We start from the raw sequence: 56,498 nt of genomic DNA, 5'->3' as shown, positions 1-56,498 counted from the left end.
CCGCAGCGGGCTGGCGCCGGGCGTTCAGCCGGCAATTGTCAGCGAATTTTGAAGTACTCACGGTGAAACCCTGTCTCGGGCAGGCCGCAGGCCGACCAGTCCTGCAACAGCCGGTCGCCCAGACCGAACGGGCCGCAGAACCACAGGCTGGTGTCGTCGAGGCCGCCAGTCGTCGCGCGGATTTTCTCCAGATCGAGATTGCCATCGCGCGATTGATGGATCAGGTGCAGGTGCACGCCTGCGCGCTGGCACAGGTCCGCTACACGCCTGTTCAGGGGCGATTGTTCGGGTGTACAGAAGAAGAAATGCAGGTCGCTGTCTGACCTTTGTGCCGCCGGGTTGGCTGCCAGATGCTCCAGTCGGGAAATAAATGGCGCCACGCCCACGCCACCGCCGACCCACACCTGGGCACCGTCGCTATTGGCGAAGGTGAAGCGTCCATAGGGGCCTTCGAGCTGCATGCGGCTGCCGATTGCCAGTGACTGCATCAGGCGCGAGGTATCGTCACCCAGTACCTTGACGCAAAAACTGATGGTTCTCGGGTCGGTGTCGGAGGATGCGATGCTGAATGGGTGCGGGTCCCGGGTGTTGGCAAAGCGCACGAAGGCAAATTGACCGGGTTTGAACCTCAGGCGGTCATCGTCCATGCGGCAGTGGATTTCCATGACGCCGTCGGCGTGACGCACGATGTCCTGCACGCTGCCTGTGTAGTATTTCCCGCGTTGATCCAGGCCGAACAGGATGGCCAGCGCGGCCAGGCAGCCAACCAGCGCCGCAAGCATCACCCAGGCCCCGGTCAGCGTTGGCCAGAGGGCATCCGGCAGCAGGACGATGGCGTGGAAAGTGGCGGCAATGAATAGCAGCGGAAAGGCTTTGTGCAGCCGCCGAAACCAGTGGTACGGGATGTATTTGATCAGCGCCAGCAGCACCAGCGTGATGGCGATGTAACCCAGCCACTCACCGATGTCCTTGGCCGGGTCGCGCAAGAACTCGAAGACGCGTTCCGGGGCATTGCCTGACTTCGCCGGTCGGGTCAGCCAGCCAGCCTTGGCCATCGATTTCGGGACGATCTCCATCATCCAGTGCACGAACACCAGGACGCCGGCGCTGATGCCCAGCCATTTGTGCAGTCGATAGCTCTGGTCGAGGCCTCCGAGCAGGTCTTCCAGCGACATCGGGCGTGTGGCCAGCAGCGTGATCAAGGCCATCAATGAGTAGGCGACGATACCGCTGAGGATGATGCTGTTGCCTCGCAGCGTCCAGAAGTCGCTGCCCGGCCCCCCCTGCGCCAGCATGCTGATCAGCCAGATGGCGATAGGCAGGATCAGAGCCAGCCAGAACCAGCGCTTCATGGCATTTACCTTCAGGACGTGAGAAGAATTGCGCGCGTCGGCCCGTCATGGGAAGCCGATTCTTGTCACGAAAACTACAGCGATATCCTTTCGCGCTCTTTGAGTTGGATCAATCCCTTGTGCACTGAGCTGGCCGGAAGGACATTGCGCAGTCGCCATGACGGGCCTCGCCTGCGCGTCAGAGCGGCCTTTTCGACGGTGTCAGGCGCTGCATCGAGCGCTCATGATCCCTTGGCGTCTTGCTGGCGGCGTTGCCATTGGCTCCATTCGAAGCCCAGCACCACCAAGAGCGACAGGCCAAACGGCAGCAGCAGGTAGAACATGCGGAACACGATCAGCGCGGCGAGCACGTCAGCCGCAGGCAGCTCGGGCATGGCGGCGAGGAAGGTCACTTCCAGCACGCCCAGGCCACCCGGCGCATGAGATAGCAGCGCCAACGAGAAGGAGGCGAGGAACACGCCGAGCACCACCAGGTAGCCGGGGTGATTGTCGGCTGGCAGGGCGAAGTAGATGATCGCCGCCGCACAGAGCAACTCCAGCGGGCCGGCCAGCAACTGCCGAGCGACGATGGGCAGGCGCGGATATTCCACGTGCAGCTTGCCCAGGGTCCAGGGTTTGAACTGGCGCCAGGAGCCCAGCACGTAGAGACCGACCAGGCTCAGCAGCACGCTGCCAATGACCACCGAGACCAGCGGCGTGATGTTGGCGACCCGGTGGATCAGGTCGGGCTGCGCGATCAGCACGCAGCCGCTGGCCAGCAGGGCGCCCAGAGCGAAGGTGAAGGAGCAGAAGACGATGAGGATGCCGATTTCCTGTGGCGTCAGGCCCTTGCTGCGGTAGGCGCGATAGCGCACCACTGCGCCGGAGAACACCGAGGCACCGATGTTGTGAGCCAGGGCGTAGGTGGTGAATGAGCACAGGGTGATGAAACGCCAGGGAATCTGCTTGCCGAGATGGGCAACGGCGATGCGGTCGTACCAGGCCAGGGCCCAGTAAGCGCCCAGAGTGGCGCCGGCAGCCAGCAGCCAGTTCAGATGGCTGATCGCGCGCAGACTATCGGCGATCTCGTCGAGGGAGATGGTGCGCAACTCGCGGTAAAGCAGGAAACAGGACGCCACGACGGCGACCAGACCGATCAGCGTCCAGATCAGGTCGCTGCGTTTCAGCTTGGGTTTGGCTTCGACAACGGACACTGCAACTCCTCGCTCTACAGGCCCGGTAGGCGATCTTGCCGGTCAGGGAGCCTGTCGAGGCTAATGTTCACGACCTTGTAGGTCGGCTCGCGACGGCCGCAGACTGATGCTGCTCTTCGCGGCGCGCTGCGCAGTATCAGCGAGGCACTGCTTTCGCTCAACAGGCAAGCACGTATCCGATTCATACCCAGGCCAGTGTGATGGCTGCCAGCGCGGCGTAGCGACCGGCTTTGGCCAGGGTGACGATGGCAACGAATATCCACAGGCGCTCACGCATCACTCCCGCGACCAGGGTCAGTGGATCGCCGATCACCGGCATCCAGCTCAGCAGCAGCGACCAGCGCCCATAGCGCGCGTACCAGCCCTGTGCCTGCTGCAGCCGAGCCGGGCTGACCGGGAACCAGCGGCGCTCGCGATAGTGCTCGATGGAACGACCCAGTAGCCAGTTGATCCAGGAGCCCAGCACATTGCCCAGGGTCGCCACCAGCAGCAAGGCCCAGAGTGGATACTGGCCTGCCAGCAGGAGGGCGACCAGCACCGCTTCGGACTGCAGCGGTAGTAGCGTCGCTGCGCCGAAGGCAGAGATAAACAATGCCGGATAGGCGGACAGACTCAGCATGGCAGGAGCACGCCGGCCGTTGGGCCGGCGGGGGTCAGGACTGCGATTCCTGGCCGCTGTTGGCCATGATCTCTTCCAGGCTCAGGCCGGTCAGGCCGTGAATGGTCTTCCACAGGTAGTAGAAGATGGCCATCAGCATGATCATCGAGGGAATGGCGATCATCGGGTAGCTGAGCAGGGTCATGCGCCCCAGTTCGTCATTGAACGCCTCGGTGCCGGCCGGACTGACCACGATCCACTTGGCCAGCACATAGTTCATGAACGAGGAAAAGAAGAAGGTGCCGCTGAGCCAGTAGGTCGCGCGCATCAGGCGCGTCTCGAAGTGCTCGACATGACCGCCTTGCTCCAGACGGTCGTGGATCTTGTCGATGTTGAGCACCGTCTTGTTGAACAGCAGGGTGCGAATCAGCGGGTAGCGGGTGCGTGTCGAAACCAGCACGGCAACGCCGATCAGGCCGGGAATCAGTGCTTCCTTGACTGCCAGCCACTGGGTGTCGAGTTTGAGCAGGCCGATACCACCGGTCAGCGCGACGCTGATCAGGCCGAGCAGGGCGATGAAGTTGAATTTGCGGTATCGGATCAGCTCGAACGCGCCCCAGCCCAGTGGGAACGCCAGGGCCAGGATCAGCGCGCCATCGGCGCCGAGGCGGTGCTCGCCACTGAGCTTCATCAGGATGAACGAGGGGATCAGGATGCTGATGGCCAGGTCGATCAGCGGGCGGGGCTTGTGCGTCGGGGTACGGCTGTCAGTAGTGGCGGTCATGGTAGCTGGAGTCTGCGTAGGAACGCCGATGATCGCCTGCCCGGCTCGCCAGGGCTAGTCCGACCGTCGGTTTTGAATGTGAAAAAGTATGAGTCGACAGCCATCTGACAGGAGAGAAGAGCTGGCTGGCGATGCTAAAGTGATGGCAGGGCCTGGGAGTCGAACATGCCAAGAATCATCCCTTTCATTTGCCTGTTGCTGACGGCACTTTTTCTGACGCCTGTGCCGGCCTGGGCGCGGGACTGCATCGGTATGGTGCAGGCCGGCACTTCGGCGTTCTGGAGCGAGCTGGAGGCCGGTGCGAGGCGCACTGCAGGCGATCTGCAATTGGAACTCTACACGCGCGGCCCGACCCAGGAAGGTAGCGTCGAGGTGCAGTTGCAACTGATAGATCGTGTGCTTGCACAGGGTTGCAAGGCACTGATCATCGCCCCGGCTGGCGATGCCATCGATACCCGGATCGCGGCCTTGCGTGCCGAAGGTATTCCCACCGTCTATGTCGACCGTGGCGTTGCGGGGGATGGCGCCTACGCGCTGGTGGCGACCGACAACTTCCTCGCAGGTCAGTTGGCCGGGCAACAACTCGCCGAGCGCCTCGGGCAGGGTGGCCGAGTCGGGTTATTGCGTTTACGTCCCGGGCTGCAATCGACCGAGGAGCGTGAGCGCGGCTTTCTGCTGGCGGCACAGGCGTCCGGGCTGCAGGTGGTGTTCGACACCTACTTGGGTGATGACCGCCAGCGCATCGTCGATGCCCTGAGCGAGCAGTTGCCCAGGCTCGACGGCCTGTTCAGCCCCAACGGCACCAGCACCCGAGCGACCCTCGCGGCTCTGCGCCAACTGGGCAAGGCCGGAGCGGTGGACTTCGTCGGCTTCGATGGAGGCGACCTGCTGTTCGATGCCGTGCGCGAAGGACATATTCACGCCCTGTTGCTTCAGCAGCCGCAGGCCATGGGCGATCATGCGGTGCGCCTGGTGCATCGGGCCCTGAGTGGCGAACGCGCCATTTCACGCCTGCAACTGTTGCTCGAACCACGGGTACTGACCGCCAGGGATTTGGCCGATATGACCGCGCCGCAACAGCCTTGGTGATGGGCGAAGCGTGGGTTTATGATCCTTGTCCTGGCCGCCCTGAATTCGCTGTAGGGCGCGCTCTAGACGGTGGCGTGCAATGAATCTGAAGTACCTGCTCGCAGTTCTGTTGTTCTGCAGCTTCTGCGTCCACGTGACGGCTGCCGAGTTGCGGCTGTATACCGAAGACTATCGACCCTTCAGCTATCTCGAGAATGGCGAGCCGAGTGGCATGGCTGTGGCGGTGGTCGAAGAATTGATCCGCCGTACCGGCGAGCGGGCGCGCATCGAACTGGTGCCCTGGACGCGCGGCTATCATCAGGTTCGTCATCAGGCCGACACGGCATTGTTCTCCACCGTGCGCACGGCGCAGCGCGAAGCTGAATTTCAGTGGGTCGGACCGATCGCGCAAGGCTATACGCGTTTCTACACGTACAAGGATGCCGGGCTGCGAGTCACCAGCCTGGACGACGTGCGCCACCTTGGCACCCTCGCCGTGCCCAAGCAGTGGTACAGCTACGAACTGCTGCGCGAACAGAAACTGGATAACCTGTATGGCGTGCCGACGCCTCAGGACATGCTGCGCATGTTTCGCCATGGCCGGGTCAAGCTGTTGCTGGCCAACACCCTGACCCTCGACGGCATGCTTGCCGAACAGGGCATGAATGCCGGGCAGCTGCAGGCGCAGTTCGACCTGATGACCAATGACTCCTATATCGCCTTTTCCCTGCAGACGGATGCCGAACGTGTCGCGCGATGGCAGCAGGCGCTGCAGCAGATGCGCCAGGACGGCAGCCTGGAGCGGATCTATCGACACTGGTTACCGACGACCGATGAGCGGACGTTGGTCGATTTGTTGCGCCTCGAGTGAAGCGGCTGCATGGCGCTCCACGGCTTGCTAGGCTGCAAGCGGGAGAAGCGGGATGATGATGGGCAAGTGCGCGTATCGATGCTTATGTGTCTTGCTGGTGGCGCTATGCGTGCCGGCGCAGGCCCAGTTGCGTCTGCTCACCGAGGATGCGCCGCCGATGAGCTTCATGCGCGAGGGCGAGCCCAGCGGCTTCTCCGTCGAGGTGGTCAGAGCGTTGCTGGCGCGCACCGGCGACAGTGGTCAGATCGAATTGATGCCCTGGACGCGAGCATTGCATCTGGCTCAACAGGAGGAAGATGTCGCGCTGTTTTCCACCGTGCGCACAACCGAGCGCGAGAACAGGTTCCAGTGGGTCGGGCCCATCGTGGTCGGCACCACCAGCTTCTACTCGCTCAAGTCCCGTGAGCTCGTCATCGATACGTTGGAGCAGGCCGCGGCCAGCGGGCCACTGGCCCTGCCCAAACAGTGGTACACCTTCGAGACCCTCAGTGCGAGGGGCTTTACCAACCTCTATGGCGTGCCCGGTTCGAAGCAGATGGTGACCATGCTCAAGCATGGCAGGGTCAACCTGATTGCTACCGAAGACCTGACCCTGGCTGGTGAGCTGGCCGCTGTCGACCTCAAGCCGCAGGACGTCAAGGCACATGTTCCGTTCATGCGTTCGGCCTATTACATCGCCTTCTCCCCACAGACGTCGGTGGTGCGTGTGGTGCGCTGGCAGCGCGCGTTGCAGCAGATGCATGAGGACGGCAGTCTCGCGGCGATCCTCAGGCGCTGGCTGCCGCATGCGCCGATGCCACCCATCGCTCCGTAGCGCCTCGCGTGGCGACTGGTTAACCTGAGCGCTGAAATTCACCGAGTCCGATCATGTCGCGTCGTCATCTCACTCTCGATCTGCGCAGTCGCGCCGGCTTGTTCGCCCATCTTGGCGCGATGGAGCGGGCCGGTGTGCCCATCGATCGAGCGCTGGCTAGCCTGGATCTCGGTGTGCGCCACGAAGCCGCGGTCAAGCGCTTGCGGCAGATGGTCGGCGGCGGACGCGACCTGGCGAGTTCCGGCCAGTTGAGTGGCGTGTTCACGCCACTGGAAAGTGGCCTGGTGCGCGCCGCGCAGGACGCCGGCGCACTGGCGCATATCTACGAGCAACTGGCGCAGCGCTACGACGAACAGGCGCGTCACGCGGCAGAATTGACGTCACGGCTGCTGCTGCCGGCCGGAGTGCTGTTGCTGGCACTGGCGGTCAAGCCCTTGCCCTCTCTGGTTGCTGGCAGCCTGAGTGGCGCAGGTTACCTGGCGGCCGTGTTGCTGCCGGTTTTGTGGCTGTCGGCACTGCTGCTCGGCGCACGAGCGTTGTGGCGACGCTGGCAGCAGCGGCGAAGCGATCAGCCGGGCCCGCTAGACGATCTGCTCCTGGCGCTGCCGGTGCTGGGCAGTCTGCAGCGGCGGGCGGATATCCGTAATTTCTGTGACAGCCTCGGGCTGTTGCTGGAGGCCGGCATGCCGGCGCTCGATGCCTTGCCGCGTGCCTGCAATGCGGTCAGCAACCCACGGTTGCGGCGGGATTTCGCCACCCTGGCGCCACGCGTAGCCGCCGGGCAGTCGCTGGTACGGGCCTTCGATGGGCTGAGTTTTCACGGCAAAGCCATGCTCATCGGCGTGCTCAATACCGGTGAAGCGATTGGCCGTCCGGGCGAGGCACTGCTGCGTTTCGCCCGCCTGCAGGCGCAGCAGCTGGCTGCGAGCCAACAGGCGCTGGCGAGCTGGGCGCCGCGCCTGTTCTATCTGGCGGTCGCCGCCTGGATGGCGTATGGCCTGCTGACTGGCGGCGGATTCTTCCCGGCCCTGCCCGCAGAGCTGGCTGGCCGATAATTTGCTGGTTATCGACCACGGCGGTCCGTTTGAAAGCTGGCAGCAAGTGCCTTGCGCTAGCATTCGTCACGTCTACGCCATGACTAAAAAGAGAAAAAAGCGATTCAACCGACTTTGGAATACGCCCCATGCCCATCTTGCAACGTGCATCCCACCATGAGCTACGCAGCGCCTTTCGTGCCCTGCTGGCTTCCGACCGCTGCTATCACACGGCTTCGGTCTTCGATCCCATGTCCGCCCGCATCGCCGCTGATCTCGACTTCGAGGTCGGCATCCTCGGCGGCTCCGTCGCCTCCCTGCAGGTGCTCGGTGCGCCGGACTTCGCCCTGATCACCCTCAGTGAATTCGTCGAGCAGGCCGCGCGCATCGGCCGCGTCTCGCGCTTGCCGGTGATCGCCGACGCCGACCACGGCTACGGCAATGCGCTCAACGTGATGCGCACCGTGGTCGAGCTGGAGCGCGCCGGCGTTGCCGCGCTGACCATCGAAGACACCCTGCTGCCGGCTCAGTTCGGCCGCAAGTCCACCGACCTGATTTCCATCGAGGAAGGTGTCGGCAAGATCCTCGCCGCGCTGGAGGCGCGTGTCGATCCGGAACTCTCGATCATCGCCCGTACCCACGCCGGGGTGCTGGAAGTGGACGAAGTGATCCGCCGCACTCGCGCCTACGAGGCGGCCGGCGCCGACGCTATCTGCCTGGTCGGGGTCAGGGATTTCGCCCACCTGGAACAGATCGCCGCAGGCCTCAAGGTGCCGCTGATGCTGGTCACCTACGGCAACCCCGAACTGCGCGACAATCAGCGCCTGGCGCGCCTGGGTGTGCGCATCGTGGTCAACGGCCATGCTGCCTACTTCGCTGCGATCAAGGCCACCTACGACTGCCTGCGCGAACAGCGCGGTGCGCAGCCGTGCGACCTCAACGCCACCGAGCTGACCCACAAGTACACCATGCCCGAGGATTACATCGTCTGGGCCAAGGAGTTCATGGAAGTGCGCGAGTAAGAGCCTGTTCACGATCTGCTGCGCGTCGACCCTACGGCGTTAAAAACAGGCTCGGACTGCTCATTTACAGCTCGTAAACTCCGCGTCCTCGCCTGTTTTTGCCTTGTAGGCTTCTAGCTCGCAATATCGTGAACAGGCTCCTAGCAAGAACAGCACTTGCACTTCGCATTCCCCGGGCGCATATCTGTCCGGTGGGTGCGAGGAGGTGCAGCATGGCCAGTGGTTGGGCGAACGACGACGCGGTACAGGAGCAGATCGACAGCAGCATCGAGGATGCCGTTGCGCGTGCTCGCAGCCAACTGCCGAAGGGCGAGAGCCTGCGTCATTGCGAGGAATGCGATGCTGTCATTCCCGAGGCCCGTCGCCAGGCGATTCCCGGCGTGCGCCTGTGCGTCAATTGCCAGGCCGAGCACGACCGGGAGAATGCCGCCTACAGCGGCTACAACCGCCGGGGCAGCAAGGACAGTCAGTTGCGCTGAGCAAGCGGTACGGCACCTATTCGAGCCCTTATTGTCTAGTGCTACTACGACCTTGACTCAGGAAGAGGTGCCTGCATGACGATTTTCGAAGCCCTGCGCATCAGCCACGACATTCAGCGCGAACTGGCGCAGAAGCTGATCGCCACCCAGGGCGACAGCGCCGAGCGCCACGCCTTGTTCGCTCAGCTCAAGCAGGAGCTGGCCGTGCATTCGGTGGCCGAAGAACGCCATTTCTATATCCCCCTGATGCAGCAGGACGCAGGTGTCGATCTGTCGCGCCATGCGATTGCCGAGCATCACCAGATGGATGAAATGATCGAGGATCTGGAAGAAACCGACCCCAGCAGCCCGAGCTGGCTGGCGCAAGCCAAGGCGCTGGCGGAAAAGGTCGAGCACCACCTCAGGGAAGAAGAACGCACCTTCTTCCAGATGGCCGGCAAGCTGCTTCGCGACAAGGAGAAGCAGCAACTGGCTGGCGACTATCTCAGCGCCTACGACGAGATGAAGCAGGCGTCCTGAATCAGCTAGCCTGAATGCCAATGGCGGGTAGCACCCGCCCTATACATGACCGTAGGGCGGGTGAAACCCGCCATTGCCGTCTCAGTCTGCGATGTCAGAACAGGAAATAGCGCTGCGCCATCGGCAGCACCTCGGCCGGCTCGCACCAGAGCAGTTGGCCGTCGGCCTTGACCTGGTAGTTCTGCGGATCGACCTCGATATTCGGCAGGTAGCCGTTGTGGATCAGGTCGGTCTTTTGCACATCGCGGCAGCCTTTGACCACACCGATCTTCTTCTGCAGACCGAGCTGCTCGGGCACGCCGGCATCGAACGCCGCCTGGCTGATGAAGGTGATGCTGGTGGCATGGCGGCTGCCACCATAGCTGGCGAACATCGGCCGGTAGTGCACCGGCTGCGGCGTGGGGATCGAGGCGTTGGCGTCGCCCATCAGACTGGCGGCGATGGCGCCCCCCTTGAGGATCAGCGTCGGCTTGACGCCGAAGAAGGCCGGGCGCCAGAGCACCAGGTCGGCCCACTTGCCCACTTCGATGGAGCCCACTTCGTGGCTGATACCGTGGGTGATCGCCGGGTTGATGGTGTACTTGGCGATGTAGCGTTTGGCGCGGAAGTTGTCGTTGCCGGGCTCGTCTTCGGGCAGCGGGCCGCGCTGCTTCTTCATCTTGTCGGCGGTTTGCCAGGTACGCGTGATCACCTCGCCGACGCGGCCCATGGCCTGGCTGTCGGAGCTGATCATGGAAAACGCGCCGAGGTCGTGGAGGATGTCCTCGGCGGCGATGGTCTCGCGGCGGATGCGGCTCTCGGCGAAGGCCACGTCCTCGGCGATGCTCGGGTCGAGGTGGTGGCAGACCATGAGCATGTCCAGGTGCTCGTCGATGGTGTTGCGGGTGAACGGCCGGGTCGGGTTGGTCGAGGACGGCAGCACATTGGGGAACCCACAGGCCTTGATGATATCCGGTGCGTGACCGCCACCGGCACCCTCGGTGTGGTAGGTGTGGATGGTGCGGCCCTTGAACGCACCGAGGGTGGTTTCGACGAAGCCGGACTCGTTCAGGGTGTCGGTGTGGATCGCCACCTGCACGTCGTACTGATCGGCGACCGACAGGCAGTTGTCGATGGCCGCCGGGGTGGTGCCCCAGTCTTCGTGCAGCTTGAGGCCGATGGCGCCGGCCTTGACCTGCTCGATCAGCGGCTCGGGCAGCGAGGCGTTGCCCTTGCCGGTGAAGCCCAGGTTCATCGGGAAGGCATCGGCGGCCTGGAGCATGCGCGCCATGTGCCACGGCCCGGAGGTGCAGGTGGTGGCGTTGGTGCCGGTGGCCGGCCCGGTGCCGCCGCCGATCATGGTGGTGACGCCACTCATCAGGGCCTCTTCGATCTGCTGCGGGCAGATGAAGTGGATGTGGGTGTCGATGCCGCCGGCGGTGAGGATCATGCCTTCACCAGCGATCACCTCGGTGCCGGCGCCAATCGCAATCGTGACATCGGGCTGGATATCCGGGTTGCCGGCCTTGCCGATGGCGGCTATGCGGCCGTCCTTGAGGCCGACGTCGGCCTTGACGATGCCCCAGTGGTCGATGATCAGCGCGTTGGTGATCAGGGTGTCGACCACATCGGCCGCGCACAACTGGCCCTGACCCATACCGTCGCGGATCACCTTGCCGCCGCCGAATTTCACTTCTTCGCCGTAGGTGGTGAAGTCCTTTTCCACTTCGATCCACAGATCGGTATCGGCCAGGCGCACCTTGTCGCCGACGGTGGGGCCGAACATGTCGGCGTAGGCTTGGCGGGAAATCTTCATCGGCACTTCCTGTATTCGTTTGATCGTGCCCACGCTCTGCGTGGGCATGCAGTTGGCGACGCTCTGCGTCGCAGGGACGCGGAGCGTCCCGCTAAGGGTTCCCACGCAGAGCGTGGGAACGATCAGTCGAGATCGCCCATGACCCGTCCGGCGAAGCCGAACACTCGGCGCGCGCCAGCCAGATCGACCAGCTCCACCTCGCGGCTCTGCCCCGGCTCGAAACGCACGGCGGTGCCGGCCGGGATGTTCAGGCGCATGCCGCGCGCGGCCGCGCGCTCGAACAGCAGGGCATCATTGGTCTCGAAGAAGTGGTAGTGCGAGCCGACCTGGATCGGACGGTCGCCGCTGTTGGCCACGGACAGGGTCAGGGTGCGGCGACCGGCATTGAGCTCGATCTCGCCGTCGGCAATCTGGTATTCGCCGGGAATCATCAGTTGGGCCTCGCAAGCGTCTTGTAGTAGATGGCGTTGGCCCGGTAAGTGCCGTCCGGGCCGCAGGCGTAATCGGGTAGGCCACCGATGCTGCTGTAGCCCAGGTTTCGGTAGAGGTGCTCCGCGTCGCTGCCGGCCTCGGTGTCGAGGTACAGCAGGCCGCGCTTGCGGGTCGCTGCTTCTCGCTCGACGACCTGCATCAACAGGCGAGCGATGCCACGACGGCGCGCGGTGCTGAGCACCAGCAGCTTCTGGATTTCCGCGCGGTTCAGCCCATTGGGCTTCTGGCACAGGCTCAGTTGCACGCTGCCCAGAACTCGGCCTTGTTCATGGGCCACCCAGAGCAGCAGTGAACCGTCGACAAGGCCGGCATGCACCTGGGCGAAATATTCAGCGGCGCCTCGTTCGTCGAGGTCGGCGAGAAAGCCTATCGATGCGCCATGGCTGATGGCATCGAGCAGCAGGACGATCAAACCTTCGCGGTAGTTGGCGAAGCTGGTGCTGTCGAGTCGCTGCAGCCTCAGGTCCACGGGGTCACTCCTTGGCGCCGAGGATCAGTTGCATGAAGGTCAGATCCAGCCAGCGCCCGAACTTGCGGCCGACCTGTGGCATCTGCCCGGTGGTGACGAAGCCGAGGCGCTGATGCAGACGGATCGACGCGATATTCTCCGACTCGATGGCGGCGACCATGACGTGCAGGTTGGCGGCGCGGGCGCGCTCGATCAATGCCTGCATCAGCAGCGGGCCGAGGCCCTGGCCGCGTTGGTCGGTGCGTACGTAGACCGAATGCTCGACGGTCTGACGGAAGCCTTCGATGGTGCGCCAGGTGCCGTAGCTGGCGTAGCCCACTACCTCGCCGGCAGCGTCATGCGCGACCAGCACCGGGAAGCCTGCCGCCGTGCGCTCGGTGAGCCAGGCGCGGCGGTTGGCCAGGTCCACCAGGGTCTCGTTCCAGATCGCCGTGGTGTGCTGCACCGCGTCGTTGTAGATGGACAGGATGCCGGGCAGGTCGGCGTCGTTGGCATTCGCTATCGAATAACTCATAAGTCACGCAATCGGCTGATGGACGGTCACCAGCTTGGTGCCGTCGGGGAAGGTGGCTTCGATCTGGATCTCCGGGATCATCTCCGGCACACCCTCCATCACCTGCTCGCGGCTCAGCAGGGTGGTGCCGAAGTGCATCAGCTCGGCCACTGTCTGGCCGTCGCGCGCACCTTCGAGCAGTGCCGCGGAGATATAGGCCATGGCCTCCGGGTAGTTCAGCTTCACCCCGCGCGCCAGGCGGCGCTCGGCAACCAGACCGGCGGTGAAGATCAGCAGCTTGTCTTTCTCGCGTGGACTCAGATCCATCGTGTCACTCCAAGGGGGCGTATGCCGTGCATCGCCTGAATACGTCGTGTTGGTAGGGCGGATGTCGCTTTTTACATCCGCCGTCATCGGGAGCAAACGCTCAGGGGAAACGCTGAAGAAGCCGTCATTCCCGCGTAGGCGGTAATCCAGGACCTGCGAATTTCCTGGGCTCCCGCATTCGCGGGAGTGACGATAACTGGCTTTTTCAGAACATCCTCAGTGCTGTTCAACCCGACCGGTTGTGTTCGTCATGTGTTCCATATGCGCGGCGGCACCGCCTCGCGCCCCAGCAGCGCCGGGCGCAGCAGGCGCCAGAGTTCGATCAGCCAGGCACGCGCCTTGAGTGCTTCGCTGGCCAGGCAGCGCGCGACCAGCAAGCCCGCGAGCTGGCTGAGATCACCACGCACACCTTCAATCTTCAGCTCGCGGCAGCGCTCCAGCAGGTCGCTGTCCACCTCGCCGCTGACCAGCAGGGTGGCGAACACCGGTTGGCCGTTCAGGCCGATGGCCGAATCGAGCAGGCCATCGCCGCCGGCAACGCGCTGGCGCTCGTGCCAGAGCAGCTTGCCATCCCGGCGAATATCCAGCGCGGCCTGCAAGTGACCACTGGAAAAGCGCTCGTCGGCGGCGGGGCGGCCGAGGGCGACGATATCCCAGTAGAACAGGCGGGCGTCACCGTGCAGCTCGATCTGCGTGTGCAGTTCGGCCTGGGCGCCGGCGTAGATGATGGTTTCCTGCGGCAGCCATTCCAGGGTGGCGCCGGCTTCGACGCTCAGGCGCAGATCCTGCCGGGCGACGCCTGCGGCCCGATACCACTTGGCGGCGCCGGGGCTGGTGAGCTGTACCCAGGTGTTTTCGCCGGCATGGGCCGAAATGTCCAGAACGTCACCGCCAGCGATGCCGCCGGGCGGGTGGACGATGATGTGCTGGCACACCTCCGGGCCTTCGGCATACAGATGCTTCTGCACCCTAAGAGGGCCCATGTGGCGCCTCTGCACCGGCGTGGTGCGCTCGCCGTGGCGCGCGTAGGCCAGCTCCAGCTCGGCAGGCCAGCTTGGCGTGAACAGGGCGGCAGGCAGATTCATGGTGGGTTCGCGGTTCCACAGGATAGTTGACCGAGTGGGCAAGCAAGAGGCGTGCCCTGAACCAATTCGGTGCGCCTGTCTTCCAGCGCATTCGTGTGGCCAGTCGCGGTGCTGTATCTGGCTCTGCCTCAGCGCACCCGGACGGCTCTAGAGTCGCTCATCGATTTTTTCGGAGCGCCCATGTTCACGCTTATCGCTTTCGCCGCTGGCCTGGTGCGCGGCTACAGCGGCTTCGGTTTTGCCATGCTGATGGCGCTCGGATTGATGCTGCAGCTGCCGCCTGCCGAGGCGGTGCCGGTGGCGCTGATTCTCGACGTGGCCTGTAGCGTGACACTGTGGCCGGCGGCGCTGCGCGCCGTTCATGGGCCTGTGCTGGTGCGCCTGCTGATGGGCATGCTGCTGGCGGTGCCGCTGGGCGCCTGGCTGCTGCTGTGGCTGCCTGCCCAGATCATGGCGCCGCTGGTGGCTGTGCTCTGTTTGTGCGGCGGCGTGCTGGTGTTATGGCGTCCGTCTGTTGCCACGCCGGTGGGCCAGGGCATGGCCTGGTTGGCGGGGCTGGCATCCGGTCTGGCGACCACCATGGCTTCGGCCGGTGGCCCGCCACTGATGATCTACCTGCTGCGCAGTGGCCTCGACGCACGTCAGTTGCGCGGCACGGCGGTGCTGTTTTTCCTGGCCAGCAGTTCCTTCGCGCTGATCGGGCTGGGCGTCGCAGGTGTGCTGACCGGCGCGCAGTGGCGGCTGGCGCTGGAGCTTGCACTGCCGGCGCTGGCCGGCAATCTGCTCGGCCAGTGGCTGCACTCGCGCTGGCAGCCCTTGTCGCTGCGGGTGCTGGTCGGCGGGCTGTTGGTACTGCTGTCGGCGGGGAGCCTGTTGCGGGTGTTGTGGGCGTAGGGCAGGGACATCATCAGACATGGGTGGTCTGGCGGGTTGCACCCGCCCTACGGTGAGTTTCGTCCTTCAATCGCGGTCGATGGCGAAGGGCGACCAGGCCTGGCGGCTCGGCATGATTTCCAGGCGGTTGATGTTGATGTGATCCGGCAGGGTGGCAACGTAGAAAATCTGCTCGGCGATGTCCTCGGCGGTCAGCGGTGTGGTAGTGCCGTACAGCGCGTCGGAGGCAGCCTGGTTGCCCTTGGTGCGCACCAGGGTGAACTCGGTCTCGGCCATGCCCGGCGCGATGTCGGTGACGCGCACGCCGGTGGATACCAGGTCGCAACGCAGGTTGAAGCTGAACTGTTTGACGAAGGCCTTGGTGGCGCCGTACACGTGGCCACCCGGGTAGGGCCATTCGCCGGCCACCGAGCCGATGTTGATGATGCTGGTGCCTTTGCCGATGGCCAGCAGCTTGGGCAACACTGCGTGGGTGACGTTGACCAGGCCGGTGACGTTGGTGTCGATCATGGTGTGCCAGTCTTCCAGGGCGACCTTCTGCGCGGCCTCCGGGGCCAGCGCCAGGCCGGCGTTGTTGACCAGCACGTCGATGCGGTCGAAGGGCGTCTGCAGGCCGTCGACCAGCGCCTTCACCGCAGCAGCGTCACGCACGTCGAGCGTGGCGACATGCACCGGCACCTTGTCCTGCAATTCTGCCTTCAGTTCTTCCAGGCGCTCCAGGCGTCGGCCGCTGAGTACCAGAGCCCAGCCGGCCTCGGCGAAGCGTCGTGCCGTGGCGCGGCCGAAGCCGGATGTCGCGCCTGTGATGAATGCCACCTTGCTCATGGATAACCTCGTTTTGCTGTTGGGGTTCATGGTCTGTTCCTGCGTCCGCTGTCGGGCGCACGAAGAGCAGTCCCAGTGGGGGCGGGGCGCAAGTCTAAGACCTTGGCCGTAAGACTGCGCTCCACAGCTGGCTGCGGATTCATGCGGACAGTTCGAGGAACTTGCGCACGCGTTCTGTTTCCGGGTTGGTGAAGAACTTCTCCGGCGCGGATTTCTCGATCAGCAGGCCCTTTTCCAGGAACACCACCTGATCCGACACCGCGCGGGCGAATTCCATCTCATGGGTGACCACGATCATGGTGTAGCCCTCGCTGGAGAGGTTCTTCATCACGGTCAATACTTCGCCGACCCGCTCCGGGTCGAGTGCCGAGGTCGGCTCGTCGAAGAGGATCACCTCCGGGCTCATGGCCAGGGCGCGGGCAATCGCCACACGCTGTTTCTGCCCGCCGGAGAGGGTGTAGGGAAAGGCCTCGGCCTTCTGCTCCATGCCGACCTTTTCCAGCAGCGTCTGGGCGATGGCGCGGGCCTCGTCCTTGTGCATCTTCTTCACCTGCATCGGTGCTTCCATCACGTTCTGCAGCACGGTCAGGTGCGGCCACAGGTTGAAACTCTGGAACACCATGCCGGTGCGAGCGCGGATCGCCGCCAGGTCGCGGTTGTTCATGCGCTTGCCCTGGGCGTCGACGCCGATGCGCTGACCGGCAATGTGAATGCTGCCGCGATCCGGCTCTTCGAGCCAGTTGATGCAGCGCAGCAGGGTCGATTTGCCCGAGCCGGAGGAGCCCAGCACGCTGACCACCTCGCCCTTGTTCACGGTCAGCGAGATGTCACGCAGCACCTCGACACCGTCGAAGCTCTTGGAAAGATTGTCGATCTGTACCGCAGGGATGTCAGGCATGTTCGAAACCTCGTTTGGCGCCGAACCGGCTCGCCCACTTGAGCGCCAGTTCCAGGCAGATGCTGATGATCCAGTACAGGGCGATGACCACGATGAACGCCTCGGTGGGGATGAAGTAGGTGGCCTGCACCGAGTTGGCTGCGGCAGTCAGTTCCTGCACGGTGATGATGGTGAGAAAGGCGGTGTCCTTGAGCGCGTAGATCAGCTGGTTGCCGAGCAGCGGACGGGTGCGGATCACCAGTTGCGGCAGGATGATCCGCCAGAACAGGCGGCCTGGCCTAAAGCCATGGGCCTTGGCCGCCTCGACCTGGCCGAGCGGCAGCACCAGGCGCGCCCCGCGCAGGATCTCGGCGAAGTAGGCCGCGTGATAGATGGCCAGCGCCACCAGGCCCGCGCCCCAGGCGCTGGGCTTAACCCCCAGGGCCGGCAGGCCGTAGTAGAGCAGGTAGGCCAGCACCAGGAAGGGCAGCATGCGCATCAGGTCGATCGCCCCGCGCAGCAGCGTCGACAGCCTGTTGCGGCCCTCCAGCAGGTAGACGGTGAAGCAGCCGATGACGAAGGCCGCCAGCACCGACAGGACGAACAGGATCAGGGTGTTGAGTGCGCCGTTGAGGAAGGCGGCGCGCGCCTCCCAGATGATGGTCCATTCGCTCATGATGGCGTCCTCACATGGCCAGTCGGTTGGCTTTCTTCTCGGCGATGGCCTGCACCTTGAGCAGCACGCCGATGATCAGCATGTACAGCAGGGCCGCCGCGAGAATCGGTGGCAGCGGCTCGTAGGTCACGGCGCTGATGCGGTTGGTCACGCGGGTCAGATCGACGATGCCGATCACCGCGATGGCCGGGCTGCTCTTGATCAGGAAAGACATCTCGTTGACCAGGCCGGGCAGGCTGCTGGTGATCATCTGCGGCAGCATGATGCGACGGAAGAACACGCCGTTGGTCATGCCGCAGGCCAGCGCCGCTTCCTTCTGCTCGCGGGAGAAACTGATGAACGCCGTGCGCCAGACCTCGGCATTGAAGGATGCGGTGTTCAGGGTGAGGGCAAGGATCGCCGCCGTGTTGCGATCCATGGCCAGGCCGAAGGTGGGGGCCGAGAGGAAGATGAACAGCACCAGGGTGACCAGCGGCGTGGCGCGCGCCAGGCTCACGTAGAGCACCAGCGCCTGTTCCACGAAGGGTATGCGCGCCATGCGCAGCAGTGCGATACCCAGGCCGATGACGACGCCCAGGGCGATGGCGATCGAGGAGATCCACAGAGTCGTCCAGGCGCCCTCGAGCAGCAATAACCAGGCTTGTCCGTTCATGTCGGGCTCCAGGGAAAGGGATGGGGGGTTACAAGCAAGGTCAGGACCAGAGCTGGCCCTGATAGGCGGCAGTGCACTGCAAATGAGCAGTAGGGTGCGCCGTGCGCACTGAAACGCTGGCACCGTTGACGCTGGTGCGCACGGCGCACCCTACGGGAACCATGCCAGGCATCTGGCATCAGCCTGTTTTCACTCCATGCCGGCCAGCTTGTGGAACTGCTCTACCTTGGTGATCGGCTCCTTGGGCATGGCCGGGAAGGCTTCGCCGAACCACTTGTTCTGCAACTCGGCCAGGCGACCGTTGTCGCGCACTTCGTTCATGAAACCGGTGAGGAGCTCCAGCAACTCGGGGCTGCTCTTGGGCACCGGCCAGGCGGCGAAACCGTCGCCGGAAACGGCGATGCCCTTGGCGAAGGTGTCGCCACGGGTCTTGACCAGGTCATTGACCGAAATCAGTGCGTTGATCACGTAGTCCAGGCGACCGTTGGCCAGGTCGGCGTAGGCCTCCGGGTAGGACGGGTATTCGGTCACGGTGCCGATCTCGCAGCCCTCGGCAGCCATCATCTTCTTCAGCTCCGGCAGGCGCGCGAGCAGGGCGCTGCCGGCCTGCAGGCCGACGGTCTTGCCGCACAGGCTGGCGATGTCGCTGAGGCTGTCGTCACCGGCGCGCTTGACGTAGAAGTGTTGCGCCGAGGCGAAGGGCGGGGCGAAGTTGAACACGCGCAGGCGGTCGTCGGTGACCAGGGCACCGGTGAAAGCCATGTCGTACTGGCCAGACGAGACCGAGGCGAGCAGGCCGGTCCAGGGCAGGATTTCCTGCTTCACGTCGAAGCCCTGTGCCTTGGCGTAGGTCTTCAGGTCTTCGAGCAGCTCCTTGTGAAAACCCTCGGGCTTGCCGTCGACGATGAAGTTGAACGGCGCGTAGTCATCCTCGGTGGCGACGGTCATCACGCCCTTGGACTTGATGTCGTCGAGGTCGGCATGGGCGCTCAGCGAGGCGCCGACCAGGCAACTGGCCAGGGCCAGCTTGCGCAGCAGGCCGAAGGATTTGGAATCGGTGTTCGATGGCTTCATGGGCGTGCTCCAGAGGTGTCGACAAGGGTTGTCCAGGCCGCTCGGCGGCGGTTTCGTTTTCACCTTAGAGAGGCCTGGCGAGCCGGCGATAGGGGCAGTTCCGGCCTTTGTTCTGGCCAGTGACAATGGCGCGCTACTTGCTACATCACAGGGTTGTTTGGCTGTTGGAGTGCGCCATGATCGATCACTTTTACCACCTCGATTTCGACCGTCAGCGCGGCCTTCAGGAGCAGCTTCGCGAGTCGCTGGTGTCGGCTATTCTCGGTGGCGGTTTCCCAGCCGACGAGCCGCTGCCGTCGTGCCGCAAGCTGTCCCAGCAGCTGTCGGTCTCGCGCAACACCGTGGCGCTGGTGTACGAGAGCCTGCTCGACAACGGCTATCTGGTCAGCCGCCCGCGCAGTGGCTACTACCTGCACCCGGACTATTGCGGGCAAGCGGGCGATGCCGTGCTGCGCATGACGCCGCTGCGCAAGCCGGAGCAGTCCGACGACAGCAGCGCCGTCACTGCCCCGGATTGGGCCACGCGCTTTCGCATGCAGCCCAGTTTGAAGCACGGCGTGCTGCGCCCGAGCAACTGGAGCCGCTTCACCTATCCCTTCATCTACGGCCAGCCGATCAGCGAGCTGTTCCCGCTGGAGCGCTGGCGCGAGGTGTCGCGCAAGAACCTCAGTGGCGAGCGCGACCAGGGCTGGTTGGGCGACCGCTTCGACCGTGACGATGAGCAACTGATCGAGCAGTTGCGTACCCGCGTGTTGCCCAAGCGCGGCATCTGGGCGCGTGCCGACGAGATCCTGGTCACCCTGGGTTCGCAGAACGCACTGTATCTGCTGGCCAGCCTGCTGATGGCGCGCGGGGTGCGCGTCGGTGTGGAGAACCCGGGCTTTCGCGATGCGGCGAGCATCTTCGACCTGCACGGCGCCAAGGTGCATCTGCAGGATGTCGACGACCAGGGTCTGGTGCTGGATCGGCGCCTGGATGACTGCCAGTACCTGTACGTGACGCCAGGGCACCAGGTGCCCACCGGCGTGGCGATGAGTGCGGCGCGGCGCGAGCAGCTGATGCGGCAGATTCGCCAGCACGACCAGGTGCTGATCGAGGACGACTACGACGCCGAATTCAACCTCGACAACCATCCGCTGCCGGCGCTCAAGGCCAGCGACAGCAGTGGCCGGGTGATCTACCTGAGCAGCCTGTCCAAGGCGTTCTCGCCGGGGCTGCGGATCGGCTACATGGTCGCCGACGCCGAGCTGATCGACGAGCTCAGGGCGCTGCGGCGGCTGATGTACCGTCACCCGCCGCTGAACAACCAGCGCATGCTCGCCGACTTCCTCGCCCAGGGGCATTACGACGCGCACCTGCGGCGTTTTCGCGAGGAACATTGTCGTCGCCGCGAGCTGCTCTACCAGGCGCTGCGCAGCGACCTGAGCGATTGCCAACCGATGGGCAGCCCCGGCGCCAGCGCCTGCTGGCTGGCGGCGCCACGCGGTGTCGATACCCAGCGCCTGGCCTGGGCGGCGGCGCAGCAGAGCGTGCTGATCGAGTCCGGGGCGCAGTTCTTCCTCGGCGACGGCGCGGCGCCGACGAACTTCATGCGCCTGGGTTTCCACGCCATCGATGCCGAGCGCATTCGGCCGGGTGTGCGGAAACTGGGTGAGGTGTTGGCGGGGGTGTGATCGCTTGTCTCCCCTCTCCCGCTTGCGGGAGAGGGGCGGGGGAGAGGGCTTGCCTGCGACTCCGATCTGCCGCACTTGCCCTCTCCCCAACCCTCTCCACTAGGCGTGCCCCCAATAAATGGGAGAGGGAGCTGTCCGCGGCCCGGACAGAGTCAGCCAAAGCGCGGCGCGAACAGGGCGAATACCTCGTCGAAGACCGCCAGCGCCTCGTTCACCTGGGCCGCGCTGACGATGCACGGCGGCACCACATGGATGCGGTTTTCCACCACGAAACTGAGCAGCCCGCGTGCGGTCAGCGCCGCCTTCATCTCTTGCATCACCGGCGCCGGCATCGGCGTTCTCTGCTGCACGTCACTAACGAATTCCAGCGCCCAGAACAGGCCGACGCCGCGTGCCTCGCCGATCATCGGGTAGCGCTCGGCGAGTTTTTTCAGGCCCGGGCCGAGCACCTGAGCGCCGATGTCACGGGCGTTCTCCACCATGCCTTCTTCGGTCATCGCGTCCAGCGTGGCGACGATGGCGGCCATGGCCAGCGGGTGGCCGGAGTAGGTCAGGCCGCCGGGGAAGAAGTTCGTGTCGAAGTGCTCGCAGATCGGCTTGGAAATCATCACTCCACCGGCCGGCACATAACCTGAATTGACGCCCTTGGCGAAGACGATCAGATCCGGCACCAGGTCGAAATGCTCCAGCGCCAGCCAGCTGCCGGTGCGGCCGAAGCCGGCCATTACTTCATCGAGAATCAGCAGGATGCCGAACTCGTCTGCCAGCTTGCGTACGCCCTGCATGTAGCCCTTGGGGGGCACCAGGATGCCGGCAGTGCCGGGGATGCTCTCCAGCAGGATGGCGGCGATGGCGCCCGGCCCCTCGCATTCGATGACCCGGCGAAGATGCTGCAGGGCACGCGCGCATTCTTCTTCTTCGTTCGCCGCATTGAACTCGCTGCGGTACAGGTAGGGATTGAAGAAGTGCACATGGCCACGGGCGTATTCGTTGGGCACGCGGCGTGGGTCACCAGTGGCGACGATGGCCGCGCCGGTGCTGCCATGGTAGGAACGGTAGGCGGAGAGGATCTTGTCGCGGCCGGTGTACAGACGTGCCATGCGCATGGCGTTCTCGTTGGCATCGGCGCCGGCGTTGGTGAAGAACACCTTGGAGAAACCGGCCGGCGCGCGGGCGAGGATGCGCTTGGCCGCTTCGCCACGCATCAGGTTGGCGGTGGCCGGGGCGATGGTCACCAGGCTGCCGGCCTGCTCCTGGATGGCGGCGATGACCTTCGGGTGCTGGTGGCCGATGTTGGTGTTGACCAGTTGGCTGCTGAAGTCGAGGTAGCGTTTACCGTCGTAGTCCCACAGGGTGCAGCCTTCGCCGCCGGCGATCACCAGCGGGTTGAGGGCGCCCTGGGTCGACCAGGAATGGAAGACGTGCTGGCGATCCAGGTCGTGGACGTACTGGTTGCTGATCGGTGTGCTCATGATGACCTCGGGCTGGTCGTTGCGGATGGCTGCACCATAGGAACAAAGCGGCCGTGTGCCGTAGGGCCAGATGCCGGAAGTGGCTGGGTCAGAGCGTCTGGCTCGCCGACGGCGGGCAACTGTCCCTAGGCGCCCTGCGTGCACAGGCTAGGCTGGAGGCATACGTTTTCAGGAGTGAAACCATGGCCCACGCATTCGAGATCAACACCGCCCCCGTGACGCCCACTGATGGCCTTGATAGCCCCGCGATCGCCCAGGCGCGTATCGACCTGGCCGCCTGCTTTCGCATGGCCGCCCGGCTCGGCATGGGCGAGGGTATCTGCAACCACTTTTCCATGGTGGTGCCGGGATGGCCGCAGCTGTTTCTGGTCAATCCGTATGGCCTGGCTTTCGCCGAAGTCACCGCATCGTCGCTGCTGATCTGCGATTTCGACGGGCGCGTGGTGCTGGGCGATGGCCGCCCGGAGGCCACGGCGTTCTTCATCCATGCCCAGTTGCACCGCCTCAATCCACGCGCCACGGCGGCCTTCCACACGCACATGCCCCATGCCACTGCATTGTGCATGCTCGAAGGTGAGCCCTTCGTCTGGGCCGGGCAGACCGCGCTGAAATTCTACGAGCGACTGGCCGTGGACGAGGATTACCAGGGCCTGGCGCTGGACTACGCCGAAGGCGAGCGTATCGCCCGCGCGGCAGGTGATGCCGATGTGCTGATGCTGAAGAACCATGGCCCGCTGGTGCTGGGGCCGAGCATTGCCGAGGCCTGGGACGACCTCTACTACCTGGAGCGCGCCGCCGAGGTGCAGCTCAAGGCCATGGCCAGTGGTCGGCCGTTGAAGGCAGTGGCGCCGGCAATTGCCAGTGCGGCCTGCCGGCAGATGCTGCAGGGCAATGCCGAAAGCGCGCACCTGCATCTTGAGAGCGTGAAGCGCCAGTTGCTGCGCGAGGGCTCGGATTTCGCGGAGTAGGGCAGCGTAGGGTGGGCTTCAGCCCACCAATTGACACCCCGGACATTTCTGGCGGGTTACACCCGCCCTACGCTCCGCATCAGATCGCCACTAACCCGCGTACGCCTTTGATGGCTCCCACGCTCCAGCGTGGGAGCTCAGTCCAGGGCACTCTGCGCCCGCTAGCGCTAGCGTACGGGGACGCGGAGCGTCCCTGAATTCATTCCCACGCGGAGCGTGAGGAACGATCTTTCAAACGCTCCCGCAAGCGGTAGTGGGATCCTATGCATCGAGGGCGCCGCGGTGCGCGCGGCGCACCCTACTAGATCGCCACCAGCCCGCGCACACCCTCGGTTTCCATGTTCTCGCCACGACCCTGCTGGACGATCTCGCCGCGGCTCATCACCAGGTACTGGTCGGCCAGTTCGGCGGCGAAGTCGTAGAACTGCTCGACCAGCAGGATGGCCATGTCGCCACGGGCGGCGAGCTTCTTGATCACCGCGCCGATTTCCTTGATCACCGAGGGCTGGATGCCTTCGGTGGGTTCGTCGAGGATCAGCAGGCGCGGCTGGCTGGCCAGGGCGCGACCGATGGCCAGTTGTTGTTGCTGGCCGCCGGACAGGTCGCCGCCACGGCGATGCTTCATTTCGCGCAGCACCGGGAACAGCTCGTAGATGAATTCCGGCACGGCCTTGGCCTGGCTGCCGGGAAAGCGCGACAGGCCCATCAGCAGGTTCTCTTCCACCGTCAGGCGGCCGAAGATCTCGCGTCCCTGGGGCACGTAGGCGATGCCGGCATGCACGCGCTGGTGCGGTTTGAAGCCGGTGATTGGCTTGCCTTCCCATTGCACGTTGCCGTCCTTGGCCGGAATCAGGCCCATCAGGCATTTGAGCAGGGTGGTCTTGCCCACGCCGTTGCGGCCGAGCAGGCAGGTGACCTCGCCGACCTTCACGTCGAACGACAGGCCACGGAGGATGTGGCTACCGCCGTAATACTGGTGGAGTTGCTCAACTTGCAGCATAGAAATGTCCTTCATTCGTAGTGTGGGAGGAGCCGGGCGGCGAACCGATCAGCCGCGAGCTTTTGAAGTACGCAGTCATCGCGGCTAAAGCCCCTCCCACTGGCTGGCGTCAGCGACCCAGATAAACCTCGATCACCCGCTCGTCGTTCTGTACCTGCTCCAGCGAGCCTTCGGCCAGCACGCTGCCCTGGTGCAGCACGGTGACGTGGTCGGCGATGGAGCCGACGAAGCCCATGTCATGCTCCACCACCATCAGCGAGTGCTTGCGCGCCAGGGACTTGAACAGTTCGGCGGTGAACTCGGTCTCGGCATCGGTCATGCCGGCCACCGGTTCGTCGAGCAGCAGCAAATGCGGCTCTTGCATCAGCAGCATGCCGATCTCGAGGAACTGCTTCTGACCGTGAGAGAGCAGCCCGGCCGGGCGGTTGCGCGAAGCTTCCAGGCGGATGGTGCCCAGCACTTCCTCGATACGATCCTTCTGCTCGCCACTGAGTTTGGCGCGCAGGCTGGCCCATACCGACTTGTTGGTCTTCTGCGCCAGCTCCAGGTTCTCGAACACCGTCAGCGCCTCGAACACCGTCGGCTTCTGGAACTTGCGGCCGATGCCGGCCTGGGCGATTTCCACCTCGCTCATGGCGGTCAGGTCGTACTGCTCGCCGAAGTAGGCGACACCGTTGTCGGGCCGGGTCTTGCCGGTGATCACGTCCATCATGGTGGTCTTGCCGGCGCCGTTGGGGCCGATGATGCAGCGCAGCTCGCCGACGCCGATGTACAGCGTCAGGTTGCTCAGCGCCTTGAAGCCGTCGAAGCTGACGTTGATGTCTTCCAGGGTGAGGATGGTGCCGTGGCGGACGTTGACGCCCTTGCCGACGTTCTTGCCGGTGTCCAGCGCCAGGCCGGTGGGGTCGAAGGCGGCTTCGAGCATGGTTTCAGGTACCGGAGTGGCTTTCATTGATCCTTCTCCTTCTTGAGCAGACCGACGACGCCTCTGGGCAGGAACAGGGTGACCACGATGAACAGCGCCCCCAGTGCGAACAGCCAGTATTCGGGGAAGGCCACGGTGAACCAGCTCTTCATGCCGTTGACCAGACCGGCGCCGAGCAGCGGGCCGATCAGCGTGCCGCGACCGCCCAGGGCGACCCAGACGGCGGCCTCGATGGACTGCGTCGGCGCCATCTCGCTGGGGTTGATGATGCCCACCTGCGGCACGTACAGCGCGCCGGCCAGGCCGCACAACACCGCGCTCAATACCCAGATGAACAGCTTGTAACCGCGCGGATCGTAGCCGCAGAACATCAGGCGATTCTCGGCATCGCGCAGGGCGGTGAGCACCCGGCCGAACTTGCTGCGGGCCAGGCGAAAGCCCAGGTACAGGCTGCCCACCAGCAGCACCACGGTGGCGAAGAAGAGGACGGCGCGAGTGCCCTGCGCGGTGATGTCGAAACCGAGAATGCGGGTGAAACCGGTAAAGCCGTTGTTGCCGCCGAAACCGGTTTCGTTGCGGAAGAACAGGAGCATGCCGGCGAAGGTCAGCGCCTGGGTCATGATCGAGAAGTACACGCCCTTGATCCGCGAGCGGAAGGCGAAGAAGCCGAACACCAGCGCCAGCAGGCCGGGCGCCAGCACCACCAGGCACATTGCCCAGAGGAAGCTGGAGGTGCCGTACCAGTACCAGGGCAGCTCGCTCCAGGCGAGGAAGCTCATGAAGGCCGGCAGGCCGTCACCGGCGCTCTGGCGCATCAGATACATGCCCATGGCGTAGCCGCCGAGGGCGAAGAACAGGCCGTGGCCCAGCGACAGCATGCCGGCGTAGCCCCAGACCAGATCCAGTGCCAGGGCGACGATGGCGTAGCAGAGGATCTTGCCCACCAGCGTCAGCGAATAGGCCGAGACGTGCAGGGCATGGTCGGCCGGCAGCAGGTGCAGCAACGGCATGGCCAGCAGGATCGCCAGCACCACCAGGCCGATGGCGATGGATACCTGCGGGCCGAGCTTGGCGCTGGCGCGGGCCAGCAGCGTTTGATTTATCGCATTCATCAGTCGATCACTCGTCCGTTAAGTCCGTAGGGCAGGTGCAACCCGCCGCTGCAGTGATGGCGTTCGGTAGATGTGGCGGGTTTCACCCGCCCTACGGTCGATGGCGCACTCATCAATCGATCACCCGGCCTTTGAGCGCGAAGAGGCCTTGCGGGCGTTTCTGGATGAACAGGATGATCAGCGCGAGGATGAGGATCTTGCCGAGCACGGCACCGATCTGCGGTTCGAGGAACTTGTTCACCACGCCCAGGCCGAAGGCGGCCAGTACGCTACCGGCCAGTTGGCCGACGCCGCCGAGCACCACCACCAGGAAGGAGTCGATGATGTAGCTCTGGCCGAGGTCCGGGCCGACGTTGCCGATCTGGCTCAGGGCCACGCCGCCAAGGCCGGCGATGCCCGAACCGAGTCCGAAGGCCAGCATGTCCACGCGGCCGGTGGGCACGCCGCAGCAGGCGGCCATGTTGCGGTTCTGCGTCACCGCGCGCACGTTCAGGCCCAGGCGCGTCTTGTTCAGCAGCAGCCAGGTCAGGACCACGACGAACAGCGCGAAGCCGATGATGACGATGCGGTTGTAGGGCAGCACCAGGTTGGGCAGCACTTGCATGCCGCCGGACAGCCAGGCCGGGTTGGCCACTTCGACGTTCTGCGCACCGAAGGTGACGCGCACCAGTTGGATCAGGATCAGGCTGATGCCCCAGGTGGCCAGCAGGGTTTCCAGCGGGCGGCCATAGAGGTGGCGGATCACCGTGCGCTCCAGGGCCATGCCGATGCAGGCGGTGACCAGAAAAGCGATGGGCAGTGCGGCCAGCGGGTAGAGCGTCAGGTAGTCGGGGGCCAGGCGTTGGAAGCTCAGTTGCACCACGTAGGTGGTGTAGGCACCGAGCATCAGCATTTCGCCATGGGCCATGTTGATCACCCCGAGCAGGCCGAAGGTGATGGCCAGGCCGAGGGCGGCGAGCAGCAGGATCGATCCCAGCGACAGGCCGCTGAAGGCCTGGCCGAGCAGTTCGCCGATCAGCAGTTTGTTCTTCACCTGGGCCAGGCTCTGCTCGGCGGCAGTGCGCACGGCGGCATCGCTTTCCTCACCATCGAGCAGGCTTTGCAGGCGCGTGCGGGCCTGCGGGTCGCCGGTTTCGCCCAGGCGTTCCACGGCGGCCAGGCGCACGGCCGGGTCGCTGGCCTCCAGCTGTAGGTTGGCCAGGGCCAGGGTGATGGCGTCACGCACCTTCTCGTCGGCTTCCATGCTCAGGCGGTTTTCCAGCAAGGGCAGCAGCGCCGGCGGCGTGTTGCGTTGCAGTTGCTGGGCAGCACCGAGGCGCACGGCTGCATCGTCGCCGAGCAACTGATGGCTGGCCATGGCGAAGGCGATCAGGCCGCGCAGGCGATTGTTCAGGCGCACTTTGCGCGGCGTGCCGTTGGCCTCGGCTGCGCCATCGGCGGCTTGCCAGGTATCGCCTTGCTCGATGAACGCGCGTTTGTCGGCATCGCTGGCGACGCGGCCCTGTTGCAGCGCTTGCAGCAGTGGCATGCGTTCGGTGTTGGGCGCGGCGGCCCAGTCCTGCAGCAGTTTGGCCTGCTTGCTGGCGTTGGCAGCGACGAAATCGTCGGCCTCGCCAGCCTGCGCCGCCAGTGGCAGCAACAGCAGCAGGCTCAGGAGAATTCGGGTAAGGGCAGTGGGCATGAGGGGGTCCTTGGCGTAGCCCGGATGCAATCCGGGACAGCTCTCCCCGGATTGCATCCGGGCTACTTTTTGCCCTCTCCCTAGCCCTCTCCCATAAATGGGAGAGGGGACTGGTACGGTGCAGTGCATCGCTCCGTGCCGCTTGTCTCCCCTCTCCCGCTTGCGGGAGAGGGGCTGGGGGAGAGGGGCTTTTGCCTTAGTTCGACTTCACCGGGGTATCGGCTTTCTTGTCGTTGCCTTCGATGAAGGGGCTCCACGGCTGGGCGCGAACCGGGCCGTCGGTTTCCCAGACCACGGAGAACTGACCGTCTTCCTGGATCTCGCCGATCATCACCGGCTTGTGCAGGTGGTGGTTCTTCTCGTCCATCTTCAGGGTGAAGCCGCTCGGTGCCGCGAATTCCTGGCCGGCCATGGCTTCACGCACCTTGTCGACGTCGGTGGTGCCGGCTTTCTCGACGGCCTGCGCCCACATGTGGATGCCCACGTAGGTGGCTTCCATCGGGTCGTTGGTCACCACGGTGTCGGCGTTCGGCAGCTTCTTGGCCTTGGCGTAGGCCTTCCAGTCGGCGACGAATTTCTCGTTGACCGGGTTCTCCACGGACTGGAAGTAGTTCCAGGCCGCCAGGTGGCCAACCAGTGGCTTGGTATCGATGCCGCGCAGTTCTTCTTCACCCACGGAGAAGGCCACGACCGGGACTTCGGTGGCTTCCAGGCCCTGGTTGGCCAGTTCCTTGTAGAACGGCACGTTGGAGTCGCCGTTCACGGTCGACACCACGGCCGTCTTGCCGCCAGCGGAGAACTTCTTGATGTTGGCGACGATGGTTTGATAGTCGCTATGACCGAAGGGGGTGTAGACCTCTTCGATGTCCTTGTCGGCGATGCCCTTGCTGTTGAGGAAGGCGCGCAGGATCTTGTTGGTGGTGCGCGGGTAGACGTAGTCGGTGCCGAGCAGGAAGAAGCGCTTGGCGCCGCCGCCGTCTTCGCTGAGCAGGTATTCCACCGCCGGGATGGCCTGCTGGTTTGGCGCCGCACCGGTGTAGAACACGTTCGGCGACATTTCTTCGCCTTCGTACTGCACCGGGTAGAACAGCAGGCCGTTGAGCTCTTCATAGACCGGCAGCACGGACTTGCGCGATACCGAGGTCCAGCAGCCGAAGGTCACCGCGACCTTGTCCTGGGTCAGCAGCTGGCGACCACGCTCGGCGAACAGCGGCCAGTTCGACGCCGGGTCGACCACCACCGCTTCCAGTTGCTTGCCGAGTACACCGCCCTTGGCGTTGATCCCGTCGATGGTCATCAGCGCCATGTCTTTCAGCGAGGTTTCGGAAATGGCCATGGTGCCGGACAGCGAGTGCAGGACGCCGACCTTGATGGTCTCGGCGGCCTGGATGGACCAGCTCAGGCCCATGGCGGCGATGGAAGCGGAAAGGGTAAAGGCCTTGATCAGGCTGCGACGTTGCATGGTGCGATCTCCATTCACAAGTGTGAGTCAGTGGACAGCGTTGTTATTGGTCATGCGTGAAGGTCATGGCCCGGTTGTTCCGGCATTGGCTCTACGCGCTGGCGAGCGCCGTATAGCTTGTGCAAGGTGATCGAATGCACCTCCGCCTTGCTGACCTCTATATGGCTCTTGAGCAATTGCTGTGCCTCTTCTGAGCGACGAGTCAGGATTGCCTGCAGAATCTGTCCGTGTTCGACGTAGGTCAGGTCGATGCGTTGTGCCTGAGTGAAATCCAGCCGCCTCAGAATGCGGATCTTCTCGCTGACCTCGCGGTGGACGCGGGCCATTTCCTGGTTGCCGGCGGCCTCCAGCAATTGGCAATGGAACGCCTCGTCGAGGCGTGAAACGGCGGCGCCGTCTCGCAGTCGCGCCTCTTCTTGCACCAACCAGGTGCGCGCAAGGGCCTGCAGTGCAGGCGGCTGTTCGTCCGTGGGGCGCTGGCAAAGGCGGCGCACGGCGTCCAGTTCGAGGACGAGGCGCAGCTCGTACAATTCGTCGAACTGCACGAAGTCCAGCGGGCGCACCTGCCAGCCGCTGCGAAAGTGCACATCGAGAAACCCCTCGCGCTGCAGGCGGTGCAGCGCCTGGCGGACCGGCGTGCGGCTGGCCGCCATGCGCGCGGCGACCTCGCCTTCGGAGAAACGGTCACCGGGCATCAGGCGAAATTCGAAAATATCGTCCTTGAGCCTTGCGTAGATACGCTCGGCCAGGCTCTGCGGGCGCTCAGCGGCACGTGGCATGAACGGGCTCAGGCCTTGGTGCTGGCGATGAACGCACGCCAGCCACCGAAGCTGGTGATGTCACGTGCGCCAGCCAGCGCATAGGGCTCGCAGATGAAGCCCTTGACCCAGCGACCGTCAGCCAGCTCCAGGTTGCCGATGCCCAAAGGTGGCGGGATTTCGGCGACGAACTCGCCGAAGCGCGCCTGCGGTACGTCCCACAGCTCGACGATGATTTCGGCGCCGTCCTCGGTCACGCGTGCCAGGCCCGGTTTCGGTGGCACGGTGCCGGGCAGCGCATAGAGGCGGTAGCTGGCGCTGCTGGTGGTCTGCTCCACCAGCAGCGCATCGCGCGTGGTCAGCTGGACGTTCAGCGGCATGCCGGTCAGGTGCGCGCCGACCACGGCAACACGGATGCAGCCCGGCGCCGGCTTGTCGTTGGCGGCTTGAGCGGGCAGCGGTTTGCCGGTGGCGCCCAGCGGCAGATCGACAGCCTGCTGCCAGCGCTGGCCGAAGGCGGCCAGTGCCTGGTCATGCCAGGCCGGGGCGAGCAGGGTGATGCCGGCCGGCAGGCCATCGGCGCGCAGGCCCGCCGGCACGGCCAGGGCAGCCAGGTCGGCGAGGTTGGTGAAGTTGGTGTAGGTGCCGAACTGGCTGTTGAACAGCACCGGTTCGGCTTGCATCTCGGCCAGGGTGCGGAGGGTTGGCGAGGTCGGCACCACCAGGGCGTCGAAGCCGGCCAGGGCATCGTTGATGGTACGGCTCAGTTCGGCACGAATGTACTCGGCCTTGTAGGCGTCGCAGGCGCTGTACCTCTGGCCGTTTTCGACGATACCGCGCACCACCGGGTTGATGTGTTCGGGGTTCACGCCTTCCACCGCAACGGTGCGTTCGGCGACCCAGGGGCCTTGGTAAAGCTGCTCGGCCAGTTGCTGGAAGGGCGCGAAATCGATCTCCACCAGCTCGGCGCCCAGTTCGCGCAGTGTGCCCAGGGCGGTCTCATAGACGGCCTGGTTCTGGCTGTCGCCGAAGAACTCGGGGTTGGCCGGCACGGCCAGGCGCGGCTTGGCCGGCATGCCGACCTTGGCGCTGTTCGGGTTCTTGCGGCTGTAGGCATCGGCGGCGTCATAGCCGCCGGCGATATTGGCCACGGTCAAGGCGTCGCTGACGGTCAGGGCGAACACCGAGATGCAGTCGACGGTGCGGCAGGCCGGCACCAGGCCGGTGTTGGGCAGCCAGCCCTTGGTCGGCTTGAGCCCGACGATATTGTTGAAGCCTGCCGGCACGCGGCCCGAGCCGGCGGTATCGGTGCCTAGCGAGAAGGGCACGAGGCCGCGCGCGACCACATTGGCCGAACCGGAGCTGGAACCGCCGCTGACGTAATCCGGGTTGAAGCTGTTAGGCACTGCGCCGTGAGGCGAACGGGTGCCGACCAGGCCGGTGGCGAACTGATCGAGGTTGGTCTTGCCGATCAGGATGGCGCCGGCGGCGCGCAGGCGGGCGACCACGGTGGCATCGGCCTTGGCCTGATAGGCGAATTCGGGGCAGGCGGCGGTGGTGGGCCAGCCAGCGGCGTCGATATTGTCCTTGATGGCGAAGGGCACGCCGTATAGCGGCAGCTTGCTCAGGTCACCGGCTGCACCTTGCAGTGCGCTGGTCAGGGCATCGAGTTGGGCATCGAGCTGCGCGTCGCTGGCCAGGGCGATCCAGGCGGTGTCGTCAGCGCGCAGTTCGCGGCGCAGGGCGTGCAGCAGTTCTGCAGGGGATTGGCCGTCACGGTAGGCCTGTTGCCACTGCGCGAGGGTGAAAGCGATCGGTGCGTTGGACATGCTTCGAGATTCCATCTTGTATCCAAGTTGGAATCGCTAGAGCAATGACGGTGCCAGTTTTGCGCAGGCCTTTATTTTCGGGGGGGCAGGGCGACGGCAGGGGCTTTGGCGAGAGGCGTTGCACCGAGGTGGGGCTGGCCTGCAAGCGAATGGTGCAGGCTCTTCGGCGCTGGCGGTGCGCACAGCGCACCCTACGGTATCGAGAGGAGTAGGGTGCGCCGTGCGCACCGAGGGCTCGAAGCTCGGTGTCTTAAGGCACCAGGTAGTTCTTCACCCCGGTGAAGATGATCTGTGCGGCCAGGGCGCAGACGAACAGCCCCATCAAACGGCTGACGATCTGCAGGCCCTGGTCGCCGAGCAGGCGCTCGAACTGGTTGGACAGGTACAGCACCACGCCCACGGTGAGGCTGGCGAGGAAGATCGCCGCCACCGCCACCAGCTTGTCGTCCCAGTGCGGCTGGCTGGCGCCCATCAGCAGCAGGGCGCCGATGGTGCCGGGGCCGACGGTCAGCGGAATGGTCAACGGCACGATGGTCACGTCCTGCTGCACGTTGTCGCTCTGCACCGCCGACTTGCCCTGGGCCATGCCGAGGGCGGAGATGAACAGCACCGAGCCCGCGCCGATGCGGAAGGCGTCGATGGTGATGCCGAACAGGGTGAAGATGTGCTTGCCGAACAGGTACAGCAGCACGCTGGCTATCAAGGTGGCCAGTGCCACCTTCCAGGCCAGGCGCTTGCGCTCCTTGAGGGTGTGGCCGCGGCTCAGGCCGATAAAGCAGGAGAGGACGAAGAAGGGGCTGTAGAGCACCAGCATCTTCAGGTACAGGCTGAACAACTCGGACATGGGGCGCTCGTTTGAGATGGGTGGACTGAGGTAGGGCGGATCGGAGCGCCGACCGCTCGTCGCTATGCGAACAGTCCGTCGCTCTTCGTCACAGCGCAAATCCAGCGGCGTACTGCTTCGCGAGTACGCCCTACGATACCTCGCGCTGGCGACGCAGCTCGCGCTCGGCGATCCAGTGCTCGATCAGCTCGCGCAGCTGCGACAGCTCCACCGGTTTGGACATGTGGCCGTCCATGCCCACGGCGCGCGCGCGTTCCTTGTGTTCGCTGAGGATATGCGCGGTCAGCGCCACCACCGGCGTGCGCGGACGCTTCTCGCTCTTTTCCCAGGCGCGCAGCTGTTCGGTGGCGGAGAAGCCATCGAGCACCGGCATCTCGCAATCCATCAGTACCAGGTCGTAGGGCTGCGCCTTCATGGCGCTGAGGGCCTCTTCGCCGTTGCTGGCAGTGTCCGGCTTGAGGTTGAGCTTGCCGAGCATGCCGCGAATCACCTTGGTGGAGATGCTGTTGTCCTCGGCCACCAGGATGCGGAAGTCGGCCGGCACGTTCAGCGGTGTGCTGACCGGTGTCGGTGCGGCCTGCGCCGGGGTGTCGTTGGGGCGCTGGGCCAGCTCGTCGGCCAGGGTGGTCTTGAGTGTGTAGCCGGCCACCGGCTTGGCCAGGATGCGCTTGATCCCGGCGTTACGTGCGATCACCTTGCTCGGCGCGTTGCTGATGCCGGTGAGCATGATGATCAGAATGTCGTGGTTGAGGCTCGGGTCTTCCTTGATCTTGGCGGCCAGTTGCATGCCGGTCATGCCGGGCATGTCCTGATCGAGCAGCACCGCGTCGAAGTATTCGCGCATGTGCGCCTTGGTACGCAGCAGAGCCAGGGCCTCCTTGCCGGAGGGCACGGCGCTGACCTGCATGCCCCAGGCGTTGCACTGCTGCATCAGCACCTTGCGGCAGGTGTCGTTGTCGTCCACCACCAGCAGGCGTGCACCCTGCAACGGGCTGTCCAGATCGGTTTCCGGCTGCTCAAGACGGGCAGCGTCCAACGGCAGGGTCAGCCACAGGGTGGTGCCCTGGTTGCCACTGCCCTGGATGCCGAACTCGCCGCCCATCAGGCGCACCAGTTGGCGCGCGATGATCAGGCCGAGGCGCCCGCCCAGGCGGGTGGCAGAGAGGAAGTCGCGGCTCTGCAGTTCGGCGTTGAGCAGGGCGTCGCGCTCTTCCGGCAGCAGCGGACGGCCGCTGTCCTGTACGGCGACGCGCAGGCGATACTGGCCGTCGCTGCTGTCCAGGGCGGCGACCAGCAGGATCTCGCCCTCGTCGGTCTGCTTGAAGGCGTTGTCCAGCAGGCTCAGCAGGGCCTGGCGCAGGCGCGTCGGGTCACCACTGATCACCCGTGGCACCTGCGGCTGGATGAAGCTGATCAACTCCACGCGCTGTTGTTCGGCCTTGGCGCGGAAGATGTCGAGGCAGTCCTCGATCAGCGCGCCGAGGTCGAACTGCACGTCGTCCAGTTCGATCTGCCCGGATTCGAGCTTGGAGATGTCGAGGATTTCGTTGATCAGGGTGAGCAGCTCGTTGCCCGAACTGTGGATGGTCTGCACGTAGTCACGCTGCTTGGCTGACAGCGGCGTGCCCAGCAGCAGTTCGGTCATGCCCAGCACACCGTTCATCGGCGTGCGGATCTCGTGGCTGATCTTGGCCAGGAACTCGGCCTTGGCCTTCAGCTCGGCACTGCTGGCGGCCAGGGCGGTGCTTTCCTGCAGGGTGTCGCGCTGGATCTGCCGCTGCCGCTCGGTCAGCGAAACGCTGAGGATCAGTCCGGCCAGGGTGGCGACACTGAACACGCCCAGTACCAGCCAGCCCGGATTGAGCTGATCGAAGCCCAGCAGCACCGGCACGAAGAAACCGAAGCCCATGTTGAAGACCAGCATGCCCACGGTGATCAGGCGTGCCGGCTGATAACCGGAGCGCCAGTGCCGGCTGCTTACCAGCAGCAGATTGATCGAGCTCATGACCACCAGCAGGTAGACCAGCGAGCTGTACCAGAACAGCCCGGTGACGACGATGCACAGGGCGTAGGCCAGTACCAGCAGGGCATTGCCCTGCAGCAGGCGATTGAGTGGGCTGTGTTGAACGGGCGTGCCGTGCATGAATCCCAGGCCAAAGGCCAGGACGCTGAAGGCGGCGAACAGCGCGGAGAGGTCGGCGACCAGTGACTGGTTGTAGCCCAGGCTGGGCAACCACTGGGCGAAGATGCCGAGATTGGCTGCCGAGCATACGGCCAGGCCGATGTTCACCCCGGCCAGCCACAGGCCGCTGGCGCTGCGGCTATAGAGGAAGCGGATGAGGTTGTACAGGGTCAGCAGCAGCAGGGCACCGAACAGCATGCCGTAGAGGTAGGCGGGCTTTTCCAGGCTGACCAGTTCGGCCTGATCCATCACCTTGAACCAGGTCATCAGCGGGTGGTTGGAGGTCAGGCGCACATAGGCGACGCGGGCCTGGCCGTCATTCGGCAACGGCATCAGGTAGAAGCGCGACGGCAGCGGTCGCGAATCCAGCGGCATGGCCTCGCCGGTGTGCAGGTTCTGCTCCAGCACACCGTCTCTCAGCAGGTAGTAATCGAGGTACTGCACCCGTGGTGAGAAGATCCACAGCCAGGCGGGCTGCTGCTGCGCTGCGAACTCGGCACGCAGCCAGACGGCGTGGTCACTGGGCGGGAAGGTGAAGGACTGCTTGCTGAGGGGCTTGAACTGCTGGCGCTGGGCGCGGACTTCTTCGAGACCCAGACGGGCGCTGGCGTCGACCAGATAGGACCAGCTGTGCGGGCCTGTCGGGGCTGATTTCGCACTGGCTGTCAGCGCAAGGCTGAGAAACAGCATGCTGGCGAGTAGTCCGATGGCAATCCTGAGCCGGCGCACGGGCAAAATCCTTCTAAATGAGTGGCCGGATTATAGCCAAGCATCTGCTCGCGGGAACATGGTGCAGTCAGGCATTTTTAAGGCTTTTTGTGGGTAAAAGCCGCCTTTTTACCGGACTGCACCCTGTATATCAGTCCTCGCCGCGCTCGCGGGCGATGGCCCGATAGCCGATATCGTGACGGTGGAACATGCCGTTCCAGCGAATCTTCTCGGCCAGGCGGTAGGCCTGCTGCTGGGCATCGGCAACGCTGGCGCCGATGGCGGTGGCGCAGAGCACGCGACCGCCAGCGGTGACGATCTGGCCGTCTTTCAGCGCGGTTCCGGCGTGAAACACCTTGCCGTCGAGCTTGGCGGCTTCATCCAGACCGATGATGACATCGCCCTTGGCGTAGTCGCCCGGGTAGCCGCCGGCAGCCAGCACCACGCCCACGGTCGGACGCGGGTCCCAGGTCGCTTCGACCTTGTCCAGCGCCTTGGCCAGAGCTGCCTCGACCAGCAGCACCAGGGAGCTTTCCAGGCGGCACATGATCGGTTGGGTTTCCGGGTCGCCGAAGCGGCAGTTGAACTCGATGACCTTGGGCTTGCCTGCCTTGTCGATCATCAGGCCGGCATAGAGGAAGCCGGTGTAGACGTTGCCTTCGCTGGCCATGCCGCGCACGGTCGGGTAGATCACCTCGTCCATCACGCGCTTGTGCACCTCGGCGGTGACCACCGGCGCCGGCGAGTAGGCGCCCATGCCACCGGTGTTCGGGCCGCTGTCGCCGTCGCCGACGCGCTTGTGATCCTGGCTGGTGGCCATCGGCAGCACGTTCTCGCCGTCGACCATGACGATGAAGCTGGCTTCTTCGCCATCGAGGAACTCCTCGATCACCACGCGCGAACCGGCCTCACCGAAGGCGTTGCCGGCGAGCATGTCGCGCACCGCGTCTTCGGCTTCGGCGAGGGTCATGGCGACGATCACGCCCTTGCCTGCGGCCAGGCCGTCGGCCTTGATCACGATGGGCGCACCCTTCTCGCGCAGGTAGGCCAGCGCCGGTTCGATCTCGGTGAAGTTCTGGTAATCGGCGGTGGGGATCTTGTGCCGTGCCAGGAAATCCTTGGTGAACGCCTTGGAGCCTTCCAGCTGGGCGGCTGCGGCGGTGGGGCCGAAGATATCCAGCTTGCGGCTGCGGAACAGGTCGACCACGCCTTTGACCAGCGGCGCTTCCGGGCCGACGATGGTCAGTTGCACGTTCTTCTCGGCAAAGTCAGCCAACTGCTCGATGGCCAGCACGTCGATGGCGACGTTCTCGCACTTGGGCTCGACGGCTGTGCCGGCGTTACCCGGGGCGACGAAGATTTTCCCGACGCGCGGATCCTGCGCCACTTTCCAGGCCAGGGCGTGTTCGCGACCGCCGCTGCCGATGATCAATACGTTCATTGCATTCTCCTGGATCGTTCCCACGCTCTGCGTGGGAATGTCACTGTGGACGCTCTGCGTCCGGCTTTGAGACGCGGAGCGTCTCGGGCTGCATACCCACGCAGAGCGTGGGCACGATCAAGCGTTATCCACCCTACGAATTCCGAGGTCGCGATGAAGCCGGTAGATGCTAGGCGCCCCGGGTTTCGACAAGCGGAGTTGCCTACTGGCAATGAGCATTGGCGGAACCCGGGGCAACAACGCAGATGCCGGTTTCAGTGCGGCCGATTTTAGTGCCTGAAGTGGCGCATGCCGGTGAACACCATGGCAATCCCGGCTTCGTCGGCGGCGGCGATCACTTCGTTGTCGCGCATCGAGCCGCCCGGCTGGATCACAGCGGTGATACCGGCCTTGGCGGCGTTGTCGATGCCGTCGCGGAAGGGGAAGAAGGCGTCCGACGCCATCACCGCACCGGGCACTGGCAGGCCAGCGTGCTCGGCCTTGATGCCGGCGATGCGCGCGGAGTTGACGCGGCTCATCTGGCCGGCGCCGACACCCACGGTCTGACGGTTCTTGGCGTAGACGATGGCGTTGGATTTGACGAACTTGGCCACTTTCCAGGCGAAGATCAGGTCGTGGATTTCCTGCTCGCTCGGCGCGCGCTGGGTAACGATCTTCAGGTCGGACGCTGCGATCATGCCGATGTCGCGGCTCTGCACCAGCAGACCACCATTGACGCGTTTGAAGTCCCAACCCGCAGCACGCTCGGCCGGCCACTCGCCGCATTCGAGCAGGCGCACGTTGGCTTTGACGGCCACCACTTCACGGGCGGCGGCGCTGATGCTCGGGGCGATGATCACTTCGACGAACTGGCGCTCGACGATGGCCTTGGCGGTTTCGCCATCGAGCTCGCGGTTGAAGGCGATGATGCCGCCGAACGCCGATTCGGTATCGGTGGCGTAGGCCAGGTCGTAGGCCTTGCGGATACCGCCTTCGTCTTCCGGTACCACGGCCACGCCGCAGGGGTTGGCGTGCTTGACGATGACGCAGGCCGGCTTGACGAAGCTCTTCACGCATTCCAGCGCGGCGTCGGTGTCGGCCACGTTGTTGAACGACAGTTCCTTGCCCTGCAACTGGATCGCGGTGGAAACGCTGGCTTCACCCTTCTTCGCCTCGACATAGAACGCCGCGCTCTGGTGCGGGTTCTCGCCGTAGCGCATTTCCTGCGCCTTGACGAACTGGCTGTTGAAGGTGCGCGGGAAGGCGCCGCGACCTTCGGTGGACAGGGTGTCACGCGCCTGGTCGATGGTGCCCAGGTAGTTGGCGATCATGCCGTCGTAGGCCGCGGTGTGCTCGAAGGCCTTGAGTGCCAGGTCGAAGCGCTGGGCGTAGCTCAGGCCGCCGGCCTTGAGGGAGGCGACGATGCCGGCGTAATCGCCGGTGTTGACCACGATGGCGACGTCCTTGTGGTTCTTCGCCGCGCTGCGGACCATGGTCGGGCCGCCGATGTCGATGTTCTCGATGGCGTCGGCCAGGTCGCAATCAGGCTTGGCCACGGTGGCTTCGAAGGGATAGAGGTTGACCGCCACCAGGTCGATCGGCTTGATGCCGTGCTCGTCCATCACCGCGCCGTCCAGCGCACGACGGCCGAGGATGCCGCCGTGAATCTTCGGGTGCAGGGTCTTGACGCGGCCGTCCATCATCTCCGGGAAGCCGGTGTAGTCGGCTACTTCCACTGCGGCTACGCCGTTGTCCTTGAGCAGCTTGTAGGTGCCGCCGGTGGAGAGAATCTCGACACCGAGGGCGGCCAGTTCGCGAGCGAATTCGAGGACACCGGTCTTGTCGGAAACGCTGATCAGCGCGCGGCGGACGGGCAGAAGGGTGGTCTGGTCGGTCATTTCACTATCCATCAGAGCGGGGATATCAGCAAAAAAGGCGGCTCATGCGGGCCGCCCTTTTCGGGAGTTCAGGGTTACAGCAGGTCGTACTGCTTGAGTTTCTTGCGCAGCGTACCGCGGTTCAGGCCGAGCAGTTCGGAGGCCTTGGTCTGGTTACCTTTCACGTGATTCATGACGGTTTCCAGCAGTGGCGCTTCGACTTCGGTGAGCACCAGGTTGTACACGTCGGTGACGTCCGCGCCCTCGAGATGGGCGAAGTAATTGTGCAGCGCCTTCTCCACGGCGCCGCGCAGGGTCTGGCCCTCTTCGCTCGGCGTGTTCAGGTGCTGTTTAAGGCTGGTGTTGTCACTCACGGGTGCAATTCCACTCACTAGGGTCTCTGTCATCAACGTCATGCGGCCACCTCGTTTCCATCGTTGTGCCGTTCGCGGAAGAACGCGCGAACGTGGGCGCACTGTGCGTCCGTACTGTCCAGACGGTTGAATTGGGCGCGAAACTCCCTGGCGCCCGGCAGGGTTGCCAGATACCAGCCGACATGCTTGCGGGCGATACGCGTGCCCATCAATTCGCCGTAGAAGGCGTGCAGTGCGGCCAGGTGTTCTAGCAGAATGCGTTCCACTTCGAGCAGGCTCGGTGCCGGCAGGGTTTCGCCGGTACGCAGGTAGTGCTCGATCTCACGGAAGATCCACGGCCGCCCTTGGGCGGCGCGACCAATGAGCAGGGCGTCGGCGCCAGTGGCGTCGAGCACGGCCTTGGCCTTCTGTGGAGAGTCGATGTCGCCATTGGCGAACACCGGAATCGATATCGCCTGCTTGATGGCGGCGATGGTGTCGTACTCGGCTTCGCCGGTGTAAAGGTCGGCGCGGGTGCGGCCGTGTACGGAAAGCGCAGCGATGCCGGCATCTTCGGCGATTTTCGCCACGGTAATGCCGTTCTTGTTCTGGCGGTCCCAGCCGGTGCGAATCTTCAGCGTCACCGGCACGTCCACCGCACCGACCACGGCAGCGAGGATTTCCCGTACCAGCGGTTCGTCGCGCAGCAGGGCGGAGCCGGCGGCCTTGTTGCAGACCTTCTTGGCCGGGCAGCCCATGTTGATGTCGATGATCTGCGCGCCCAACTCGACGTTCTTGCGCGCCGCGTCGGCCATCATCTGCGGGTCGCCACCGGCGATCTGTACCGAGCGTGGCTCGGGATCGCCGGCGTGCAGCAAGCGCAGGCTGGACTTGCGGCTATTCCACAGGCGCACATCGCTGGTGACCATCTCCGACACCACCAGGCCGGCGCCGAGACGGCGGCACAGCTGGCGGAACGGGCGATCGGTGACGCCGGCCATGGGAGCCAGGATCAACCGATTGGGCAATGTGTAAGGGCCAATACGTGGGGCCGACATGGGGCGTCCCTGCTTGTTGGTGCGCAGTTGAGACAAAGGGCGATCAACACCCGCCCTCCACTGTGTCCTCAGGGGAAACGGCGGTGGGTCGGTGCTCGCGAAAGGGTGGGCATGATACCCGCTCTGGATGACCGGATAAAGGTCGTTTTGAACAAATTCTGAACAGCTATGGGCTTATCGCCAGTAGTTAGATGGAAGGCCTGCGACCACGGGTCGCGCCGTCTCCAGGCTACTCGGGCGAGTGGAAGCTCAGGCTGTAGTTCACCGCGCGGGTGCCCGGATCAAGGATGTCCAGGGAGATGTGGATGGGCGTCTGCGGTGGCATCTCGCTCTGTCCGGCCAGCTCGCCGGCCAGGTACTCGCTGGGTTTGAAGCGACGACTGGCGACCAGTTGGCCACCCAGGTCGGCGAAGCGCATCTCCAGCAGTGGGAAGGGCTGGGCGAAGGAGGCGCGGTTATAAAGGATGGCGTCGACGATCAGGGCGCCGGAGAACTCCGGGTGGCTGCGTACCACCAGGTTGCTGCTGCGAATCTGGCTGATGTCGACTTTCGAGGGCAGGGTGCAGCCAATGTTCGGGCACAGTTGTTCGAACCAGGGGCGATAGCGGTCCTGGCGTGCCAGTTCATCGAAGTTGTAGGCGGCGTATTGTGCCAGCAGGCCGCCAGCCGCCAGCAGGTTGAGCAGCCCCCAGCCGAACAGGCGCCCCCATGACGTGCCCTGTGGCTGGCGCCAGTCGAGTTGCAGGGGTTCGTCGTCCAGTTCGAACAGGCGCTCCTCGCGCAGACCCGGCTCGCTGCGCACTACCTTGGGTGCTTCACGCTCCGTGCGCAGGTCTTCGTCCCGTTGCTCCGGTTCGCTCTGCTCGTCGTGGAGATCACCCAGGCGCGGCTCCGCGGATTCGTCGAGGTCCTCGGCGATGGTCTGCTGCTTGTGGGATGTGGCGGGAGGAACGAACTCAATGGCAGCCTTGGGCTCAGGTGCAGCGGCGGGCTCCGGCTGCTCTTCGGTGGGTTGCAGCTCGAAGCTGTTGCGCTCGCGCTTGACTGGCTCGTCGCGCAGCAGGGCTTCGGCCCAGGCTTCGTCATGCACGTCTTCGTGTTCGTCCGTCGCGCGGCTGGCGAAATTCTCGGCATGGCGCGGCGCCTGTTCCAGTGCGAGGAACTGCTGTGACAGCTGCTGTTCCTGCTCTTCCAGCCTGGCCAGTTCCTCGTCGAGATCGAGGCTGTCGAGGTCGAGGTCGTCATGAATCCACAGGGTGTCGTCGGCGGACTTGGCCACTGGCGGCTTGGTGCCGGTGTCGGCTTGAGCCTTGACCGCAGTGCTTGCCGTTCTGGTTGTCGCTGGCGCAGGTGCGGCTGCACGGGGGCCGAACAGTTGCTCGGCGGCGTTGAACACGTGCAGGCAGGCACCGCAGCGTACTGCGCCATGGGCAGCAGCCAGCTGCGCCTGGCTGACGCGGAAGCTGGTACGGCAATTGGGGCACTGGGTGACGTGGCTTTCGCTCATGCGCGGGTCCGGAAAATCCAAGCGGCTAGTCTAACGCAACGACTGCGCGCGGTTCAGCGCTTGACGCCGCTGATGCGCACCCAGCCGTCCTTGATGGCCGTCGGGTCGAGGTCGAAAGCGCCTGCGTAGGCGGCGCGGACTTCCTCGGCCTGCTCGGCGAGGATACCCGACAGCGCCAGGCGTCCACCGCCTTTGACCAGTGTGGTGATCTGAGGTGCCAGGGAAACCAGCGGGCCGGCGAGGATGTTGGCGACGACCACGTCGGCAGGCTGCTGCGGCAGGTCGGCAGGCAGATACACCGGGAAGCGCGCCGGATCGATGCCGTTGCGCGAGGCATTGTCGCGCGAGGCTTCCAGGGCTTGCGGGTCGATATCGGTGCCCGCTGCCTGCGGCGCACCGAGCAGCAGCGCGGCGATGGCGAGGATGCCCGAGCCGCAACCGAAGTCGAGCACGCTGCAGTTGTCCAGGTTCTGGCCATCGAGCCATTCCAGGCACAGTGCGGTGGTCGGATGGGTGCCGGTGCCGAAGGCCAGGCCCGGATCGAGTAGCAGGTTGACCGCGTCCGGCTCCGGCGCGGCGTGCCAGCTCGGCACGATCCAAAGGCGCTGGCCGAAGCGCATGGGCTGGAAGCCATCCATCCAGCTGCGCTCCCAGTCCTGATCCTCGAGGCGCTCGACATGATGCTCCGGCAGCGCGCCGCCACAGAGCAGCTGCAGGTGGGCGAGCAGGGCGGTTTCGTCGGTGTCGGCCTCGAACAGGGCCAGCAGGTGAGTATTCGACCACAGCGGCGTGGTACCCAGGTCCGGCTCGAAGATCGGCTGATCTTCGGCGTCCATGAAGGTTACCGACACGGCGCCGACTTCCAGCAGGGCATCCTCGTAGGTTTCTGCCTGCTCAGGAGTGATGGCGAGACGGACTTGTAACCAGGGCATGAGAAACCTCGAAAGCATGTGGAACGGTTTGGCCGCGCAGCTTACTTGAACGGATGGCCGGCCGGCCAGTTCGGCTATCGGCCGGAAACGACAAGGGCTGCCCGAGGGCAGCCCTTGTTTAGCACTTCAGTCATGACCTCGCGAGCTAGAGCGAGACAAGGCAAAAACGGTCGAGGGAGCGGAGCTTACATTTGTAAGTGAGCATTCCGAGGTCGTTTTTAACGCCGTATCGCCGACGCGCAGCTGGTCATTGGAGTCAGTGCTTGTCCATACCCAGTTTCTTTTCCAGGTAATGGATGTTCACGCCACCTTTGACGAAACCCTTGTCGCGGGTCAGGTCGCGGTGCAGCGGCACGTTGGTCTTGATGCCGTCGACCACGATCTCGTCCAGAGCGTTGCGCATGCGCGCCATGGCCTCGTCACGGTCCTTGCCGAAGGTGATCAGCTTGCCGATCAGCGAGTCGTAGTGCGGCGGAACGCTGTAGCCGCTGTACAGGTGCGAGTCGACGCGAACGCCATTGCCGCCCGGCGCATGGAAATGCTTGACCTTGCCGGGGCTGGGCATGAAGTTGTCCGGGTCTTCGGCGTTGATCCGGCACTCCACCGAGTGACCGAGGATCTTCACGTCTTCCTGCTTGATCGACAGCGGGTTGCCAGCGGCGATGCTGAGCATCTCCTTGACGATGTCGATCCCCGTGACCATCTCGGTGACCGGGTGCTCCACCTGAACGCGGGTGTTCATCTCGATGAAGTAGAAACGACCGTCTTCATAGAGGAACTCGAAGGTGCCGGCGCCACGGTAGCCGATCTCGATGCAGGCATCGACGCAGCGCTTGAGCACTTCGGCGCGGGCCTTCTCGTCGATCAGCGGGGCCGGAGCCTCTTCGATCACCTTCTGGTGGCGACGCTGCAGCGAGCAGTCACGGTCGTACAGGTGAATCGCGTTGCCCTGGCCGTCGGACAGCACCTGGACTTCGACGTGGCGCGGGTTGCCGAGGAATTTTTCCAGATAGACCATCGGGTTGCCGAACGCAGCACCGGCTTCGGTGCGGGTCAGCTTGGCCGATTTGATCAGGTCTTCTTCCTTGTGCACCACGCGCATGCCGCGACCACCGCCGCCGCCAGCGGCCTTGATGATCACCGGGTAGCCCACTTCACGGGCGATGCGCAGGGCCTCGATCTCGTCTTCCGGCAGCGGGCCGTCGGAACCGGGTACCACCGGAACGCCGGTTTTGATCATGGCTTCCTTGGCCGATACCTTGTCGCCCATCAGGCGGATGGTGTCGGCTTTCGGGCCAATGAAGGCAAAACCGGAGTTCTCCACCTGTTCGGCGAAGTCGGCGTTCTCGGCGAGGAAGCCGTAGCCCGGATGGATGCCCGTGGCACCGGTCAGTTCAGCTGCGCTGATGATGGCCGGGATGTTCAGGTAGGACTGAGCGCCAGCTGCCGGACCAATGCAGACGGACTCGTCGGCCAGGCCCAGGTGCATCAGTTCGCGGTCGGCGGTGGAGTGCACGGCCACCGTCTTGATACCCAGCTCCTTGCAGGCGCGCAGGATACGCAGGGCGATTTCGCCACGGTTGGCGATAAGAACTTTTTCCAGCTTCTGCATTGCAGGCTCCCCGTGCATCAAACGATGGTGAACAGGGGTTGGTCGTACTCAACCGGCTGGCCGTTTTCCACCAGGATGGATTCGATCACACCGCTGGCTTCGGCTTCGATGTGGTTCATCATCTTCATCGCTTCGACGATGCAGAGGATGTCGCCCTTCTTCACGGTCTGACCGACTTCGACGAAGTTGCCCGAGGTCGGCGAAGCGGCGCGATAGAAGGTGCCGACCATCGGCGAACGGGCCACGGTGCCGTTCAGTTTCGGTGCGGCGGCCGGGGCGGCTTCAGCGCCCGGAGCGGCTGCGGCGACAGGCGCCGCGACCGGAGCCGGGGCCGGTGCGTACATCGGCTGCGGGGCATAGGCCGGTTGCTTGCTGTGACGGCTGATGCGTACGGACTCTTCGCCCTCTTTGATCTCCAGCTCGTCGATACCGGACTCTTCCAGCAGCTCGATCAGTTTCTTGACTTTACGGATATCCATGAATGGTCAACTCCCAGAGGTGAGGTAGGACTTGTCTACCAGGCTACGCGTCAGGCGCGCCCGGTCAGTTGTTCGAGTGCCGCTTCCAGGGCCAGCCGATAACCGCTGGCGCCAAGGCCGCAGATCACCCCTACTGCAACGTCGGAAAAATAGGAGTGATGGCGGAAAGGTTCACGCTTGTGCACGTTGGACAGGTGCACTTCGATGAATGGGATGCTCACTGCCAGCAATGCGTCACGTAATGCGACGCTTGTGTGGGTAAAAGCGGCAGGATTGATCAGGATGAAGTCGACACCTTCACCCTTTGCGGCGTGAATGCGGTCGATCAGTTCGTACTCGGCATTGCTTTGCAGGTACAACAGATGATGGCCCGCCTCGCGTGCGCGGCGTTCCAGATCCTGATTGATCTCGGCGAGGGTGGTGGCGCCATATTTGTCGGGCTCGCGGGTGCCCAGCAGATTCAGATTGGGGCCGTGCAGCACCAGTAGGGTGGCCATGGTCGCGTTCCTTGTTGTTCAGGCTGCGCCGGACTATGCCGCAGCTGCGCGATGTCAGCAATAGTCGACACGATGCCTGCTGTTTACGGCAGAAATATGACTATAGCGCTGGTTTCGGTCGTCGCCAGGGCATTTGCAACGTGCGGGCGATGATTGCGTCGCCAGCGTTCAACGACCTGCCTGGCGGCTGCTGGCCTGATCCAGGCGGCCAGCGAAGGTGGCGGCATCGACCTCACCTACGACACGCAGATCGAGCCATTCGTCACCATTGCCGGCGAACAGCTGGATGGCAGGCGGGCCGAACAACTTGTAACGGTCCAGCAGGGCGCGCTGGGCGGCGTTGCTTTCGGTGATGTCGAAGCGGATCAGGTGCCAGCCAGCGAGCTTGCTGCCGACTTCGGCATTGCCGAATACCTCGCGTTCGATGACCTTGCAGCTGATGCACCAGTCGGCGTACCAGTCCAGCAGCAGCGGCTGACCGGCGGCTTTGGCCGCGGCCAGCGCTGCGTCCAGTTCGGTGGGGCTGCTCAGGGTTTGCCAGGCACCGCTCTTGGCGCTGCTCTGGCTGGCGCCCGCCTGCAACTGGCCGAGCGGTTTGAGCGGATCGCTCGCACCCTGCAGGGCGCCGACCCAGGCGGCCAGGGCATAAACCAGCAGGGCCAGGCCGGCGATCTGACCGAGTTTCTGCCGGTGCGTCTTGGGGCCGAACTCCAGCGCGCCGAGGAACACCGCCACGCCGCCAGCCAGCAGACCCCAGAGGGCCAGGCTGAGACTGCCCGGCAGCACGCGCTCGAGCAGCCAGACGGACACGGCCAGGAGCATCACGCCGAAGGCGTTGCGCACGCTGACCAGCCACGGGCCGGACTTCGGCAGCAAGGCACCGCCGCCCGCGCCGAACAGCACCAGGGGCGTACCCATGCCCAGGCCCAGGGCGAACAGTTGCAGGCCACCACCGACGGCGTCGCCGGTGCTGCTGATATAGAGCAGCAAGGCTGTCAGGGGGGCGGTGATGCAGGGCGACACGATCAGGCTCGACAGCACGCCCAGGGTCGCGGCCCCGGCGATGGTGCCGCCCTGGGTCTGGCTGGCGCGCTGGTCGAGGCGCTCGCGTATGAAGGTCGGCAGGCGCAGTTCGAATACGCCGAACATCGCCATGGCGAACAGGCTGAAAAAGGCGGCGAAGGGCACCAGGATCCAGGGCGACTGCAACATGGCCTGCAGGTTGAGGCCGGCACCGAACAGCCCCATCAAGGCGCCGAGCACGGCATAGCAGGCCGCCATCGGCAGCACGTAGGCGAGCGACAGGACCAGCCCACGGGCATTGCTCGGGCGCCCGCGCAGCACCACGCCGGAGAGGATCGGCAGCATGGGCAGCACGCAGGGGGTGAAGGTCAGCCCCAGTCCGGCGAGGAAGAACAGCGCCAGGTCTTTCCAGTTCCACTCGGTCTTCTGCAGGTCGGTGATGCTGGCGGGCATCTCGCCAATTTCGATGAACTCGGTCTCGGGCGGGTAGCACAGGCCCTTGTCGGCACAACCCTGGTAGCCCACCTGCAGGCGCAGCGGGCGGTTGTTCGGGTTGTCCAATGGCACGCGGATATCCAGCACGCCGTAGTACACCTCGACATCGCCGAAGAATTCATCGTGCTTGGCTTCGCCTGCTGGCAATTCGGCTTCGCCGAGCGCCAGGTCGACCGGTTCGACGCTGAAATTGAAGCGATGACGATAGAGGTAGTAACCCTCGGTCGCGACGAAGCGCAGCGTCACGGCCTGTGCGTCGCTGCTCACCAGGCTCAGCTTGAAGGCCTCGCGCACCGGCAGGAAGTCGCTGCTGTTGTTCAGCGGCTCGCCAATCGGCGAGGCGGCCGGGCGCTGGTCGAACAGATTGGCGCTGGCGGGCAGGCTCAGGCAGAGCAGAAACAGGGGAAGCAGCAGTCGACGCAGTGACATCGGGCGAATATCTCGGCGAAAGGTGGCGGCATGATACCGGAAAGCGCCCGCCCGTATCGTCGTCGCCGCGCCGGGACGTCGATTGCCGGAGATGAGCGCCACCTTGGAGGAGGCCGGCCTCGTCGAGTTCCCGCGCAGATCAAGCCTGCGCTGTCGTGTCGCAGGCGCTCAGACGCGAAACGCCTGTACGGCGCTGTGCAACTGGCCGCCCAGGTGCAGCAGGCGTTCACTCTCGCTGCGTCCGTTGGCGATCAGGCCGAGGTTGTCGTCGCCCAGTTGGTGGATGCGTTCGCCGTGTTCGCGAATCTCGCTGACCGCATCGCTCTGCTGGGCGGTGGCCTCGGCAATGCGCTCTGCCATGCTGGCGATGGTGCGGATGGCGCTGACGATCTCGTCCAGCGCGCCATCGGCGGCCTCGGCCTTGCCGGCGGTGGCTTCGGCATGTTCGACCTGGGCGCGCATGGCCTGTACCGACTGGTGCGCAGCCTGTTGCAGGCGGCCGATGACATCCTGGATTTCCGCCGTGGCGCTGCCGGTGCGCTGCGACAGTGAGCGTACTTCGTCGGCGACCACGGCAAAGCCACGACCGGCCTCGCCGGCGCGAGCGGCCTCGATGGCGGCGTTGAGGGCGAGCAGGTTGGTCTGTTCGGCAATACCGCGAATCACCGTGAGCACACTGCCAATGGTGGCGGTCTCGTCGGCCAGGCGCTCGATGGCCTGGGCGTTGTCCTGCACCTCGCTGACCAGGGCGTGCAGCCCTTGCAGGCTCTGGCCGATGACCTGCTGGCCCTGGACCAGGGCGCGGTCTGCGTCGCGGCTGGCGTCGGCGGTCTGGCTGGCGTCCTGGGCGACCTGGCCGATGGTCGCTTCCAGCTCGCCCAGCGCGTCGCGGATCAGCGCGGTATCGCCGGCCTGGCGTTCGGCGCCGCCGTGCAGGCCACCGCTGAGATCGGCCAGGGTGCGGCTGGAGCCGGCGACATGCTCGGCATGGCCGCGGATGCTGGCGACCAGCTCCACCAGATAGCGGCGCAGGTGATTGAGCGAGTCTTCGATGTCGCGCAGCTCGCGGGTGCGGGAGTGGATGCTGATCGGTGTCGCGAAATCACCTTTGGCCCACTGTGACAGCGCCGGTACCAGGCGCTCGAGCACCTGCGCGAGGCGCCGCTGGATGCGGTCGATGAGCAGGGCGATGAGCAGGATCAGGCCGATCATCAGGCCCTGAATCAGCCGTACCTCGCCCTGAATGCGTGCGTATTCGCCTTTTACCAGGGGCTCCAGCGCAGCCAGTGCCTGTTGCACCTGGGTCACGCGTTCGGTGGTGGTCACGGCCAGTTGCTGGCGTTGCTCGACCAGCTCGCGAGTGCGTTGCAGTTCGCTGGGGTAGCGACGTACCAGGGCGCTCAGTTCGCGTTTCAGCTCGATGCCGCGATCCTGCGCCTGTTGCTCCTGTTGTGTGTCATCCAGCCCGAGCAGCGCGGCGAAGCCGACGCTGGCAGAGCTGTCGGCCTGTTGCACGCCGAGTAGCGGCAATTTATCCAGCGTCTCTGCCTGCTGGGCAAGGGCCTTGAGTTCGCGTTCGACATCGCCGAGCAGTTCGCCACGACCCTGGCTGGTGAAACGTTCGCGGGCGTGGGCCAGCTTGAGCAAGCGTGAACCGGCTTCCTGCAGCGGTTTGCGATACTCGCCGGCGGCGGGGCTGCTGGCATCTGCGACGTACTGGGTCAGTTGTTCCAGCGCAGCGAGCATCTCGCGTTCGGCCTGCAACAGCAGACCCTGCGGATCACCGGCCAGTTTGCCGGCCGCCAGCAGCTGACTGGCGCTGAAATCGCGCAGTTGCCCAAGGCTTGGGCGCAGCTCGGTGGTCAATTGTTGCGGCAGTTGCTCGAGGGACTCGTCGAAGGCATCGATGGCCTGGGTCGCGGTGCTGTGTTGCACGGCGTTGCCACTGGCCAGGTAGGCCTGAATGTTGTCGGCCACCTCGCGCTGGAACTGCTGGGACAACGTCAGGTAGCGCTCCATCAACTGCACCGGTTGCTGCAACGCGCGCTGCGACCACCAGAGTGTTGCCGCCAGAGCGACGCAGACGGTGACCAGCAGCAGAGTGTTTAGGTTGGTGAGCAGCTTGAGACGCATGACGGGCTCGATCGACGACTGAACGATGCCCGCGAGCTTATTGCGGTTTGGTTACATCCTGATGACGCTGTGAGCTGCGTCACGTTCTGCGCTGAGTCATTCGCTGCTGTACAGCTCCACCCGGTTACGACCACCGTGCTTGGCCTTGTACAGCGCTTCGTCTGCGCGCTTGGACAGGGCGTTGCCGTCCAGGCCCGGTTGCAGCATGGCGATGCCGCAACTGAAGGTGCAGGACAGGTCCTGCGGCTGGGCCGGGTAGTGGATGTCGGCGAAGCGCTGGCGGATCTCTTCCAGCACCTTGAGCGCCGATTGCTCATCGGTGTCGGGCAGCACCACGGCGAATTCCTCGCCGCCGTAACGACCGATGTAGTCGGTCTTGCGCAGGCGCTGCTTGAGGAACAACGCCAGGCTTTTGATCACGCGGTCGCCCATGGGGTGGCCGTAGGTGTCGTTGACCTTCTTGAAGTGGTCGATGTCGAGCATGGCGAAGGCCAGCGGTTGCTCTTCACGGCGCGCGCGAAAGCAGGCGTCATCGAGCAGTTGCAGGGTATGGGTGTGGTTGTACAGGCCGGTCAGACTGTCACGCACCATGCGCGCCTTGAGGTTGCGCGCACGGGCTGCGCGGTTGCGCACGGTGGCGATCAGATGGCGCGGTTTGATCGGTTTGGTGAGGAAGTCGTCGCCGCCCTCGCTCATGGCGTCGAGCTGCTTGTCCAGGTCGTCTTCGGCCGACAGGTAGATGATCGGCACGCTGACGTAGCGGTCGTTGTGGCGGATCACCTTGGCCAGTTCGGTGCCGTTGCACTCGGGCATGTACATGTCGAGGATGATCAGGTCCGGCTGGAACTCGGCCAGCGCGTCCATTGCCTGGATCGGCTCGGTGAGGGTGTGGGTGAGGATGCCGGCACTGTTGAGCACGCGCTCGGTGTGGGTCGCCTGGGCCTTGGAATCGTCGACGATCAGCACCTTGTACGGGTCGTACTGCGAGACGTGGGTCAGTACCTCGATGCGTTCGAGCAGGCTCGATGCATCCAGCGAGCCGGTGAAGAACTCCTGGCCGCCGGCGCGTACGGCGGCCAGGCGCGTCGGCGTGTCGGTATCGCAGTGGCTGAAGAACAGCAGCGGAATTTTCTGCTCCAGACCTTCTTGTACCGAGTCGGCAAGTTCCAGACCGGCGCCGGCGAAGTCGACGTCCATGACGATGGCGGCCGGGTGGCGCTCGCTGATGGCGGCGCGGAAGGCGGGCTCATCGCCCAGGGACTGCGCCGCCAGACCGAAGAACTCCAGTTGCTGGGCCAGGCGCTCGGCGCGCTGGGCATCCTGCAGGGCCAGATAAACCGGTTTGCGCAGGGGGGGCAGGAAGGTCTGTTCGAAGGCATCACTATGACGCAGGCCGGTTCTCGACAAGCGCTGCATGGCCTGATTGAGGCGGGCGATCAGCGTGCTGTTGAGGCGACCGCGATTTTCCACCACTTCACCGAGGCTGACGCCAATGCTTTGCGCCAGTTGCGCGTGCTCGGTCTGTTCGAAACGCTCAGCGTAACGCAGCAGTCGCAGGTTGGCTTCAGTCAGCTCGGCCATGCCGGCATCGCTCCATTCGCTGCGTTGCAGGCGCTGCCAGACTTCCAGCACCTGACGTGCCTGGTGAATGACGCGCTGGGCGAAATGGTGCTTGAGGCGATCTCGACTGGGATCCGGGTGCTCGGTCATGGGCCGACTTCTGTAAGTGGTTAAGTCAGTGGTGGCTCGATGCTATCACTTGCTGGAGGCGCTGACATTGCCGTCGATCAATTGGCGTCGGTATTTCTGTCGAATAAGCGACAGAATTTTAGTTTTCCCCTACCAGCGGTAAGTTTGCCCCTCCGCCCTGCGTTTTGCTGTGGGCTTGCCTTATAGTGCGTAGCAGGTCGCAACCCGTTGCTCGGGTCGTGGTCGAACACTCGAATTCGCTTGAAAAGGACACTGCCATGCTGGACTGGAAGAATCGCGCGACGAACTCGCAGGGCGGCGCCGCCAAGACCTCAGGAGGCAGTCGCAGTGGCGGCAGCCTGATCGCTCGAGCTCTGGGCGGTCTGATCGGTGTCTATCTGCTGATCGCCCTGGTGGTCGGCTGGTACTGGAGTCAGGAGCCGTCTGTGTTCCAGGTCCAGCAGCATGCGCAGAGTTCGGCGCAGCAGGCGCAACGGCAGATGGTGACCGGTTACACCACGGTGGAAACCCTCAGGCAGGTCGCCAGTACGCTGCTCGACAAACCGGGTGGCTACCTGTCCAACGACCTGGCGCCGCCCGGTCTGTGGCTGGACAACATGCCGAGCTGGGAATATGGCGTGCTGGTGCAGGTGCGCGACTTCTCTCGTGCCCTGCGCAAGGACTTCGCCCGCTCGCAGTCGCAGTCCACCGAGGACCCGGACCTGGCCAAGGCCGAGCCGCGTTTTCACTTCGACAACAAGAGCTGGGCATTGCCGGCGTCCGAGTCCGAGTACCGCGAGGGCATCAAGTCGCTGGATCGCTATCTGGCTCGTCTGGCCGACCCGGCGCAGAGAAACGCGCAGTTCTATGCCCGTGCCGACAACCTGAACAACTGGCTGGGTGATGCCGGCACCCGCCTTGGCTCGCTGTCTCAGCGCCTGTCCGCCAGCGTCGGTCAGGTGCGCCTGAACGAGAAACTGCAGGTGGGCAGCGATGCCGAAGAGTCCGGGCAGGTGGGTGAGGGCGGCGTTTACGAGACGCCCTGGCTGCAGATCGACAACGTGTTCTACGAGGCTCGCGGTCAGGCCTGGGCCCTGGCTCACCTGCTGCGCGCTGTCGAGGTGGACTTCGCCGACGTGCTGGCGAAAAAGAACGCCACTGTCAGCGTGCGCCAGATCATTCGTGAGCTGGAAGCCGCGCAGGCTACCCTGTGGAGCCCGATGATCCTCAACGGCAGCGGTTACGGCGTTCTGGCCAATCACTCGCTGGTGATGGCCAACTACATCTCCCGCGCCAACGCCGGCATGATCGACCTGCGTCAGTTGCTGAGCCAGGGTTGATGGTCGCGATTTCGGCAGCGGAGGCGGCGCATCGCGCTGCCTCCGACCGCGAACTGGTGGCCTGGGTCGATGAACGCGATCAGCCGCTGGGCGGGGTTTCCCGGGCCGAGCTGCGCGAGCGCCGGCTGATCGGGCGTGGCACCTATATTCTCCTGTTCAACACCGCCGGGCTGTTGTGCGTGCATCGGCGCACCCTGAGCAAGGCGTTGTATCCCGGTTACTGGGACGTGGCGGCCGGCGGCATGGTGCTCGAAGGCGAGGACTACCGCCTCTCCGCCGAGCGTGAGCTGGCCGAGGAACTGGGTATCGTCGATGCCGAGCTGACCGAGCATGCGCACTTTCTCTATGACGCCCCGGAAAGTCGCCTGTGGTGCATGGCCTACTCGGCGGTATCCGATGCACCGCTGGTGTTGCAGCCTGAGGAGGTGCTGGAGGCGCGTTTCATCAGCGTCGAGCAGGCGCTGGAGGAAACCCATCGGTTGCCGTATTGCCCGGATTCGCTGGCGGCGCTGGAACGCTACATAAACAGGCCATAAACAGGCCGCTTGCGGCTAGCTGATGTCCCTCTCCCATTTATGGGAGACGACTGCATGGATGCAGGAGGTAGGGCGACGCAGGATGCCCAAGCCGAGGGTGCCCGAAGGGCGGGAGAGGGTGTTTGTGTCGCCTCCTGTGTGTCGTCGAGCTTGTAGGGTGCAGTGTGCGCGCACCGGCTTTACCTTGGATGCCGGGGCTTGGTGCGCACGGCGCACCCTACGGGCCGAGCTCGCTCTGGCGGCAATGGTGTGTACCGCGATGTCCCCGGTAGGGTGCGCCGTGCGCACCGGCTTTACTCGTATACGGGGCCTTGCTGCGCACGCAACACCCTACGGCGTCGCGGATTCCGAGCACTCCGTGCACGATGGCGAACGGCGTCGCCATCGTGCCGCACAATGACGCAAATCCATACTTAGCAAGCGGCGCCTTTGCCGTTACACTGCGCGGCCTTTTCGACGGACGTCTGTCCGTCTGCGCTGCCCCTGCCTGAGTGGGGCTTCGCGGCTGAACCCGTTCAGCCAGTCGCTATCCTGACCCCTACGAGGACAAGCCGGTGGTCAAGAAAGCCTCTTCATTCTCCGCCCTGAGCGGTCTCGTCTATTCCACCGATGGCGGTCGTCATTGCCCGGATTGCAACCAGGCGGTGGATGCCTGCATCTGCAAGCAGACGCGCATTCCTGAAGGCGACGGCATTGCCCGTGTGCGTCGTGAAACCAAGGGCCGTGGCGGCAAGACCGTCACCACCGTCAGCGGCGTGCCACTGGCCGAGGAACCGCTCAAGGAACTGGCCAGCGCGTTGAAGAAACGCTGCGGCACCGGCGGCGCGCTCAAGGATGGGGTGATCGAGATCCAGGGTGATCACGTCGATCTGCTGTTGGCCGAACTGAGCAAGCGCGGCTTTACCGCGAAGAAGTCCGGCGGCTGACAAGTCCTTTTCTAAACTTCGATGACGCTCATACGGTCAACCACCGAGCAAACGTCATCTTGCCTTCATCATTTCTAAACTGGCCGCCAGCAAGGTCAGGCTTTTCTCATGGGAGAACCCGATGTCCGCACGACGCACCCGCAAAGACGACGGCAGCCAATGGACCGTAGCCGATAGCCGCAGTGTCTATGGCATTCGCCATTGGGGCGCCGGTTACTTTTCGATCAACGATGCCGGGCGTATCGAGGTGCGTCCCAACGGGCCGGACAGCCAGCCGATCGACCTCTATCAGCAAGTCGACGAGCTGCGTCAGAGCGGCCTGTCGCTGCCGCTGCTGGTGCGTTTCCCGGACATCCTGCAAGACCGCGTGCGCCGCCTGACCGGGGCGTTCGATGCCAGCATCGAACGCCTGGAATACCAGAGCCGCTACACCGCGCTGTACCCGATCAAGGTCAACCAGCAGGAAGCGGTGATCGAGAACATCATCGCCACGCAGAACGTCTCCATCGGCCTCGAAGCCGGCTCCAAGCCCGAACTGCTGGCCGTGCTGGCGCTGGCGCCGAAAGGCGGCACTATCGTCTGCAACGGTTACAAGGACCGCGAGTTCATCCGCCTGGCGCTGATGGGGCAGAAGCTCGGCCACAACGTATTCATCGTCATCGAGAAGGAGTCGGAAGTCGCCCTGGTGATCGAGGAGGCGGCTGAACTCAAGGTCGCGCCGCAGATCGGTCTGCGCGTGCGCCTGTCCTCGCTGGCGTCGAGCAAGTGGGCCGACACCGGCGGTGAGAAGTCCAAGTTCGGTCTGTCCGCAGCGCAGATCCTGCAGGTGGTCGAGCGCTTCCGTGCGGCCGGGCTGGATCAGGGCATCCGCCTGCTGCACTTTCACATGGGCTCGCAGATCGCCAACATCGCCGACTACCGCAAGGGCTTCCGCGAGGCCATCCGCTATTACGGCGAGCTGCGGGCCATGGGCCTGCCGGTCGATCACATCGACGTCGGCGGTGGCCTCGGCGTGGACTACGACGGCACTCACTCGCGTAACGCCAGCTCGATCAACTACGACATGCAGGACTACGCCGATGCCGTGGTCGACATGCTCAAGGAATTCTGCGACCGCCAGGAAATTCCCCATCCGCACATCTTCTCCGAGAGCGGCCGGGCGATGACCGCGCACCATGCCGTGCTGCTGGTGCAGGTCACCGACGTCGAGCGGCACAACGACAAGGTGCCGGAGATCGATGCCAGCGCCGAACAGCCGGAAGTGCTGCAGGTGCTGATCGAGCTGCTGGAAGACAGCGACCCGGAAATGGTCGCCGAAACCTACTGGCGCGCCACCCACTACATCGAGGAAGTGGCTGCGCAGTATTCGGCCGGCAAGCTGAGCCTGGCGCAGAAGGCACTGGCCGAGCAGTGCTACTTCGCCATCTGCCGGCGCTTGCACAACCAGCTCAAGGCGCGTCAGCGTTCGCACCGTGCGGTGCTCGACGAGCTCAACGACAAGCTCGCCGACAAGTACATCTGCAACTTCTCGGTGTTCCAGAGCCTGCCGGACACCTGGGCCATCGGCCAGATCCTGCCGATCCTGCCGCTGTCGCGCCTGGACGAGGAGCCGCTGCGTCGCGCGGTGCTGCAGGACCTGACCTGCGACTCCGACGGCAAGATCCGTCAGTACGTCGACGAGCAGTCCATCGAGACCAGCCTGCCGGTGCACGAGATTCGCGAGGGTGAGGACTATGTGCTGGGCATCTTCCTGGTCGGCGCCTACCAGGAAATCCTTGGCGACATGCACAACCTGTTCGGTGACACCGACTCGGTGAACATCTACCAGGGCGCCGATGGCAGCGTGGTGCACGCCGGCATCGAGACCCACGACACCATCGAGGACATGCTGCGCTACGTGCACCTGTCGCCGGAAGAGCTGATGACCCACTACCGCGACAAGGTGGCCAGCGCCAAGATCAGTACCCGCGAGCGTACGCAGTTCCTCGATGCCTTGCGTCTGGGCCTGACCCGCTCGTCCTACCTGGCTTCGTAAGCCGCCTGCGGCAACTTCGGTAGCCTGGATGCAATCCGGGGATGGCGCAACGTCGGGCATCGCTCCCGGATTGCATCCGGGCTTGTATGTTCGTCAGGCACTCTAAAGTGGAAGAGGTAAGCCAAAAGAGTGCCGAGGCGGAGGGACTAT

General features: G+C 64.5%; 51 protein-coding genes. 14 read left to right on the top strand and 37 right to left on the bottom strand.

Features of this window, described 5'->3' with window-relative positions; translation table 11 throughout:
* Window positions 1-38: 38 nt before the first annotated feature.
* The 4 genes from ACN0X6_RS13435 to ACN0X6_RS13420 form a co-directional block, all read right to left on the bottom strand.
* Window positions 39-1,352, bottom strand: coding sequence for a ferric reductase-like transmembrane domain-containing protein (locus tag ACN0X6_RS13435; protein ID WP_417704590.1), 1,314 nt, complete (start codon window positions 1,350-1,352; stop codon window positions 39-41).
* Between the two features lie 221 nt (window positions 1,353-1,573).
* Window positions 1,574-2,545 carry a lysylphosphatidylglycerol synthase transmembrane domain-containing protein gene (locus ACN0X6_RS13430; protein WP_417704588.1) on the bottom strand — a complete coding sequence of 324 codons (972 nt, stop codon included), beginning with the start codon at window positions 2,543-2,545 and terminating at the stop codon, window positions 1,574-1,576.
* 181 nt (window positions 2,546-2,726) lie between these two features.
* Entirely contained in the window at window positions 2,727-3,164 is a 438-nt protein-coding gene (locus tag ACN0X6_RS13425) for a YqaA family protein (protein WP_417704586.1), read from the bottom strand.
* A 34-nt stretch (window positions 3,165-3,198) separates the two neighbouring features.
* On the bottom strand, window positions 3,199-3,927 hold the full coding sequence (locus ACN0X6_RS13420; RefSeq protein ID WP_160019271.1) for a VC0807 family protein: 729 nt from the start codon (window positions 3,925-3,927) through the stop codon (window positions 3,199-3,201).
* Window positions 3,928-4,092: 165 nt separating this feature from the next.
* On the opposite strand from ACN0X6_RS13420, the gene ACN0X6_RS13415 reads away from it, so the two are divergent.
* The 7 genes from ACN0X6_RS13415 to ACN0X6_RS13385 all read left to right on the top strand — a co-directional run bounded on the left by ACN0X6_RS13415 (window position 4,093) and on the right by ACN0X6_RS13385 (window position 9,734).
* Window positions 4,093-5,016 (top strand): substrate-binding domain-containing protein, encoded by a 924-nt coding sequence (locus ACN0X6_RS13415; protein WP_417704584.1) that lies wholly within the window; start codon window positions 4,093-4,095, stop codon window positions 5,014-5,016.
* A gap of 79 nt (window positions 5,017-5,095) precedes the next feature.
* Window positions 5,096-5,866 (top strand): substrate-binding periplasmic protein, encoded by a 771-nt coding sequence (locus tag ACN0X6_RS13410; RefSeq protein ID WP_417704582.1) that lies wholly within the window; start codon window positions 5,096-5,098, stop codon window positions 5,864-5,866.
* A gap of 109 nt (window positions 5,867-5,975) precedes the next feature.
* A complete protein-coding gene (locus ACN0X6_RS13405; RefSeq protein ID WP_417704581.1) occupies window positions 5,976-6,680 on the top strand; it encodes a substrate-binding periplasmic protein in 705 nt (234 codons plus the stop codon).
* 53 nt (window positions 6,681-6,733) lie between these two features.
* Entirely contained in the window at window positions 6,734-7,735 is a 1,002-nt protein-coding gene (locus tag ACN0X6_RS13400) for a type II secretion system F family protein (RefSeq protein ID WP_417704579.1), read from the top strand.
* A 137-nt stretch (window positions 7,736-7,872) separates the two neighbouring features.
* A complete protein-coding gene (locus ACN0X6_RS13395; RefSeq protein WP_160020176.1) occupies window positions 7,873-8,736 on the top strand; it encodes an isocitrate lyase/PEP mutase family protein in 864 nt (287 codons plus the stop codon).
* Window positions 8,737-8,948: 212 nt separating this feature from the next.
* Window positions 8,949-9,215, top strand: coding sequence for a DksA/TraR family C4-type zinc finger protein (locus ACN0X6_RS13390; RefSeq protein WP_160019275.1), 267 nt, complete (start codon window positions 8,949-8,951; stop codon window positions 9,213-9,215).
* A 75-nt stretch (window positions 9,216-9,290) separates the two neighbouring features.
* Entirely contained in the window at window positions 9,291-9,734 is a 444-nt protein-coding gene (locus tag ACN0X6_RS13385; RefSeq protein WP_417704577.1) for a hemerythrin domain-containing protein, read from the top strand.
* A 94-nt stretch (window positions 9,735-9,828) separates the two neighbouring features.
* Here the strand turns inward: ACN0X6_RS13385 and ureC are convergent, their stop codons facing one another.
* From ureC to ACN0X6_RS13355, 6 genes are all read right to left on the bottom strand, one after another.
* Window positions 9,829-11,529, bottom strand: coding sequence for an urease subunit alpha (ureC, locus tag ACN0X6_RS13380; RefSeq protein WP_417704575.1), 1,701 nt, complete (start codon window positions 11,527-11,529; stop codon window positions 9,829-9,831).
* A 122-nt stretch (window positions 11,530-11,651) separates the two neighbouring features.
* Entirely contained in the window at window positions 11,652-11,960 is a 309-nt protein-coding gene (locus ACN0X6_RS13375; RefSeq protein ID WP_417704573.1) for an urease subunit beta, read from the bottom strand.
* Window positions 11,960-12,490 (bottom strand): GNAT family N-acetyltransferase, encoded by a 531-nt coding sequence (locus tag ACN0X6_RS13370; protein ID WP_417704571.1) that lies wholly within the window; start codon window positions 12,488-12,490, stop codon window positions 11,960-11,962. The genes ACN0X6_RS13375 and ACN0X6_RS13370 overlap by 1 nt, the downstream gene beginning before the upstream one ends.
* A 4-nt stretch (window positions 12,491-12,494) precedes the next feature.
* Complete coding sequence (locus ACN0X6_RS13365; RefSeq protein WP_417704569.1) at window positions 12,495-13,004, bottom strand: GNAT family N-acetyltransferase; 510 nt, start codon at window positions 13,002-13,004, stop codon at window positions 12,495-12,497.
* A gap of 3 nt (window positions 13,005-13,007) precedes the next feature.
* Complete coding sequence (ureA, locus tag ACN0X6_RS13360; RefSeq protein WP_003246897.1) at window positions 13,008-13,310, bottom strand: urease subunit gamma; 303 nt, start codon at window positions 13,308-13,310, stop codon at window positions 13,008-13,010.
* Window positions 13,311-13,558: 248 nt separating this feature from the next.
* Entirely contained in the window at window positions 13,559-14,395 is an 837-nt protein-coding gene (locus tag ACN0X6_RS13355; RefSeq protein WP_417704567.1) for an urease accessory protein UreD, read from the bottom strand.
* A gap of 180 nt (window positions 14,396-14,575) precedes the next feature.
* Here ACN0X6_RS13355 and ACN0X6_RS13350 point away from each other — a divergent pair, with 180 nt between their 5' ends.
* Window positions 14,576-15,289 (top strand): sulfite exporter TauE/SafE family protein, encoded by a 714-nt coding sequence (locus ACN0X6_RS13350; RefSeq protein ID WP_417704565.1) that lies wholly within the window; start codon window positions 14,576-14,578, stop codon window positions 15,287-15,289.
* A gap of 66 nt (window positions 15,290-15,355) precedes the next feature.
* Here ACN0X6_RS13350 and ACN0X6_RS13345 read toward each other — a convergent pair whose 3' ends face one another.
* The 5 genes from ACN0X6_RS13345 to ACN0X6_RS13325 form a co-directional block, all read right to left on the bottom strand.
* The gene (locus ACN0X6_RS13345; RefSeq protein WP_417704563.1) at window positions 15,356-16,114 is read right to left on the bottom strand and encodes an SDR family NAD(P)-dependent oxidoreductase; all 759 of its coding nucleotides are present in this window, start codon (window positions 16,112-16,114) and stop codon (window positions 15,356-15,358) included.
* Window positions 16,115-16,253: 139 nt separating this feature from the next.
* A complete protein-coding gene (locus ACN0X6_RS13340) occupies window positions 16,254-17,012 on the bottom strand; it encodes an amino acid ABC transporter ATP-binding protein (RefSeq protein WP_417704561.1) in 759 nt (252 codons plus the stop codon).
* Window positions 17,005-17,667, bottom strand: a complete 663-nt coding sequence (locus tag ACN0X6_RS13335; protein WP_417704559.1) for an amino acid ABC transporter permease — start codon at window positions 17,665-17,667, stop codon at window positions 17,005-17,007. Before ACN0X6_RS13335 ends, ACN0X6_RS13340 begins: the two co-directional genes overlap by 8 nt.
* Window positions 17,668-17,677: 10 nt before the next feature.
* Window positions 17,678-18,319: an amino acid ABC transporter permease gene (locus ACN0X6_RS13330; protein WP_417704557.1), complete on the bottom strand. Its 642-nt coding sequence runs from the start codon at window positions 18,317-18,319 to the stop codon at window positions 17,678-17,680.
* A 189-nt stretch (window positions 18,320-18,508) separates the two neighbouring features.
* Complete coding sequence (locus tag ACN0X6_RS13325; RefSeq protein ID WP_417704556.1) at window positions 18,509-19,393, bottom strand: transporter substrate-binding domain-containing protein; 885 nt, start codon at window positions 19,391-19,393, stop codon at window positions 18,509-18,511.
* A gap of 176 nt (window positions 19,394-19,569) precedes the next feature.
* On the opposite strand from ACN0X6_RS13325, the gene ACN0X6_RS13320 reads away from it, so the two are divergent.
* Window positions 19,570-21,066 (top strand): PLP-dependent aminotransferase family protein, encoded by a 1,497-nt coding sequence (locus ACN0X6_RS13320; RefSeq protein ID WP_417704554.1) that lies wholly within the window; start codon window positions 19,570-19,572, stop codon window positions 21,064-21,066.
* 152 nt (window positions 21,067-21,218) lie between these two features.
* Here the strand turns inward: ACN0X6_RS13320 and ACN0X6_RS13315 are convergent, their stop codons facing one another.
* Window positions 21,219-22,538, bottom strand: coding sequence for an aspartate aminotransferase family protein (locus ACN0X6_RS13315; protein WP_417704552.1), 1,320 nt, complete (start codon window positions 22,536-22,538; stop codon window positions 21,219-21,221).
* Between the two features lie 182 nt (window positions 22,539-22,720).
* Here ACN0X6_RS13315 and ACN0X6_RS13310 point away from each other — a divergent pair, with 182 nt between their 5' ends.
* The gene (locus ACN0X6_RS13310; protein WP_417704550.1) at window positions 22,721-23,506 is read left to right on the top strand and encodes an aldolase; all 786 of its coding nucleotides are present in this window, start codon (window positions 22,721-22,723) and stop codon (window positions 23,504-23,506) included.
* A 301-nt stretch (window positions 23,507-23,807) separates the two neighbouring features.
* On the opposite strand, the gene urtE is transcribed toward ACN0X6_RS13310, so the two are convergent.
* From urtE to ACN0X6_RS13205, 21 genes are all read right to left on the bottom strand, one after another.
* A complete protein-coding gene (urtE, locus tag ACN0X6_RS13305) occupies window positions 23,808-24,506 on the bottom strand; it encodes an urea ABC transporter ATP-binding subunit UrtE (RefSeq protein ID WP_417704548.1) in 699 nt (232 codons plus the stop codon).
* A gap of 109 nt (window positions 24,507-24,615) precedes the next feature.
* Window positions 24,616-25,458: an urea ABC transporter ATP-binding protein UrtD gene (gene urtD / locus ACN0X6_RS13300; RefSeq protein WP_417704546.1), complete on the bottom strand. Its 843-nt coding sequence runs from the start codon at window positions 25,456-25,458 to the stop codon at window positions 24,616-24,618.
* The gene (urtC, locus tag ACN0X6_RS13295) at window positions 25,455-26,543 is read right to left on the bottom strand and encodes an urea ABC transporter permease subunit UrtC (RefSeq protein ID WP_279531324.1); all 1,089 of its coding nucleotides are present in this window, start codon (window positions 26,541-26,543) and stop codon (window positions 25,455-25,457) included. Before urtC ends, urtD begins: the two co-directional genes overlap by 4 nt.
* Before the next feature lie 112 nt (window positions 26,544-26,655).
* Complete coding sequence (gene urtB, locus ACN0X6_RS13290) at window positions 26,656-28,224, bottom strand: urea ABC transporter permease subunit UrtB (RefSeq protein ID WP_417704544.1); 1,569 nt, start codon at window positions 28,222-28,224, stop codon at window positions 26,656-26,658.
* A gap of 196 nt (window positions 28,225-28,420) precedes the next feature.
* Window positions 28,421-29,686, bottom strand: a complete 1,266-nt coding sequence (urtA, locus tag ACN0X6_RS13285; protein ID WP_417704542.1) for an urea ABC transporter substrate-binding protein — start codon at window positions 29,684-29,686, stop codon at window positions 28,421-28,423.
* A gap of 50 nt (window positions 29,687-29,736) precedes the next feature.
* Window positions 29,737-30,465, bottom strand: a complete 729-nt coding sequence (locus tag ACN0X6_RS13280) for a GntR family transcriptional regulator (protein WP_417704540.1) — start codon at window positions 30,463-30,465, stop codon at window positions 29,737-29,739.
* 8 nt (window positions 30,466-30,473) lie between these two features.
* A complete protein-coding gene (gene atzF, locus ACN0X6_RS13275) occupies window positions 30,474-32,273 on the bottom strand; it encodes an allophanate hydrolase (RefSeq protein WP_417704538.1) in 1,800 nt (599 codons plus the stop codon).
* 250 nt (window positions 32,274-32,523) lie between these two features.
* Entirely contained in the window at window positions 32,524-33,117 is a 594-nt protein-coding gene (locus tag ACN0X6_RS13270; protein ID WP_417704537.1) for a MarC family protein, read from the bottom strand.
* Between the two features lie 130 nt (window positions 33,118-33,247).
* Entirely contained in the window at window positions 33,248-36,028 is a 2,781-nt protein-coding gene (locus ACN0X6_RS13265) for a response regulator (protein ID WP_417704535.1), read from the bottom strand.
* 130 nt (window positions 36,029-36,158) lie between these two features.
* The gene (gene purD, locus ACN0X6_RS13260; RefSeq protein WP_417704533.1) at window positions 36,159-37,448 is read right to left on the bottom strand and encodes a phosphoribosylamine--glycine ligase; all 1,290 of its coding nucleotides are present in this window, start codon (window positions 37,446-37,448) and stop codon (window positions 36,159-36,161) included.
* Between the two features lie 269 nt (window positions 37,449-37,717).
* On the bottom strand, window positions 37,718-39,325 hold the full coding sequence (gene purH, locus ACN0X6_RS13255; protein WP_417704532.1) for a bifunctional phosphoribosylaminoimidazolecarboxamide formyltransferase/IMP cyclohydrolase: 1,608 nt from the start codon (window positions 39,323-39,325) through the stop codon (window positions 37,718-37,720).
* Between the two features lie 74 nt (window positions 39,326-39,399).
* The gene (fis, locus tag ACN0X6_RS13250) at window positions 39,400-39,720 is read right to left on the bottom strand and encodes a DNA-binding transcriptional regulator Fis (RefSeq protein ID WP_003242613.1); all 321 of its coding nucleotides are present in this window, start codon (window positions 39,718-39,720) and stop codon (window positions 39,400-39,402) included.
* Window positions 39,717-40,715, bottom strand: a complete 999-nt coding sequence (dusB, locus tag ACN0X6_RS13245; protein ID WP_072423199.1) for a tRNA dihydrouridine synthase DusB — start codon at window positions 40,713-40,715, stop codon at window positions 39,717-39,719. Before dusB ends, fis begins: the two co-directional genes overlap by 4 nt.
* Before the next feature lie 229 nt (window positions 40,716-40,944).
* Window positions 40,945-42,222 carry a DUF3426 domain-containing protein gene (locus ACN0X6_RS13240; protein ID WP_417704529.1) on the bottom strand — a complete coding sequence of 426 codons (1,278 nt, stop codon included), beginning with the start codon at window positions 42,220-42,222 and terminating at the stop codon, window positions 40,945-40,947.
* Between the two features lie 53 nt (window positions 42,223-42,275).
* Window positions 42,276-43,154 (bottom strand): 50S ribosomal protein L11 methyltransferase, encoded by an 879-nt coding sequence (gene prmA, locus ACN0X6_RS13235; RefSeq protein WP_417704528.1) that lies wholly within the window; start codon window positions 43,152-43,154, stop codon window positions 42,276-42,278.
* A gap of 256 nt (window positions 43,155-43,410) precedes the next feature.
* The gene (gene accC / locus ACN0X6_RS13230; RefSeq protein WP_417704526.1) at window positions 43,411-44,766 is read right to left on the bottom strand and encodes an acetyl-CoA carboxylase biotin carboxylase subunit; all 1,356 of its coding nucleotides are present in this window, start codon (window positions 44,764-44,766) and stop codon (window positions 43,411-43,413) included.
* Window positions 44,767-44,783: 17 nt separating this feature from the next.
* Window positions 44,784-45,245, bottom strand: a complete 462-nt coding sequence (gene accB, locus ACN0X6_RS13225; RefSeq protein WP_417704524.1) for an acetyl-CoA carboxylase biotin carboxyl carrier protein — start codon at window positions 45,243-45,245, stop codon at window positions 44,784-44,786.
* Between the two features lie 50 nt (window positions 45,246-45,295).
* Window positions 45,296-45,742 carry a type II 3-dehydroquinate dehydratase gene (gene aroQ / locus ACN0X6_RS13220; protein WP_104727239.1) on the bottom strand — a complete coding sequence of 149 codons (447 nt, stop codon included), beginning with the start codon at window positions 45,740-45,742 and terminating at the stop codon, window positions 45,296-45,298.
* A 168-nt stretch (window positions 45,743-45,910) separates the two neighbouring features.
* Entirely contained in the window at window positions 45,911-47,689 is a 1,779-nt protein-coding gene (locus ACN0X6_RS13215; RefSeq protein WP_417704522.1) for a protein-disulfide reductase DsbD, read from the bottom strand.
* 168 nt (window positions 47,690-47,857) lie between these two features.
* A complete protein-coding gene (locus ACN0X6_RS13210) occupies window positions 47,858-48,901 on the bottom strand; it encodes a methyl-accepting chemotaxis protein (protein ID WP_417704767.1) in 1,044 nt (347 codons plus the stop codon).
* Window positions 48,902-49,918: 1,017 nt separating this feature from the next.
* The gene (locus ACN0X6_RS13205) at window positions 49,919-51,532 is read right to left on the bottom strand and encodes a diguanylate cyclase (RefSeq protein WP_417704520.1); all 1,614 of its coding nucleotides are present in this window, start codon (window positions 51,530-51,532) and stop codon (window positions 49,919-49,921) included.
* A gap of 257 nt (window positions 51,533-51,789) precedes the next feature.
* Between ACN0X6_RS13205 and ACN0X6_RS13200 the strand changes: the two genes are divergently transcribed.
* The 4 genes from ACN0X6_RS13200 (at window position 51,790) to speA (ending at window position 56,348) form a co-directional block, all read left to right on the top strand.
* Complete coding sequence (locus tag ACN0X6_RS13200; protein WP_417704519.1) at window positions 51,790-52,851, top strand: DUF2333 family protein; 1,062 nt, start codon at window positions 51,790-51,792, stop codon at window positions 52,849-52,851.
* A complete protein-coding gene (locus tag ACN0X6_RS13195; protein ID WP_417704517.1) occupies window positions 52,851-53,387 on the top strand; it encodes an NUDIX hydrolase in 537 nt (178 codons plus the stop codon). Before ACN0X6_RS13200 ends, ACN0X6_RS13195 begins: the two co-directional genes overlap by 1 nt.
* A 554-nt stretch (window positions 53,388-53,941) precedes the next feature.
* Window positions 53,942-54,313: a translation initiation factor Sui1 gene (locus ACN0X6_RS13190; RefSeq protein ID WP_074676104.1), complete on the top strand. Its 372-nt coding sequence runs from the start codon at window positions 53,942-53,944 to the stop codon at window positions 54,311-54,313.
* Window positions 54,314-54,434: 121 nt separating this feature from the next.
* Entirely contained in the window at window positions 54,435-56,348 is a 1,914-nt protein-coding gene (gene speA, locus ACN0X6_RS13185; protein WP_417704515.1) for an arginine decarboxylase, read from the top strand.
* The last annotated feature ends 150 nt before the right edge of the window (window positions 56,349-56,498 follow it).

This window comes from Pseudomonas sp., assembly GCF_048269965.1.
GTDB lineage: Bacteria > Pseudomonadota > Gammaproteobacteria > Pseudomonadales > Pseudomonadaceae > Aquipseudomonas.
The sequence above is the reverse complement of the archived record's forward strand: the minus strand, read 5'-3'. Positions and strand labels throughout refer to the sequence as shown.

Bases quoted from the DNA above. Each gene is read 5' to 3' on its own strand.
- ACN0X6_RS13315 (WP_417704552.1), bottom strand. From the start codon at position 22,538: ATGAGCACACCGATCAGCAACCAGTACGTCCACGACCTGGATCGCCAG.
- ACN0X6_RS13400 (WP_417704579.1), top strand. From the start codon at position 6,734: ATGTCGCGTCGTCATCTCACTCTCGATCTGCGCAGTCGCGCCGGCTTG.
- urtE (WP_417704548.1), bottom strand. From the start codon at position 24,506: ATGCTGCAAGTTGAGCAACTCCACCAGTATTACGGCGGTAGCCACATC.
- ACN0X6_RS13420 (WP_160019271.1), bottom strand. From the start codon at position 3,927: ATGACCGCCACTACTGACAGCCGTACCCCGACGCACAAGCCCCGCCCG.
- purD (WP_417704533.1), bottom strand. From the start codon at position 37,448: ATGAACGTATTGATCATCGGCAGCGGCGGTCGCGAACACGCCCTGGCC.
- ACN0X6_RS13330 (WP_417704557.1), bottom strand. From the start codon at position 18,319: ATGAACGGACAAGCCTGGTTATTGCTGCTCGAGGGCGCCTGGACGACT.
- ACN0X6_RS13325 (WP_417704556.1), bottom strand. From the start codon at position 19,393: ATGAAGCCATCGAACACCGATTCCAAATCCTTCGGCCTGCTGCGCAAG.
- purH (WP_417704532.1), bottom strand. From the start codon at position 39,325: ATGACCGACCAGACCACCCTTCTGCCCGTCCGCCGCGCGCTGATCAGC.
- ACN0X6_RS13210 (WP_417704767.1), bottom strand. From the start codon at position 48,901: ATGATCGGCCTGATCCTGCTCATCGCCCTGCTCATCGACCGCATCCAG.
- ACN0X6_RS13270 (WP_417704537.1), bottom strand. From the start codon at position 33,117: ATGTCCGAGTTGTTCAGCCTGTACCTGAAGATGCTGGTGCTCTACAGC.
- ACN0X6_RS13345 (WP_417704563.1), bottom strand. From the start codon at position 16,114: ATGAGCAAGGTGGCATTCATCACAGGCGCGACATCCGGCTTCGGCCGC.
- urtA (WP_417704542.1), bottom strand. From the start codon at position 29,686: ATGCAACGTCGCAGCCTGATCAAGGCCTTTACCCTTTCCGCTTCCATC.
- ACN0X6_RS13350 (WP_417704565.1), top strand. From the start codon at position 14,576: ATGTTCACGCTTATCGCTTTCGCCGCTGGCCTGGTGCGCGGCTACAGC.
- ACN0X6_RS13310 (WP_417704550.1), top strand. From the start codon at position 22,721: ATGGCCCACGCATTCGAGATCAACACCGCCCCCGTGACGCCCACTGAT.
- aroQ (WP_104727239.1), bottom strand. From the start codon at position 45,742: ATGGCCACCCTACTGGTGCTGCACGGCCCCAATCTGAATCTGCTGGGC.
- atzF (WP_417704538.1), bottom strand. From the start codon at position 32,273: ATGTCCAACGCACCGATCGCTTTCACCCTCGCGCAGTGGCAACAGGCC.
- ACN0X6_RS13385 (WP_417704577.1), top strand. From the start codon at position 9,291: ATGACGATTTTCGAAGCCCTGCGCATCAGCCACGACATTCAGCGCGAA.
- prmA (WP_417704528.1), bottom strand. From the start codon at position 43,154: ATGCCCTGGTTACAAGTCCGTCTCGCCATCACTCCTGAGCAGGCAGAA.
- ACN0X6_RS13215 (WP_417704522.1), bottom strand. From the start codon at position 47,689: ATGTCACTGCGTCGACTGCTGCTTCCCCTGTTTCTGCTCTGCCTGAGC.
- speA (WP_417704515.1), top strand. From the start codon at position 54,435: ATGTCCGCACGACGCACCCGCAAAGACGACGGCAGCCAATGGACCGTA.
- ACN0X6_RS13425 (WP_417704586.1), bottom strand. From the start codon at position 3,164: ATGCTGAGTCTGTCCGCCTATCCGGCATTGTTTATCTCTGCCTTCGGC.
- ACN0X6_RS13390 (WP_160019275.1), top strand. From the start codon at position 8,949: ATGGCCAGTGGTTGGGCGAACGACGACGCGGTACAGGAGCAGATCGAC.
- ACN0X6_RS13205 (WP_417704520.1), bottom strand. From the start codon at position 51,532: ATGACCGAGCACCCGGATCCCAGTCGAGATCGCCTCAAGCACCATTTC.
- ACN0X6_RS13240 (WP_417704529.1), bottom strand. From the start codon at position 42,222: ATGAGCGAAAGCCACGTCACCCAGTGCCCCAATTGCCGTACCAGCTTC.
- ACN0X6_RS13435 (WP_417704590.1), bottom strand. From the start codon at position 1,352: ATGAAGCGCTGGTTCTGGCTGGCTCTGATCCTGCCTATCGCCATCTGG.
- ACN0X6_RS13280 (WP_417704540.1), bottom strand. From the start codon at position 30,465: ATGCCACGTGCCGCTGAGCGCCCGCAGAGCCTGGCCGAGCGTATCTAC.
- ACN0X6_RS13200 (WP_417704519.1), top strand. From the start codon at position 51,790: ATGCTGGACTGGAAGAATCGCGCGACGAACTCGCAGGGCGGCGCCGCC.
- dusB (WP_072423199.1), bottom strand. From the start codon at position 40,715: ATGTCGGCCCCACGTATTGGCCCTTACACATTGCCCAATCGGTTGATC.
- ACN0X6_RS13375 (WP_417704573.1), bottom strand. From the start codon at position 11,960: ATGATTCCCGGCGAATACCAGATTGCCGACGGCGAGATCGAGCTCAAT.
- accB (WP_417704524.1), bottom strand. From the start codon at position 45,245: ATGGATATCCGTAAAGTCAAGAAACTGATCGAGCTGCTGGAAGAGTCC.
- ACN0X6_RS13320 (WP_417704554.1), top strand. From the start codon at position 19,570: ATGATCGATCACTTTTACCACCTCGATTTCGACCGTCAGCGCGGCCTT.
- ACN0X6_RS13365 (WP_417704569.1), bottom strand. From the start codon at position 13,004: ATGAGTTATTCGATAGCGAATGCCAACGACGCCGACCTGCCCGGCATC.
- ureC (WP_417704575.1), bottom strand. From the start codon at position 11,529: ATGAAGATTTCCCGCCAAGCCTACGCCGACATGTTCGGCCCCACCGTC.
- urtC (WP_279531324.1), bottom strand. From the start codon at position 26,543: ATGAATGCGATAAATCAAACGCTGCTGGCCCGCGCCAGCGCCAAGCTC.
- ACN0X6_RS13335 (WP_417704559.1), bottom strand. From the start codon at position 17,667: ATGAGCGAATGGACCATCATCTGGGAGGCGCGCGCCGCCTTCCTCAAC.
- accC (WP_417704526.1), bottom strand. From the start codon at position 44,766: ATGCAGAAGCTGGAAAAAGTTCTTATCGCCAACCGTGGCGAAATCGCC.
- urtD (WP_417704546.1), bottom strand. From the start codon at position 25,458: ATGAAAGCCACTCCGGTACCTGAAACCATGCTCGAAGCCGCCTTCGAC.
- ACN0X6_RS13355 (WP_417704567.1), bottom strand. From the start codon at position 14,395: ATGAATCTGCCTGCCGCCCTGTTCACGCCAAGCTGGCCTGCCGAGCTG.
- fis (WP_003242613.1), bottom strand. From the start codon at position 39,720: ATGACGTTGATGACAGAGACCCTAGTGAGTGGAATTGCACCCGTGAGT.
- urtB (WP_417704544.1), bottom strand. From the start codon at position 28,224: ATGCCCACTGCCCTTACCCGAATTCTCCTGAGCCTGCTGCTGTTGCTG.
- ACN0X6_RS13415 (WP_417704584.1), top strand. From the start codon at position 4,093: ATGCCAAGAATCATCCCTTTCATTTGCCTGTTGCTGACGGCACTTTTT.
- ACN0X6_RS13340 (WP_417704561.1), bottom strand. From the start codon at position 17,012: ATGCCTGACATCCCTGCGGTACAGATCGACAATCTTTCCAAGAGCTTC.
- ACN0X6_RS13195 (WP_417704517.1), top strand. From the start codon at position 52,851: ATGGTCGCGATTTCGGCAGCGGAGGCGGCGCATCGCGCTGCCTCCGAC.
- ACN0X6_RS13410 (WP_417704582.1), top strand. From the start codon at position 5,096: ATGAATCTGAAGTACCTGCTCGCAGTTCTGTTGTTCTGCAGCTTCTGC.
- ureA (WP_003246897.1), bottom strand. From the start codon at position 13,310: ATGGATCTGAGTCCACGCGAGAAAGACAAGCTGCTGATCTTCACCGCC.